Source organism: Muriicola sp., assembly GCF_049669965.1.
In the GTDB taxonomy this organism is placed as follows: domain Bacteria; phylum Bacteroidota; class Bacteroidia; order Flavobacteriales; family Flavobacteriaceae; genus Muriicola.
In genome coordinates this window covers 1-43618 of record NZ_JBATLB010000022.1, presented here as the reverse complement: position 1 = coordinate 43618, position 43618 = coordinate 1, and the positions used below count along the sequence as shown (strand labels likewise).

Here is a 43618-nt window from a genome sequence, read left to right as displayed (position 1 = left end):
TGGTTCTGGATAAGGACGGGCAAGTTTTAGGTACCACAAGTTATCAAAAAACAGATCCTGCAACCTATATCAAACTTCTCGAATCCTTTAAATCCTGATTATAGGATGAACAGAACCTTCTTTCTTCTATGTACTTTGGGTGTTATGCTAAACGTTATCGCCCAGGAATCATTTACCCGTACCTTGAAACTAATGGGTACAAAATTCGATATTACCGTGGTGGCGGAAAGCGAAACCAAGGGTTCCGGCTATATTGATATGGCTGTCAATGAAATACGGAGAATAGAAAAATTAATCTCATCCTGGGATACAGAATCCGAGACCTCCGAGATCAATAGAAATGCCGGGATACAAGCGGTAAAAGTCTCTTCGGAACTTTTCGACCTTATAAACAGGTCGCTCGAGATCTCTGCCATAACTGATGGTGCCTTCGATATTAGTTATGCTTCCATGGATAAGATATGGGTTTTTGACGGTAGTATGAAGCAGATGCCCTCTGAGGAAGCAATTACAAGCTCCGTGGAAAAAGTAGGTTATAAAAATATCCTGTTAAACAAAACAGATTTTACGGTTTATCTGGCCAAAAAAGGAATGAAAATTGGTTTTGGGGGAATTGGCAAAGGATATGCGGCAGACAAAGCAAAAGCACTCTTGATACAACAAGGAGTTACCGCAGGGATCATAAATGCTTCGGGGGATATGAATACCTGGGGCCATCAACCCTCAGGGGAAGAATGGCAGGTAGCCATCACAAATCCTTTGAACAAAAATAAGGTCTTTGCCCTACTTCCTATTAAAGAAGGTGCGGTGGTGACCTCCGGGAATTACGAGAAATTCGTACGCTTTAATGGCATACGGTATAGCCATATCATCGACCCAAGAAGCGGGTATCCCTCCACAGGGATCATTAGTGCTACGGTTTTTGCGCCTAGCGCAGAATTGGCCGATGCCCTTGCCACTGCTATTTTTGTAATGGGAGTTGAAGTGGGATTAGACAGGATTAACCAACTCCCACAAATAGAATGTGTCATCATAGATGATAAAGGAGAAATTACGACCTCCCGGAACATACAAATTCAAAAGATATGATGCAAAGACTAATTATTGGCGTGGCCGTATTATGCTGTTTTTCCTCTTGTGTGGTGGTAAAGGAATACGATAAAGTATACCTCAATGACCCGGACATGGTGCTGGCCGACAGAAAATGCGATCGTAACCTCACCACCTTTCATTCCTACAGAGAGGCAGCCGCAGGTGCCAATGGAGGTAAAACAGGCGGAGGATGTGGTTGCAATTAATCAAAAAGGAATGACGCTAAAAACAATACCATTTACACTTTTTGGGATCCTTTTACTCTTTTGTTTTCAGGCTTCGGAAGCACAGGAAACCTATAAAAAAAGGGTGCTGGAGGTAGCCGAAGTTTCCTTCCTAAGTAGCTATTACACCCAGGATGGCAGCAATGCAGCCGTAACCGGGGGTATAGGAACAGAGGAACTTACAGATGCTACCGGGACTATTGTAGTTTCCATTCCATTGAATGACGATGATATTCTCACCGTAGATGCGGGCATTTCTGCCTATACCTCAGCAAGTTCGAGCAATGTGAACCCCTTTGATGGTGCTGCTCCTGCAAATGCCTTCCAGGCTTCTTCCGGAGCTTCCAGTAACGATGTTTGGAGCAATGTAACCTTTGGGTATAGCCATAGTTCGGACGACCGCAATACGAGCTGGAATACAAAACTGGCCGTTTCCATAGAATACGATTATTTTTCACTGGGTTTTGGTGGTGGCTTTACCCGACTTTTTAATGAAAAAAACACCGAATTAGGGGTCAACGCCAATATTTACCTCGATAAATGGAACGCTATTTACCCCTCAGAACTGCGTCCCTTCAACTCAGGGGGTGGTGGGATCAACGATCCCTTCTTTACCGTAAATCCAATAAGCGGAAATACAAATTACGATCCCTCTTTTTCAGCTTTTGAAAATGAGAACAGAAATTCGTATTCCCTGGGAGTCAACTTTGCCCAGATCCTCAGCCCCAAGTTACAAGGTATTCTCCTGGCGGATTTGGTTTCGCAGCAAGGTCTGCTGTCTACTCCTTTTCAACGCGTTTATTTCGGTGATGTGGCCGATTCCTTTATTCAGAAATTTCAATTGGCCGATGATGTGGAAAGACTACCCGATTCAAGATTAAAAGTGGCTGTAGGGGGCCGACTCAATTACTACCTGAATGAGATGGTAGTTGTTCGTAGTTATTACAGATACTACACAGATGATTGGGGCATTACTTCCCATACTGCCAATTTGGAAATTCCGGTGAAGATCTCAAATTCCTTTACGCTGTACCCCTCTTACCGGTATTATACCCAAACCGCTGCCGATTATTTTGCTGCCTTTGAAAGCAATCTTTCGACAGATGAATTTTATACCTCAGACTACGATCTGTCTGAATACAATGCCAACCAATTTGGAATGGGAATTACCTATACCGATATTTTTACCAACCTAAGGCTCTGGAAAATAGGTCTGAAACAGATCGATCTGAAATTCGATCATTACAAACGAAATTCGGGTCTGAGTGCAAGCATAGCGTCGGTTGCGTTTACCTTTCTGATGGATTAAGAGTAGTGTTCAACTCCCGGATAGTCTGGCCAGGAAAGTTATCCCTCCTTTTATTTAGCAACGTTTACAGAGCGGGTTTCCCTGATCACAGTTACTTTTACCTGCCCCGGATAGGTCATATCCGTCTGGATCTTTTGTGAGATCTCAAAAGACAATTGTGCTGCTTTCTCATCACTCACTTTCTCGCTCTCAACAATAACCCTGAGCTCTCTCCCTGCCTGAATGGCATAGGCCTTTTGTACCCCACCAAATCCAAAGGCAATATCCTCCAGATCTTTGAGTCGCTGTATATACGAATCGAGTACCTGTCTTCTGGCCCCCGGTCTGGCACCACTAATAGCATCGCAGACCTGAATAATAGGCGCAATGAGGGTTTTCATCTCTATCTCATCATGGTGAGCCCCAATGGCATTACACACATCAGGTTTTTCACCAAACTTTTCTGCCCACTGCATCCCAAGGATAGCATGTGGGGTTTCTACTTCGGTTTCTGTATTGGGTACCTTACCTATATCGTGCAGGAGTCCGGCTCTTTTGGCTAATTTAGGATTCAGCCCTAATTCTGCCGCCATTACTCCGCAGAGTTTTGCGACCTCTCTGGAATGCTGCAGTAAATTTTGTCCGTAAGAGGAACGATATTTCATTCTTCCTACTGCTTTGATCAATTCCGGATGCAATCCGTGAATTCCGAGATCTATAACGGTCCTTTTTCCAATTTCAACGATCTCTTGTTCTATCTGTTTTTCGGTTTTACGCACCACTTCTTCTATACGCGCCGGATGAATTCTGCCATCCGTAACCAGTTTGTGAAGCGACAGCCTGGCAACTTCCCTGCGCACCGAATCAAAACATGAAAGAATGATAGCTTCCGGTGTATCGTCTACAATAATCTCTACACCCGTTGCTGCTTCAATTGCCCTGATGTTTCTTCCTTCGCGACCTATGATCCTTCCTTTCACATCATCAGATTCCAGGTTAAAGACAGAAACACAATTTTCAACTGCTTCTTCGGTACCTATGCGCTGAATAGTATTGATCACGATTTTTTTAGCCTCTTGCTGTGCAGTAAGTTTTGCCTCCTCCAAGGTGGTCTGCATAAAGGCCATGGCTTCCGTTTTGGCGGTCTCTTTGAGGGATTCAAGGAGTTGATTGGTGGCTTCTTCTGCAGACAGGCCGGAAATAACTTCTAGTTGCTGCACCTGACTTTTATGTAATTTTTCGAGCTCGGAATGCTTCTTTTCGTACAATTCCACCTTGTGATCCAGATCCTTGATCTTGCCCTCCACCTGATCGTTAAGCTTCTTGTTCTTCGCCAGTTCGCTACTTACCAGAGACTCCTTATCCCTGGCGCGCTTTTCCGATTCTGAGATCTTCTTATCCTTGTTAATAATGACCTTTTCATGTTCCGCTTTTAATTCGAGAAACTTTTCTTTGGCCTGGAATATCTTATCTTTCTTTACATTTTCTCCTTCATTTTCTGCATTTTTAAGAAGCATTGCTGCTTCTTTTTTTGCGTTTGCCAAGGTTTTAGAAGCCTTTCCCTTTTCGAGAAATTTGGCAATTACAAAGCCAATAAGTAATCCTATGGCTCCTGCGATTAGTATTGTTGTAGTATCCATGAGTATGTTTAGTTTAAATGGGCATGGCCCAAATGTGCACTTGCTGGGAAGAGTTCTTCTGTGCTATTCCTTTAAGAATCTTCCTTTGTTGATTTTATTGGACCCCTATGCCAATAGGAATTCGGGGGCATAAAAAAAGCCCACATTGATGGAAGTTTTGTACAAACTCCTATGAACAGGTTTAGGGCTAACAGACTGATCAAGGATCCTTTCAAGAAGGCCTGCTTTTACAATCTAAACTCACCCTTTTTAAACAAATTAATGTTGAGTTTGTCAAAAATTAGGTACCAATGTGGGCAGTAACTTTGATGTATGTTAAAGAACTTATTTTAAGCTAAGCTTGGCATTTACCAGTTCGTCCAGAGCGGTCAAACGCTCCACAACGTCTTTAGTATCCTCCATTGTATCTATACCGCGTTGTTCAATCTTTGAGGCAAACTGTAAGGCACACATGGCCAAAACATCTTGTTTGTCTCTAACGGCATAATTTTGCTCAAATTTCTTGGCGAGTTGCTCAATATTTTTAGCTGCTTTTCTCAAGCCTTCTTCCTGACTTGGATCTATGGTTAAGGGATAAACCCTGTCTGCAATAGATAGCTTTATTTTTAGCTTCTCGGCCATATTATGAGTCCATTATTCAGCGAGTTGTGTGATGCAATGATCTATCTCTCTGATCAATGTATTTATTTTGAGCTTGGCTTCTGTTTTATTTGTTTCACTGCCCAGCATCGTATTTGCCAGTTTCAGGGATTCGTATTTCTCCTCCCATTCCAACACGGAATTCTTTGTGATTTCTTGGTCTGCTTTAAGCCGTTCCAATTCATCTTCCAGTTTTCCTTTAGCCTGATTGAGCAATTCTAACTTGTGTAATAACTTGCTTATCTTATTCTCAAGTGAATCAACTATTTCAACCAATTCGCTCATAGGCAACTATCAATGCTTCTAAACAAAGTTAAGACACCTAGAACGACTTAGCAATAGTTTTTTCATTTATTCCTTCTTATCCAATTGCATAATTGGCCAATAGCTTGCCAACAGCACAACTCCTCTATGTTTAATCGCCCCAAGATTCTTTTACTGCTGTATATTTATTTCAATGTTAAGCTGCTATTAATTAATTTCGCGCCAATTATTGTCTATGAAAAAACTGGTTCTACTTATTTGTTTGTTGCAGCTGCTTATATCCCCTGCACAGGAACAGTATCCTCAAGACGCTTTTAGGTCGCCCTTGGATATCCCTCTGATCCTCGCAGGAACCTTTGGAGAACTGCGTTCTAATCATTTCCATTCGGGAATAGATATCAAGACACAACAACGACAAGGATTGCCTGTGTTTGCTATTGGAGATGGAACAGTCACCAGGATTAAAATATCTCACTGGGGGTATGGAAAAGCATTATACATAGCTCACCCTAATGGATATACCTCTGTATATGCCCATTTACAAAAGTTTAGTCCGGAAATAGAAGCCTTTGTTAAAAAAACTCAATATCAAAAACGATCTTATGAGATTGAGGTCTTCCCGGAATACGGAGACCTCAAAGTATTCAAAGATTCATTGATTGCCTACACCGGCAATACTGGAGGCTCATCAGGACCCCATCTACATTTTGAAATCAGAAGTAGTATTTCCGAAAAACCCACCAACCCTCTCCTCTACGGCCTTGAGGTGCGAGATGCCACCAACCCATCATTGCAGGCCCTTTATGCCTATCCGCTGTCTACAAATGCAATAGTTAATCAAAGTAATGACAGAATTGAAATTCCCTTTAGCAGACAAGCGGATGGCACGTATCTGGCAGAAACAGTAGAAGCACTAGGCACTATTGGTTTTGGTATTACCGCTTATGACCGACAAGATCTGGCAGCAAATCAAAATGGCCTGTACGCTTTAAAGCAAACTGTAAATGGTACAGTTTACGCTGCTTTGGATTTTGAAAAATTTTCCTTTGGAGAAACCCGACTCATAAATACGCTTATAGACTATGAGTACTTTGCCAAATACAGAAGAAGAATTCAACGGTGCTTTTTAACAGCCGGTAATGACCTAAGTATTTACCGCGACTTGAAAAATGAAGGAAAAATAAGGGTTGACGAGGGCGCTTCTTATCAGGTTGAAATTGAAATGAGTGATCTGGAGGGAAATGTTACCAAGCTTATAATCCCGGTTAAAGGTGCACAACAAACACTACTCAACAAGAAAGAATCACTTAAAACAGAACATTATATAATTGCAACAAAGCCAAATAATTTTGAGTTGGGCAAGGCAAAGGTGTATTTTCCGGCCAATACTTTTTACGATGACTTTTATATAAACCTTCAGCACAGAGGGGATACCATCACTGTACACAACAACAGCGTTCCTGCTCAAAAGAATTTCACCCTCACCTTCGATATCACACAAATGCCGGAGGACTACCTAAAAACAGCTTTTATTGCCCGTCTCGATGAAAAAAACAAGCCAGATTATATAAAAACGTACAAAAGGGATAAGACGTTCACCGCCCGTACCAGGGACCTGGGAACTTACACCATTGCTCAGGATACCACACCTCCGCTGGTTAGGCCCAAAAATTTTAAATCCAAACAATGGCTCTCCAACTACAAGTATCTCAGTCTATTGATTGCTGATGATCTCAGTGGTATTGGGACCTATGAAGCCACTTTAAACGGTGAATGGATACTGATGGAGTACGAACCAAAGACACGAACACTTACCTTTAATTTTGACGATAAAGTGCTTGATAAAAAGCAGTATGAACTGCAGGTAGTGGTCACCGATAATGTGGGGAATTCTACTACCTTTACAAGTAGTTTTTATAGAAATTAGCCTATTGAATCGTTACGGGATCTTACTATTTATATTGTTCCTTTGTGCTGCACACCCCTTGTTAGCACAATCTGCCACCATAACTGGGATCATCCTGGATGAAGAGAACAGGCCGCTGTCTAATGTTACCATTGCCACAGATCGCAAAGGAACGATCTCCGATAAAACTGGTTTTTATCTCCTGGAGGTGCAGGCAGAGACCGAGATTACCCTTGTCTTTTCTCATCTAGGTCATGAACGGGTGGAGCTAAGAGGACTTGTTTTAAATACCAACCAGGTATTTGCCTTCAACCCGGTTATGAAAACAAGTATCATCCAAATAGACAGTGTTGAAGTGACAGCAACCGGAGAGAGGTCTGTTTCAGGCATCACCACGCTTTCCCCTGAGTTGGCAGCAAAGATCCCGGGGGCAAATGCCGGAATTGAGAATGTATTAAAACTGCTTCCCGGTGTTTTTTCAAACAACGAGCTTAGTACCCAATATGGCGTTCGTGGCGGGAATTACGATGAAAACCTTGTCTATGTAAATGAAATTGAGGTCTACAGACCTTTTCTTATACGCGCCGGGCAACAGGAAGGATTTAGTTTTGTTAACAGTGATCTCGTAGAAAAGATATCTTTTTCGGCTGGTGGATTTCAGGCCAAGTACGGTGACAAACTCTCTTCTGTATTGGATATTACTTATAAAACTCCCACCCGTTTTGCCCTGCAGGGGGAAGCCAGTTTATTAGGTGCCAGCATTAGTATGGAAACCATGTCCAAGGAAAAAAACTTTAGCAGCGTAAGTGGCGTGCGCTATAGAAATAATAGTCTCTTGGTCAATAGCCAACAAACCCAGACGAACTTTAATCCAATTTTTGTTGATCTGCAGACATATCTTAGCTACAGGGCCTCCCCAAAGGTACAGTTGCATTTTTTAGGAAATCTAGGCGTTAATGAGTATCGGAATCAACCTCAATCCAGACAAACCAACTTTGGCACCATAGCCAACCCTCAGGCCCTGCAGATCTTTTATCTGGGTCAGGAAAAGAATACCTATGCAACAGCTTTGGGTGCGTTAAAAGCAGATTATATCGTGAATGACCAGCTGCGTCTTAATTTTATTTCATCGCTTTACCACACCATTGAGGAAGAGTACTCGGATGTGATCGCACAATACGAACTGGGAGAAATTGAAACCAATTTAGGAAGCAATGAGTTGGGAGAAATAACCTCTTCCCGTGGTATTGGGGGCCAATACAATCGTTCTCGAAATGACCTGGATGCACTTATTCACACCCTGTCTCACAAAGGGGAATATAGAGCAAATTCCTCTGTTGTAACATGGGGAATGCGTTATACCTATGAGGATGTGCGCGACCGGATTCGAGAATCCGAATTTATTGATTCAGCAGGGTTTTTTGTTCGCCCGCCATTGGAAGAATTTATAAATAATCAACCAGAAGAGCCATTTGCTGCGCCCTTGGAGGCATACCGCAGTGTCAATGCTACAAATGCTACTCAGACCCAACGCCTGGCGGCCTTTGTTCAGTTAGGAAAGCGAACCGCCATTGGAACAAACACATTTACATACAACCTTGGAATAAGGGCGCAGTACTGGAATTTGAAAGGGGATGGTTTTTCTGAAAATTCTCAATTTATCATTAGTCCAAGGGTGCAATTTGCACTTAAACCGGCATGGGAAAAAGATATGGTGTTCCGCTTTAGTTCCGGAATTTACCAACAACCCCCATTTTACAGGGAATTGAGAGATTCCGAAGGTGTGATTCGCCCCGAAGTTGAGGCTCAAAAGGCATTTCATCTTCTTTTGGGAAATGAATACAGTTTTAAGCTATGGAACAGGCCGTTCAATTTAGATAGTGAAATGTATTACAAAACTCTTTGGGATGTAAACACGTATACCCTGGAGGACGTACGTATTCGCTATGCGGCGAACAATAACGCAACAGCTTATGCATATGGTCTTGATCTCAGATTATACGGGGCTTTTGTACCCGGCACCGAGTCCTGGATCAGTTTGGGATATGTTACCACCAAGGAAAATTCTGAAAACAGAGGCTATATTTCCAGGCCAACGGACCAACGCTTAAAAGCAGCTATTTTATTCCAGGACTATGTTCCAACCATCCCCAATTTAAAAATGTATCTCAATCTGGTATATAGTACCGGAGTACCAGGTGGCTCACCCAGTTATGCTGATCCCTATATATTTCAGAACAGATTAAGAGATTATAAACGGGCCGATTTGGGAATTTCTCATATTTTTGTAGACGAAAATCATTCTTTTCCTGAAAGCCATTGGTTACATTATTGTAAAGAATTGCAACTGGGCTTTGAGATTTTCAATCTATTTAATAATCAAAATGCCATCACGAACACCTGGGTGCGAGACGTGGACAGCAAAAACGAATTTGCGGTTCCCAATTTTATGACCTCACGTATTCTCAATATAAAATTACGTGTTCGATTTTAGTAAAGCTATATAAATGAAACGATTTTTTTACATCCTTATTTTTTTGCCTTTGTTCTCATTACAGGCGCAAAAGAATATCTACGAAAGTGAAAAGTTTAAGACCCTCAGTGAGGACCATAAGGTATTGGCCATCTTACCTTTTTTTACAAATCTTGAACTAAAAGAAGAAGTGAATGAGTCCGATCTGGGTAAACTGGAAGAGCGGGAAGGCTATGCGGTTCAGGATGCGCTGGAAACTTATTTTGGCAGAGGCAAAAAGCGTAAGAAATTCTCCGTAGATTTTCAAAACACCGACAATACCAATGCGATCCTGGCACAAATGAACATCACCTACAAAAACATCGATACTTATACCATTAAGCAATTAAGTGAGATACTGGAAGTAGATGGGATTGTAAGTGGCAATATGGATCTGAATATATTACTTTCAGAAGGGGTGCCTTCCAATTTTAGTTTTATGGATTATATTCTTGGAGATGCCAACTACGGCCGGATTGGAATTAAGGTTAGCGACGGGGCAACAGGTAAATTATTGTGGAAATACGAAAAGGAGATCAATAAAAAATCTGGGAGGAATACTACAGATCTCATAGAATCCATGATGAAGAAAGCGACAAGAAAATTTCCGTACGACAAGGAGCGCTAAGTGATAGCCGATGATTTTTCGTCCTTGCAGAATTCCTTCAACACCGCCACTGCATAGTCTATTTCTTCATTTGTATTATAAATGGAAAAAGAAAATCGAAGCGACGGATTCTTTTGTTCTTCTGCTGTAAGGATCTCCGAGAGCACATGAGACCCCGCATCGCTTCCAGACTGACAGGCACTGCCTTTTGAACACGCCACACCCTTTATATCCAAATGGAACAATAACATAAGGGCCTTTTCCTGAGAAATTGGTAAACGCACATTTACCAGCGTATAGGTACTCTTATCCATATCCCCGGAAAGACCATTGAATTGTGCCTCGGGAAATGCCTTTCTAACCGTTTTAATAAAATGGTCCTTTAAGGAGGAAACATACTTTTTTTCCTGCTCTAAATTCTCATAGGCAAGAACAAAGGCTTCCTCCAGACCCACAATATTGTGAAATGGTTCGGTACCAGCTCTGTATCCCCTTTCTTGAGAACCTCCTACGATCATCGGTTTTAGACCACAGTTCTTTCTCAAAAAAGCAAAACCAACCCCTTTTGGGCCATGAAATTTATGAGCAGCGGCGGTCATAAAATCGATCGGCGTTTTCTGAACATCCCAGGAATAATGCCCAATAGATTGCACGGTATCCGAATGAAACAATGCATCAAATTCTTTACACAAAGAACTGACGGCCTGCATATCAATGAGATTGCCTATTTCGTTATTCACATGCATTAGGCTCACCAAAGTCTTCCCCACTTGCCCTGCGAGTAAGTGCCTAAGGTGACCCAAATCAGGATTACCCTGTGCGTTAAGTTGTACATACAGCACTTCTACCTGCTCATCTTTTGCCAGTTCCTCAACAGTATGCAGAACGGCATGATGTTCAATTTTGGTGGTAATGATGGTGCGAACTCCAAGATCTCTTACGGCGCAGCGCAAGATCATATTATCTGCCTCTGTACCGCCTGAGGTAAAGATGATCTCCGAAGGATGGGCATTTAAATATTTTGCAATGGTCTTTCTGGCAGTTTCTATAGCCGTCTTGGCAGATCTTCCAAAACCATGGGTTGAGGAAGGATTGCCATAACAATTGCTAAGGGCATGCTGCATTTTCTCTATTACTTCTTCCCGTACCCTGGTGGTTGCTGCATTATCGAAATAAACCTGTGACATGTCCATTTATTCAGTGTGAGATGTATTCAAAAATAAAGGAAATAAACGTAAAATCTTTCAAAAAGGAAGATAAAGGTATAGGTTTTTACTTCTATTTTACTGTAACTTTGACGTATGAAACGAACCTTTTTACTGCTGCTATCCGTAATTTTATTTGCCTGTAATGATGGGGATCTACAAATAGCGTCAATAGATTTCGACAGTGTTTCCATTCAAACCTGCGAGTCTACGATCACCACCTCCAGTACGGTATTTTTTAAAATTAACGGAGAAGAGGCACTCATCCTTGAATTACAAAGCGGACTCCTCCAAAATGTAGCATCCCAGGATACTATTATTAGCGCTATACCCACTCAGAGTTCCCTGATTTACCGCTTGTTTGACGGAACAGTGAATACAAACTACTTTTGCGACGCCATACCCTTAACAAGCCCCGGTGTACTAGAAGAAATTGAAGCTACAGTCGGAGAAGTATTGATAAGCACCATACAGAACGCATCAGATTCTACCCAATTTGATCATACCATTCAACTTCGCAATATTAGCCTGATCAATGAACAAGGTGAACGGGTGACCAATGTAACTATCAATGACTTTGGTACGATTACCACCTCGCAATAAGTAACTCTTCAGGGATTTTGATAAATGTAGATCTCGGTAGCTCCAAGACCATATTTCTGATAATCTGCATCGTAGTGGGTGATATTTGGATACTTACGGAACAGGTAATACAATTCCTCCTTTAAAACGCCTTCCCCTACTCCATGAATAAAAACAACTTTTTGGATGCGTTTTTTGATCGCAAATTCTAATTGTCTTTTGGCGGTCTCCAGTTGTATATTCAACATATCAAAATTGCTCATCCCCCGGTTACTTGGCACCAACTGATGGATATGCAGATCTACTTCCATTTTTGGCATCGTACGGTCCTTGGCCTTTACTTTCGCGGGTCTTTTCTTGGGTGGGGTATCTTTTTGGTTCTTAGCTTCTGCTACTTCAAAATTACTAACCTTGATCGAAGTTGGTCCTGTCTCAACCAGCAATTCCGATCTGTCAAACTCTAGTTCGAAACCATCTGAGGATCGCATAGTAACTATATCTCCATGCACCCTTGTGACAGTGCCGGTCATTGTATCGTCCAGGACCTGTACTTTATCCCCTATCTCAATTTTTTTCATTTGATGTATTAGAATTGTTTTTGAAATGGATGTAAGCAGAAAAATAAAAAGTAGAATTTATTTTCATTCCCTAAAATTAATAGTATTTTTCGGTTTAAGAACTGTAATAAACTATTGGTGAAACTGGCATTATTTTTTTTCTCTGTAAAAGACTATATGTTGCCTTGTTTAAGCAAGCAGGTGCTTGGTATAGAGTGTCCGGGTTGTGGTATTCAGCGAGCGGTCTATTTGTTATTTCAGGGAGAATTTTTTGCCGCTTTCAAAATGTATCCGGCTATTTATCCAATTTTGGCCCTTTTTGGGTTTTTGTTTTTGGATCAGCTAATAAAAATTAAATACGTCAATAAAATCATCATTAGTCTGATGATCATAAGTGTTCTTTCAATTCTTATTAATTACTTTTTAAAAATCATTTAACCAATTAAACCCTTATGGAACAACAAAAATTACCCAACGTTACTATAGCTATTGTCCTGGCAATTCTATCATATGTTTGCTGTTGTATGTCTGGAATACCGGCGGTCATCATGTCTGGTATTGGACTTTTTCTGGTGAAAAAGGACGAAAAGACGTTTATGGAAAATCCGGAGCTGTATTCTAATCACAGTCAGTTAAAAACAGCTAAGATCCTTACCATCATAGGATTGGTGCTGGGGATTTTGTATTTATGTTATACCATCTACGCCATACAGTCCATGGGCGGCTGGGACGCTTATATGGAGAAGACGCAGGAGATCATGGAGCAATTCGGAGTAGAAGAATAAATCTTAATATATAAACCAATGAACCAACAATCACTCCCCGGGGCCAGTAATGCCCTTACCATGGGCATATTATCAGTTGTCCTAACCTTGTTATGTTGCGGCCCTTTTGGGATCATCTTTACCATAATTGGTCTTAATAGTGCCGGGAAAGCAGAACGTTTGTACCTTGATAATCCTGGAATGTATTCTGGCTATGAGAACGTTAAAACTGGCAGGGTACTCTCCTATGTTGGCCTGGCCCTTGCGCTGTGTTACTTGCTATTTTTTATCTTGTACTTTGGGGCCATTATTGCATTTATAACTGCAGGTGAATTCAATGATTTCTAAAAAATAAAAACCCCGAAATATCGGGGTTTTTTTATTTTTATTACCAGATTAATTGGCCACCTCGCTCATAAACTTGAGGCGATATAATCTAAGTTCCTCGTCCTCATAATCCCCGTCAAATTCTTTTAAGGCCTCCTCTATATCATCAGATTCTGCATCCAGAAAGTATTCGTGAATTTCATCCTGCTGGTCTTCATCCAGGATCTCGTCTATCCAATACCCAATGTTCAGTTTGGTACCACTAAAGACGATCTGTTCCATTTCTTTTACCAATTCGCTGATCTCTAATCCTTTGGCCGCTGCAATATCATCCAGGGGTAATTTTCGATCAACATTTTGTATGATGTACAATTTTAATCCTGAATTTGCACCAGTACTTTTAACGACCAGATCATCTGGCCGTATGATCTCATTTTCCTCTACATATGAATTGATCAATTCCAGAAAAGGGGCTCCATATTTCTTTGCCTTTCCTTCGCCTACCCCATGAATGGTGATCATCTCTTCCATACTTACCGGGTATTTAAGTGCCATATCATCCAGGGAAGGATCCTGAAAAACTACAAAGGGTGGCACATCCAGTTTTTTGGCTTCTAATTTTCGCAGGTCTTTCAACAGTTTTAAGAGTCGCTCGTCAGCAACGCCTCCGGAATTTTTGGCTGCTGAAACGATGGCGTCGTCCATCTCCTGGTTGTATATGTGGTCCTTGGTCATCATAAAGGAAGCTGGCTCTTTTAAAAATGCTTTTCCAGCTGCTGTTACATGAAGTATCCCATATTGTTCAATTTCTTTTTTGAGTAGACCAGCTACCAGCACCTGGCGTATCAGCGCCATCCAATACTCCTTTGGTCTGTCTGAGCCCGATCCGAAGAAGTCCTTCTCATCGGTCTTGTGAGAGGCTATGAGGGCATTCGTAGAACCTGTCAAGGTTTTTACAATTTCTTTGGACTTAAATTTCTCATTCGTTCCCTGCACTACCTTAATCAACTTAACCACGTTTTGCATGGCCTCTTCTTTTTCCTTGGGATTTCTGGCATTGTCGTCCATCCCAGCTCCTTCGCCATCTACCTCATCGAATTCTTCCCCAAAATAATGCAGTATAAATTTTCTCCGTGAAATTGAGGTCTCCGCATAAGCTACGATCTCCTGCAACAAAGCATTGCCTATCTCCTGTTCTGCTACAGGTTTTCCCGACATAAATTTTTCGAGTTTTTCTACGTCCTTGTACGAATAGAAAGCAAGACAGTGACCTTCTCCCCCATCCCTTCCGGCTCTGCCTGTTTCCTGATAATAACTTTCAATACTCTTGGGGATATCGTGATGAATCACATAGCGAACATCTGGTTTGTCAATACCCATGCCAAAGGCAATGGTAGCCACCACCACATCTACATCCTCCATAAGGAACATATCCTGATACCTGGATCTTGTCTTCCCATCAAAACCAGCATGATAGGGCACGGCACTTACCCCATTGACCTGCAGCACCTGTGCAAGCTCTTCAACCTTTTTACGGCTAAGGCAATAAATGATCCCTGATTTTCCAGAATTCTTTTTTACAAATCGAATGATATCCGCATCTACGTTCTTGGTCTTTGGCCTCACTTCATAGTAAAGGTTAGGCCTGTTAAAGGAAGCCTTAAATAATTTGGCATCCGGGATACCTAGATTCTTAATAATATCTTCCTGCACTTTTGGAGTTGCGGTAGCCGTTAAGCCTATGATAGGTATATCATCCCCCAGTCTGTTGATGATTGATCTTAAATTTCTGTACTCAGGTCTGAAATCGTGACCCCATTCAGAGATACAGTGGGCTTCATCAATAGCAACAAAAGAGAGTGGAACCGATTGTAAGAATTGGATGTAGTCTTCCTTTGTGAGAGATTCCGGGGCTACGTATAACAATTTGGTGATCCCGTCAGAAATATCCTGTTTCACTTGTTTTACCTCCGTCTTGTTTAGTGAAGAATTCAGCACATGTGCAACACCGTGTTGGGAGGAAATACCCCTGAGGGCGTCTACCTGATTCTTCATTAAAGCGATCAAAGGAGAAACCACTATGGCCGTGCCTTCCTTCATAAGTGCAGGAAGTTGGTAACAAAGAGATTTGCCGCCACCTGTGGGCATGATCACAAAAGTGTTGCGCCCTTCGGCAACATTTTTAATTACCTGCTCCTGAAGGCCCTTAAACGTAGAAAATCCAAAATATTTTTTGAGCGAAGTCTGAAGTTCCGTATCATTCAATACCATTCCCTAATTATTTATTTTATCTCCTCATCATAATGAATCCCTTTCACCGTAATAAGCTATTGATAACTAGATGTTCTTTTGGGTTGTAGTAGTATTTTTCTTGAATTATAAGCGCATCCTATAAAATAAGTTTGCGTAATTTTGTTTTCTTAAATATAATACATTCTTTTAGAAAGCGATTACAATTTAAGACAAAATCTGCATTCATTTTCACAAATTCACAGAGCTACTTTGAGCAATAGCAAGGGCATATTGGAACTGGCAAAAAAAACCATACGTACAGACGGAGACGCTATCCATCATTTAGTTTCACTTCTGGATCAGCAATTTGCAGATGCCGTAGCATGTATTTATGAAGGGGAAGGCAGAGTTGTTATTACGGGAATAGGAAAAAGCGCTTTAATTGCTTCCAAAATAGTGGCCACATTAAATTCAACAGGGACACCAGCTATTTTTATGCATGCGGCAGATGCCATCCATGGAGACCTTGGGACCATACAACAGAAAGACATAGTGATCTGCATCTCCAAGAGTGGCAATACTCCGGAGATCAAATTATTGGTCCCCCTGATCAAAATTGGCAGCAATAAATTAATTGCCATGACAGGAAATACAGAATCCTATTTGGCTGAGCAATCAGATTTTGTATTAAATACCTTTGTTGAAAAAGAGGCCTGCCCTAATAACCTCGCACCCACCACCAGTACTACCGCCCAACTTGTAATGGGTGATGCGTTGGCCATTTGTCTTTTGGAGCTTAGAGGATTCAGCTCTAAGGATTTTGCAAAATTTCATCCCGGGGGTACATTGGGTAAAAAATTATATCTGCGGGTATCTGATATTGCAGCCAAGAACATGACACCACAGGTTGAGGCAAATTCGGCTATAAAAAATGTGATTGTGGAGATCTCTGAAAAGATGCTTGGCGTTACCGCTGTTTTGGAAGATGGTAAACTCATCGGGATCGTCACGGATGGAGATATTCGAAGGATGCTAAACAAATATGAAAATATCAATGGGTTAACGGCCAGAGATATCATGACCATATCTCCAAAAACAATTGCTCCTGAGGTCCTGGCTGTCAATGCGTTGAAGGAAATGCAAAACAACGGTATCTCTCAGTTGCTGGTGAAAAAAGATGATACTTACCTTGGCGTGGTACACTTACACAACTTAATTAACGAAGGTATACTTTAATGGCACAAAGAACCAAGGACCCCAACGAGATGTCTTTCCTGGATCATTTGGAAGAGCTGAGATGGCATTTAATACGTTCAACCCTGGCAGTAGTAATTGTGGGAATGGTGGCTTTTTTAATGAAAGATTTTATCTTTGACACCGTCATTTTCGGACCCAAAAAACCCGATTTCCCTACCTATGCACTCTTCTGCAAGCTGTCTAAAATGTTAGGGTTCAGCGAGGCCTTTTGCAGTTCGGAACCCCTATTCCGGGTACAGAGCAGGGTAATGGCCGGGCAGTTTTCGGCACATATCTGGACCTCTATTTGGGCCGGATTTATCATCTCCTTTCCCTATATCTTGTACGAAATGTGGCGTTTTATTAGTCCGGGCTTATACGAAAAGGAACGCAATACGTCCAGAGGATTTATTTTTGTCGCTTCCCTTCTATTCTTTATGGGGGTTCTCTTCGGGTACTATGTGGTAGCACCCTTATCCATAAACTTCCTTGGGAGCTACACTGTTAGCAAAGAGGTCTTTAACGATATTGATCTCGGCTCTTATATTTCCACAGTAAGGGCTGCTGTCATTGCCTGTGGGCTTATCTTTGAATTACCAATAATAATATACTTCCTTACCAAGGTGGGTCTGGTTACTCCAGAGATCTTAAAAAAATACAGGAAGATTGCGTTGGTCATCGTGCTAATTATATCTGCCGTAATCACTCCTCCTGACGTAGCTAGCCAGATCATTGTGGCGGTTCCTGTTTTGATCCTATATCAATTGAGTATTTATATTTCCGGATATGTCCTGAAAAAAGAAGCTAAAAGAGCAAAAAAACATGCCAAATCAACTTGAAGAATTTAATGCATATCGCTCCAGAATGAATGAAAAATTACTGGGTGCCGATAATAAACTTATAAAGCGCATTTTTAACCTGGATACCAATGCCTATGCTGCTGGCGCCTTAGATGTTAAGACCAAAGAATTACTAGGCCTGGTAGCCTCTGCTGTCTTGCGGTGTGACGATTGCGTAAAATACCATTTGGAAAGCGCCCATAAAGTAGGTGCCAGTAAGGAAGAAGTAATGGAAACCCTTGGCATCGCAACCCTTGTGGGAGGGACTATTGTGGTACCGCATTTGCGAAGGGCCTATGAATTTTGGGAATTACTGGAAAACCAGGAAGGTTAAAAAAATTGTAATTCCTTTTTCCTCCATATAGAATACTGTAGTTTTAACCCATATCTTTCTATGAAGCTCAGAGCAGAAAATATTATGAAGGCCTACCGCGGCCGCAAAGTAGTAAAGGGCATTTCCCTGGAGGTCAATCAGGGTGAAATCGTAGGACTACTAGGTCCAAACGGTGCCGGAAAAACCACCTGTTTTTATATGATTGTTGGCCTCATAAAACCTAATGGTGGAAAGATTTTTCTAGACGATACGGAGATCACGAAATTTCCCATGTATAAGCGAGCACAAAACGGAATAGGATACTTGGCCCAGGAAGCCTCCGTTTTTCGCAAGCTAAGCATTGAGAAGAACATTCTCAGTGTACTCCAACTTACCAAGCTGAGTAAAAAAGAGCAACTAATGAAAATGGAGCAGCTCATAGAGGAATTTGGCCTTGGGCATATCAGAAAGAGCAGGGGCGACCTCCTTTCAGGGGGAGAAAGACGAAGAACGGAGATAGCCCGTGCCTTAGCCACAGATCCCAAATTTATTTTATTGGATGAACCTTTTGCCGGCGTAGATCCGGTAGCCGTGGAAGACATACAACGCATTGTCGCACAGTTAAAAGATAAGAATATTGGGATATTGATCACCGATCACAATGTTCAGGAAACCCTTGCCATTACCGAACGATCTTATCTAATGTTCGAAGGAGGCATCTTAAAATCGGGTATCCCGGAAGACCTGGCGGAAGATGAAATGGTTCGTAAAGTGTACCTGGGGCAAAATTTTGAACTTCGAAAGAAAAAACTGGAATTCTAGTTTTTAACGGCCGCTACCTACCTATTTTTTTACTATTTCTTTTCCTGAGGCAGGAAAAGTGAGCTTAGCAGATACAGCAAAATAATAGCCGGAATTGCCAAAAACTTCATGGTTCCAATAAAGACCAGACTTATAAAAATAAAGATATACCGCATGGCATTGTCTTTAAAGTCCCAGGTCTTAAACTTAAATGCAAATAGCGGGATAGGTGCATTTAAGAGTAAGCTGCTACCCAGTGTTAGAACGATTAAAAACCAGGGGTTCAAAATAATAGCGTTGAGCGCATCATTTCCGTTGAAAATCAGGATAAGAGGTAAGGAGATAATGAGAAGTGCATTCGCAGGGGTGGGCAGGCCAATAAACGATGTGGTTTGGTTCTCGTCAATATTGAAACGTGCCAATCTGTAGGCAGATGAAAGCGTAACGGTAAACCCAATGAATGGCAGCAGGCCATGGAAGGAGTACCAATTCATGTTTTCTGTTATCTTCAGGTTCCACCCCCCGGTCTCGCTCATAGTTAGCAATTGAAACATTACTATTCCCGGGACCAAACCAAAGGTGATCATATCGGCCAGGGAATCTAGTTGTATTCCAAGCGGACTTTGCACCTTTAATAACCGTGCAGACAGCCCATCAAAAAAATCGAAGAACATTCCCAAGAAGACAAAAAACGCCATAATTTCCCACTGATTCTTAACCGCGAATACCACAGCCAAACAGCCCGAAAATACATTCATTAGCGTAAGTATATTGGGGATGTGATTCTTCACCTTTAGTTCTTTCTTGTAAAAATAGTATAATTTTTATGGAAGAGGTTTTGTCCGGTAAATTATTCAGATATTTGTTTCATCAATAGTAATGGCCTAAAAACGGGCGCCATCAATGACAACTAAGTATTCTATTTTTCTTATTGTACTATTATTTGTTTTCCCTGTGCATTCCCAGGAGCTAATCCTTTCAGACAAAGCTGTTGTAAGTGTACTCACCTGTGGTCCTGGCTCAGATCTTTACTCTAAATTTGGTCATACCTCCTTTAGGGTACAAGACAGCGAGCAGGGAATAGACTGGATCTACAATTATGGCACATTCGATTTTAATACGCCCAATTTTTATTCCAAGTTCGCAAGAGGAAAGTTACTTTATTCCCTTAGCAAGCAGCGTTTAGAAAACTTTCTGTACACCTATGAATTGGAAAATAGATGGGTGAAGGAACAATTGCTGACCTTATCAGCTAAAGAAAAAAATGAACTTTTCACATTCCTTGAAATCAATTACCTGCCAGAGAACAGAAAGTATAAATACGATTTTCTTTATGACAATTGTTCTACAAAGATCCCTGATATTTTAAAAGAGATCCTGGGAAAAGACCTACAATTTGAATCCTATCAGGATACTACCTCCTATACATTTCGGGACCTTATTCAACAAAACCTCATTGGAAATTCCTGGTCCAGCTTTGGTATCGATCTGGCATTAGGTGCGGTCATAGATAAAAAGGCAGAACCTATACAGTACATGTTTTTACCCAATTATGTCTTACGACAGCTAGAGCATACTAAACTTCATGGAGAACCTCTGGTACGGAGAGAAAGGACCATTCTTGACTACAATAAGCAAAACAGGGGCAACTTTTTTACCACTTCCCCACTTTTTTGGTTCGGACTTTTATGCCTCTTCACTCTCGCCATCACTTATATTGATATCCGTAATGAGGTTAGAAGCAAGGTATTAGACATTGTCCTTTTTTCAGTTACAGGAATCGCAGGATGTCTTATTTTCTTTCTTTGGTTCTTAACGGACCATCATGCCACTGAAATAAATCTCAATATACTTTGGGCCTTCCCTTTTAACTTGGTATTAGTTTATTATCTGCTGCGCAATTCAAAAACCCCCGCCTGGGTTACTACGTATCTCTTAGGATTACTAATTCTTCTGGGCATTACCCTGCTTATCTGGCTTTTAAAAATACAGATATTCTCACCTATACTCGCCGTTATATTGGCCACACTGGCCATTCGTTATAGCTTTTTGCTATATCGGGCAAAGAAATTAGAAACCACAACCTTATGAATTTAATCTCTGTTGAAGGGATCTCTAAGTCTTTTGGGGAAAGGGTTCTTTTTTCTGAACTCTCTTTTGGGATCAACAAGGACCAGAAAATAGCACTGATCGCTCAGAACGGTACAGGAAAGACCTCTATCCTTAATATTTTAGCCGGGAAAGATTCGCCAGATACTGGCCTGGTAACGGAACGAAAGAGCACCAGGATCTCCTATCTGGAACAAGACCCACAATTAGATCCTTCCCTCACCATCGAAGAAGCGATCTTTGCTTCAGACAATGAAGTTCTAAAGGTGATCCAGAATTATGAACACGCCTTGGAAAATCCTGAGGATGAGAAAAAATACCAAAAAGCATTTGAAGCCATGGAGCGTTTTAATGCCTGGGACTTTGAAACTCAATACAAGCAGATTCTTTCAAAACTTCAACTAGAGGATCTTAAAGTAAAGGTTGGCACCTTGTCCGGAGGGCAAAAAAAGCGAATAGCGCTAGCCAATGCCCTGCTTAACAGACCAGATCTCTTAATTCTCGATGAACCAACCAATCATCTGGACCTCGAAATGATTGAATGGTTGGAGCAATATTTTACTAAGGAGAAAATTACCCTTTTTATGGTTACCCATGACCGGTACTTTCTGGAAAGGGTCTGCAATGAGATCCTGGAGTTAGATAACGGGGAACTCTTTTCCTACAAAGGGAACTATTCTTATTATCTGGAAAAAAAAGAAGCCCGGGAAACCCAGGAGGCCTCTGAATTGCATAAATCGAAGCAATTATTCAAAAAAGAATTAGACTGGATGCGCAGGCAACCAAAGGCCCGTACCACAAAGTCTAAGTCGCGTATAGACGATTTCTTTGAGATCGCAAATAAGGCACAGCAACGGAGGAAAGAACACGAGGTTCAATTGGAAATAAATATGGAACGTCTGGGTAGCAAGATCCTGGAATTCCACAATGTTGGCAAGGTATTTCCTGATAAACCCATCCTAAAAAAGTTTAATTACAACTTTCTTAAAGGGGAGCGACTAGGAGTCATAGGCAAGAACGGTTCCGGGAAGACCACCTTTTTAAATTTGATAACGGGTAGTATTTTACCCGATAGCGGCAAGATCATTACTGGTGAGACCTTGAAATTTGGGTACTACACTCAGGATGGGATTCAAACCAAAGCGGGGCAAAAAGTCATTGATGTCATCAAGGAGATTGGGGATTACATTCCCCTAAAAAAAGGGAGACAGCTTTCTGCCCAGCAGTTACTGGAACGCTTTTTATTTGATCGCAAAAAACAATACGATTTTGTTGAAAAACTAAGTGGCGGAGAGCGCAAGCGTCTCTACCTCTGCACGGTGCTTATTCAAAATCCTAATTTTCTGATCCTGGATGAGCCTACGAACGATCTTGACGTGGTTACCCTAAACGTGCTTGAATCCTTTTTGCTGGATTACCCCGGTTGTCTGGTCGTGGTCTCTCATGACAGGTATTTTATGGACAAGATAGTAGACCACCTCTTCATTTTCAGGGGGGATGCAATTATCGAGGACTTTCCCGGGAACTATTCAGATTTCAGGGCCTATGAAGATAGTCAGGTGCAGGAAAAAAGAAATCAGCAAAATGATCGTAAAATCATCGATTCGACCGAAAAAACGCAGTGGCGTGAAGAGGGAAAAGGCAAGAAATTATCCTATTCGGAACAAAAGGAGTACAAGCAACTAGAAAAGGAAATTAAAGTTTTGGAACTTAAAAGACAACACCTTCAAAACGAATTCCTGGATACAAAGCTGTCTGGAGAGAAGATAGCAGAACTCTCCAAAACGTTGCAGGAGGTAGAACACACAATAGAGCAGAAAACAGAACGGTGGTTTGAACTATCACTCCTCAGCGAGGAGTAACGGTTCTGGCAGGCCATTGTAACCATGCTTCCAATGATGTATGCAGTAGGTACTTATTTAAAATTTCTCTTCCAATCTACGAATCAATACGGGGTGCATTCTCCCTTTGTGTATGACTACCTCACCAAATGTCTTTATAAAAGAACTACGCATCAGGGCGGTAAGATCCTTAAGATACTTTTAAAGAGTATTCCCTATTTAAAACTGTCATCGGTTCTTTTAAAAAATAACAATCCAGCATTGGCAAAGCGGCTATCTCAGGTGTATCCTTTTTTGCAATACGATACCCTTGCTGCAGATCTGATCGTAATTGAAAAGAACCAGCTGCTGCAGATAGATCCCTCCTGGTTAGAGAAGCATTGCCATGATGAAAGTATGATTTTAATGGAAGGTATTCATCATAGTAAAAATTTTACAGCCGTTTGGGAGTCATTTTGCGAACAACCCTGGGTAAGTGTTTCCATTGATTTTTATGATGGGGGTATTTTATTCTTGAGGAAGGAACAGGCGAAGCAACATTTTAGGATTCGAATTTAATGCCTTAATTTTAGCGTGATTTTAGTATTATGGATAACACGGTCTACTATATTTTAGGTGCGGTTGCAGTCATTTATCTTGCGCTTTCGGTTTTTAACAGGAAAAGATCTAAAGAACGTAAGTCGCGCAAATTCATGGATGGCTATGATCGGAAGAACAGAAAAAAATAATGTTCTTAACCTCAAAAAACAACATATGAAGATCTATACCAAGACGGGAGACGAAGGGATGACGGCTCTTTTTGGCGGAACACGTGTCCACAAACACCACATTCGCATTCAGAGTTACGGAACCGTAGATGAACTGAACTCCTGGTTAGGCTTATTGCGCGATCAGCATATCGCCAAAGAGTACAAAGAATTGTTGATGAAAATACAGGAGAACCTCTTTACGGTGGGGGCCATTTTAGCCACGGATCCGGAAAAGGCCATCTTAAAAAGTGGAAAAGAACGACTGAACATCCCTAAAATTGGCGCCTCTGATATTAGCTTATTGGAAACTGAGATGGATACAATGGATGAGGCCTTGCCTGCTATGACCCATTTTGTGCTTCCCGGAGGTCACCCAACTGTGTCATACTGTCATATTGCACGCACAGTTTGCCGCAGAGCAGAACGAATGGCGTGCCTATTACATGAAAATGAGCCATTTGATGCCTTGGTTTTGGCATATCTCAACCGTTTATCGGACTACCTTTTTGTGCTGTCACGAAAACTTTCTCAGGATCTAAAGGCTGAGGAGATAAAGTGGATACCGGAAAAAAAAGACTAATAAATCGATTCTTTCTTCGTTATCAATGTATTAAAACAGCGATTTTCGAAAAAATAATTGAAATAAACCCTAAAAAACTTGACAGTCTGGGTTTAAAAATTATTTTTGCAAAAAATTAAAATACCACAAGTACAATGTATTGGACATTAGAATTAGCATCTTACTTAAGTGATGCACCCTGGCCGGCGACCAAGGATGAGTTAATAGATTACGCCATTAGAACCGGAGCGCCATTAGAAGTAGTAGAGAACCTTCAATCTATGGAAGAAGAAGGTGGAGAGATCTATGAGAGTATTGAAGAAATATGGCCCGACTACCCCACCGAAGAGGACTACCTCTGGAATGAGGATGAATATTAAAAATAAGATCAAATAGCATCAAAAAGTCTCTTCGGAGGCTTTTTTTTTATGTAATTTTGACAGACTTTATACTGAATTACCGGTGAATTCGAAACTGGAACGGCTTTTGCTTTCTAAAGAAGTCGAACAAACCGACTAAGAAATCAAATTGTAAAACACACATCACTGCCCGTACTGCTACTTAAGACAGAGATGTATTTTTAAGATATAAATCCATGAGTTTATTAAATAGTGTTTTAAAGGCATTTGTTGGAGATAAATCCAAAAAAGATGTCAAGGAATTACAACCCCTTGTAGAACAGATCAAGTCTTTTGGTGAGGCCATGAAATCTTTATCACATGACGAACTGCGCGCCAAGACAGCCAGTTTCAAAGTCGCCATTGCAGAGGCTTGTGTGGGGTTGACAAAAGAGATCGAAGAACTTAAGAATGAGGTAAATGCCTCCGCAGATATAGATAGGAATGAAGAGCTCTACTCCCAGATTGACAAACTGGAAGAAGACGCCTACAAAATTACCCAGAATACCTTAGACAACTTGCTTCCTGAGGCATTTGCGGTGGTAAAGGAAACGGCAAGAAGGTTTGTGGAAAACGAGACCATTGCGGTAACTGCCACCGAGTTCGACCGGAAGATATCAGGGAACAAGGACTATGTTACTCTGGAAGGAGACAAGGCCATCTGGAAGAATTCCTGGGACGCCGCAGGAAAAGAAGTTACCTGGGATATGGTACATTATGATGTACAACTTATCGGCGGAATTGCACTGCATCAGGGTAAGGTAGCTGAGATGCAAACCGGGGAAGGAAAGACATTGGTAGCCACTTTGCCTTTATACCTCAATGCCCTTCCTGGCAAAGGTACCCATCTTGTAACCGTGAACGACTACCTGGCCAAAAGGGATAGTGCATGGATGGGACCAATTTTCGAATTTCACGGGCTTTCTGTAGACTGCATAGACAAACACCGTCCTAATTCTGACGGGCGAAGAGCTGCTTATAATTCAGATGTTACCTATGGAACCAACAATGAATTTGGCTTTGACTATCTAAGGGATAATATGGCCCATACTCCGGGCGATCTGGTTCAAAAACCACACTATTATGCCATCGTAGATGAGGTAGATTCGGTGCTCATTGACGATGCACGTACTCCGCTAATCATCTCAGGACCTGTTCCGGAAGGCGACCGCCACGAATTTAATGAATTGCGTCCTAAAGTTATGGACATCGTGGAACTACAACGCAAACACCTGACAGGCGTTTTGGCAGAGGCCAAGAAAAAAATCTCAGAAGGTGATACCAAAGAAGGTGGGCTCCTATTGTTGAGGGTTCACAGAGGATTACCGAAAAATAAGGCCCTGATTAAATACTTGAGTGAAGAAGGAATCAAACAATTACTGCAAAAGACAGAGAACTTCTATATGCAGGACAACAACCGGGAAATGCCGATGGTAGATTCTGATCTTCTCTTTGTTATTGACGAAAAAAATAATCAGATAGAGCTTACAGACAAGGGAATTGAACATATTTCAGGAGATCAATCCAAGGATTTCTTTCTGATGCCCGATATAGGTAGTGAAATTGCCAAGATCGAGAACCAGGATCTCGGCATAGAAGAAGAAGCTGCTCTGAAAGAAGAATTATTCAAGGATTTTGCCATAAAAAGTGAGCGGATCCATACCATGAGTCAGCTTTTAAAGGCATATACGCTCTTTGAAAAAGATGTGGAATATGTGGTGATGGAGAACAAGGTGATGATTGTAGACGAACAAACCGGGCGTATCATGGATGGGCGCCGTTATTCGGATGGACTACACCAGGCCATTGAAGCAAAGGAAAATGTGAAGATCGAGGCTATGACCCAGACCTTTGCGACCATTACGCTTCAGAATTATTTCCGGATGTACAAAAAACTTTCGGGGATGACCGGTACAGCGGTTACCGAGGCAGGTGAACTTTGGGAGATCTACAAGCTAGACGTTATGGAGATCCCTACCAACAGGCCTATTGCCAGAGATGACCGAAACGATCTTATCTATAAGACAAAACGGGAGAAATACAATGCCATTATTGATGAGGTAACCCAGTTGTCACAACAAAAGAGACCTGTGCTCATAGGAACCACTTCCGTGGAGATCTCGGAATTGTTATCCAGAATGTTAAACATCAGAAAGATCAACCATAACGTACTGAATGCCAAGTTACACAAGAAGGAAGCAGATATTGTGGCCGAGGCGGGAAATGCCGGTATAGTTACCATTGCCACTAACATGGCAGGTAGGGGTACGGATATAAAACTCTCGGATGAGGTTAAAAAAGCAGGAGGTTTAGCCATTGTCGGTACCGAAAGGCACGACTCCAGAAGGGTAGACAGACAGCTAAGAGGTAGGTCAGGAAGACAGGGAGATCCGGGAAGCTCACAATTCTACGTATCCTTGGAAGACAATTTAATGCGCTTGTTTGGCTCCGAAAGGGTGGCAAAAATGATGGACAGAATGGGGCTGGAAGAAGGGGAAGTAATTCAGCATTCCATGATGACCAAGTCTATAGAACGCGCACAGAAAAAAGTGGAGGAGAATAACTTCGGGATACGAAAGCGTTTGTTGGAATACGATGATGTCATGAATGCCCAGCGTGAGGTAGTCTACAAAAGAAGGCGCCATGCCCTGCAGGGTGAACGACTAAAAGTAGATATCGCCAATATGATCTATGACACCTGTGAGGTTATTGCGGAAACAAACAAAATGGCGAATGATTACAAGAATTTTGAATTCGAACTGATCAAATACTTTTCTATGACTTCTCCTATTTCGGAAGAAGAATTTGGAAAACTGGGATTTCAGGAGATCAGCACCCAAGTGTATACATCTGTCTATGCCCATTATCAGCAAAAGATGGAACGCAGCGCCGCCATTGCCTTCCCTGTGATCAAAAAAGTGTATGAAGACAATTCAAACAAATTTGAACGTATCGTCGTCCCTTTTACAGACGGAATAAAAACACTCAATGTGGTCACCGATCTCAAAGAGGCCTATGAAAGTAATGGCAAACAGCTGGTTACAGATTTTGAGAAGAATATCACTTTAGCAATTATTGATGAGGCCTGGAAAACCCATCTTCGCAAGATGGACGAATTAAAACAATCTGTTCAATTAGCAGTGCATGAACAAAAGGATCCTTTACTGATCTATAAGTTCGAAGCATTTGAGCTCTTTAAAGGAATGATAGACAGAGTGAATAAAGATGTGGTCTCCTTCTTGTTCAAGGGTGAATTGCCATCCAGCAATACTAGTGAGATTCAGGAGGCAAGGAATGTCAGGAAGAATAAAGAATCCCTGCAAACAACCAAAGAAGAGATCCCAAACAGTGATGAACTGGCGGCCAGGAACAGGGCAGTTGGTCAGAATCAGGGTGGCAGGCCCCCCATCACGGAGACGATCGTTCGGGAAAAACCAAAGATTGGCAGAAATGACCGGGTGACCATTAAGAATGTAATGTCTGGAGAAAGTAAAACCGTAAAGTTCAAACAGGCAGAACCGCTCATAGATAAAGGCGATTGGGTCCTGATAGACGTATAGAAAACAATGAATTCTTTTATCAAGGGATAGTCTGCTGGCTATCCCTTTTTATTTTTTAATTCATAAGAGTACTGAAACTTTAGACCCCTGGACTATTGATTATCTTACAAAACATAAGTAGCTTTACATCATAGGATTAGGATAACATCGTTGGAACTACTTCCGGCAAGGGCACTAAATAAGGTACTATGATGAACAATTACATTGACCAGGAAAGGCATAAAGACAAGGAAAGGCTGCTGGTGAAGGCCACTAATTATGCCTCAGTATTAAGCCTTGTATTCTTTTTAATTTGCTTTTTTTTATTGCACATCCCAACGGTTCTTTCCTTCATCTTCCTTGCTTTTTCCGTCCTTAGCTTAAGTAATACCTACGCCTATAAGTTTCACAAGAATCTCTCACTAACCTACCATATTTCCTCAATTACGAGCTTGCTGGCTTCACTTGCCATTACAGCTCTGAGCGGGGGTATCCACAGTCCCTTTATTTTTATCCTCACTCTGTTGGTATTGGCAGGTTACGCCACCACAAGAACCTATGGCAAAACATATTTATTTGTAATCTCTATCTTGGTTATCCTGATCTTCCTTCAAGGCAGATTCCTCCTTTTTGATATCTCCAATGAGGTTCCTGAAAATGCACAGGATATTTTTGCCTTATTGAGTGTTTTGTTCGCCGTCTACCTATTAGGAGGAATATTTGGGAAGGATCTGATGTATGTACACCATCAACTATACAAATCGAAGCGGGAAATGCAGCTCAGAAATGAAGAAAAGGATACGCTTTTAAAAGAAGTACATCACCGGGTTAAGAATAACCTGCAAACCGTATCGAGTCTGCTAAGTCTTCAGTCCAGGGGTATAGAGGATCCCCGGACAAAAAGTATTTTAAAAAGTAGCCAGAACAGGGTGATCTCCATGGCCATGGTACATGAAATGCTCTATATGAGGGAGGATCTATCCAAGATTCAATACAAGACCTATGTGAGGGAACTAAGTGAATATTTGGTAAAATCGCTGAAAGGAGCCAATAATAAGGTAAACCTGAATATAGACATCCCCGATATCGAACTTAGTATAGATACCGCCATTCCACTTGGCTTACTCATCAATGAGGCCATCACCAATTCACTTAAATACGGTATCAAGGACGATCATGAAGGGGAAATATATATCTCCATCGAAAAAGAAGATGAACACAGTTATGTATTGTACATTGGAGATAACGGCACCGGATATTCGGAATCGCTATCTTTAAAAAACAGCAGGTCTCTGGGTCTGAAACTAATACACAATCTAGCCCGGCAACTAAAAGGGACCATTACCAGGGACCCCACTAAAAAAGGCACGAACTATATCGTCAAATTCAGAGAGATCGAACCACAACCCTTCCCGTCCGTAGCATAAAATTTTGGTGCTGGTTTTTGGGTTTTATCCCTATATTTAAAAACTTTAAGATAAAATTCAACACCATGCAAAAGATCTTTTGTCTCTTCCTTCTATGCTGTATTACCTCCCTTCAGGGGCAGGAGTATTTCCTAAAAAAATATGAACCTTTCCAGGAAAATATTCCCTCTCCCGAAGAATTTCTGGGATATGGAATTGGCGAAAGACATACCAGGCACGATCTAATAGTGGCCTATTTCAAGAAATTGGCAGAGGTTTCAGAGAGGGTAACTTTTTACGAATACGGAAAGACGCACGAGGGTAGGATTCTTAGTATGCTGACCGTCACAACACCGGAAAACCTCAACAATCTCGAAGCCTTAAAAGCGGAACACCTGGCATTTACTGATCCCCAAAGAACGCCTTCGAATTACGATGAGGTTCCTGTCTTTATAAATTTAGCGTACAATGTCCACGGCAATGAACCATCTAGTTCTGAAGCTGCTCTTTTGTCTGCCTATACCCTGGCTGCCTCCAATGCCCCGGAAATACTTAGATACCTGAGAAATGCCGTAATCTTTATAGATCCCGCCATTAATCCGGACGGACGTGACAGGCACACCCAATGGGCCAATACGTACCAGGGGAGTCCGCTGGTAGCAGATCCCCAGGACGCCGAACACGATGAGTACTGGCCCGGAGGCCGCACCAATCATTATTGGTTCGACCTAAATAGAGACTGGCTCCTTGCCATCAATCCAGAAAGTCGGGGAAAGCTGGGTTGGTATCACGAATGGTATCCCAATGTAGTAACCGATTTTCATGAAATGGGGAGTCAAAGCACCTATTTTTTTGAACCTATGAAAACAAATGGTTCCTTAGATCCAATTATGCCCAAGGAGAATTATGAGGACCTAAATTCAATGTTTGGGGCGTATTACGCAAAAGCACTAGATAGTATTGGTTCCTTGTATTTTACCAAAGAGGTTTTTGATGGCACCTATCCAGGCTATGGTTCTTCCTATCCAGATTTGCAGGGTGGGCTAGGACTCTTATTTGAACAGGCCAGCTCCAGAGGTCATAAGCAAACAACCGCTTTTGGGGAGATCACTTTTCCTTTCACTATACGGAATCAGTTTACTTCGAGTATTACGACCGTACGGGCAGCCGTTGAAAACAAGACCTATCTTAGGAAATATCAGCAAGATTTTTTTAAAAGTGCACTAACCAATGCCAATAAGAGCTCTATCAAGGCCTATAAGTTTGGAGACAATTACGATCAGAACAGGGTTAAGGCATTTATTGACAAACTGCTATTGCATAAAATAAAGGTTTATAAAGACGGGGATAAATCTTATGTGGTCCCCACAAATCAGCCGCAATACCGTATGGTGCAAACAATGTTTGAGACGTATACCAAATACCGGGATAGTGTCTATTACGATGCTTCTGCCTGGTCTGTGGCCAATTTTTATAATATTGCATATACGGCCGTATCAAAGGCAAATTTGGGCACTGCTGTGCTATCTACTGATGATCTGGCTATGGTATCAGCGGTACAGAGATCTAATTATGCCTATCTGATAGATTGGGATGATTACAATGCCCCTGCGGTTCTGAATTATCTTCAAAAAAATGGTTTGGTGCTTTCTGCCGCATTTAAGCCGTTTACTTCTAAAACATCTTCAGGCAATAGGTCCTTTAACTATGGCACCCTGTTAGTGCCGGTAGAACTGCAAAAGAAAAGTAGTGAAGAGGTCTTTGAGCTTTTAAAAGAGGCACAGACGAAGTTTAAGGTTCCTATGTATGCGGTATCTTCAGGATTTAATCTTATGGGGGTAGATCTGGGTAGCCGATTTGTGCAGCCAGTGACCGCTCCTAAGGCCGCGATGATCATTGGTGAAGGGGTGCGATCATACGAGGCGGGAGAGGTCTGGCATTTATTAGATACGCGCGTTCATATGCCCATTACCAAGATCCCAATGCGCAATTTTGCAGGAGCAGATCTGGATAAATACAATAGCCTGGTCATGGTTTCAGGATCGTATTCGTTTAATGAAAAAACCATGGGTAAATTAAAGGCCTGGGTTGAGAAAGGAAATACGCTTATTACTATTGGAGGGGCTTCTAAATGGGCAATCGATAAAAAGCTGGTGAAGGAAAGTCTCATTAAGGTTGACAAAGATTCTACCAAATCTGCGGAGAGAAAACCCTATGTTGATGCCGGTGAGAATTTGGGGAAAGAAAGCGTAGGGGGTATTATTGTCAGGGCTCAGCTAGACCTTACTCATCCGCTTGGGTTTGGCTACAGAAATGAAATAATCCCCGTTTATAAGAATAACAGTGTATGGCTGTCCCCAAGTAAGAATGAGTATTCTACTGTGGCTAAATACACCGCACAACCTTTGATAGACGGATTTATCACAGACACCAACCGGGACGAATATTTAAAGCCTTCTGCCTCCCTGCTGGTTAGTCCGTTAGGAAGCGGCCGGGTAGTGCTCTTCGCAGACAATCCTAATTTCCGTGGTTCCTGGTATGGCACCAATAAATTATTTTTAAATGCCTTGTTCCTAGGAAATCATATTAATGTACCTAAATAACTCCTTCATGAAGTCACGCATCCTATTTCTGACATCTTTTTTCGCTTGTTTTTTTGTTCTGGGGCAAAGTCCTATGAGCGAAGGCCCTTTTTCCCAACTCATCATCAGAGGGGTTACCCTCATTAACGGCAATGGGGCGCCGCCTATTAGTCCGGTTGACATCGTAGTGGAAAACAATGTGATAAAGAAGATCCAGGTGGTGGGTTATCCCGGAGTAGCTATTAATGAAGACAGAAGGCCAAAACTGGCAGCAGGCGGCAGAGAGTTAAATTGTGAAGGGATGTACCTGCTTCCTGGCTTTATTGATATGCATGGCCATATTGGAGGAAATTCGCAAGGGGCAGATCCGGATTATGTTTTTAAGCTTTGGATGGGGCACGGCGTAACCACCGTTAGGCAGCCCAGTGGGCGTGGTATTGATTACACACTCGATCTGAAACGCAAAAGTGAAAAAAATGAGATCATCGCCCCCAGGATATTTACCTATACCGGCTTTGGCCAAGGGAGTAAAGAAGAAATAAGCACTCCGGAAATGGCAAGGGCCTGGGTACGTAATAACGCTCAAAAAGGAGCAGACGGGATAAAGTTCTTCGGTGCCCCCCCGGAAATTATGACCGCTGCGCTAGATGAGAATAAAAAACTTGGTTTGCGCTCTGCCTGTCACCACGCTCAGCTCGATGTAGCGCGCTGGAATGTCTTACATTCAGCCCGTGCAGGTCTTACCTCTATGGAGCATTGGTACGGCCTTCCTGAGGCCTTATTTGAGGACAGAACTGTACAAAATTATCCCCTGGACTACAATTACAACAATGAACAACATCGTTTTGAGGAGGCCGGGAAACTTTGGGAGCAAGCAGCCAAGCCTTATTCAGATCATTGGAATACGGTAATGAACGAACTTATCTCACTAGACTTTACCATAGATCCTACCTTTAATATTTATGAGGCGAGTAGAGATCTGCAGAGGGCACGCAGGGCAGAATGGCACGAAGAATACACACTTCCTTCGCTCTGGGAATTCTATCAACCCAGTAAGATATCTCACGGCTCTTACTGGCACTATTGGGGTACTGAACAAGAGGTAGTTTGGAAAAAGAACTACTACCTATGGATGACCTTTATCAATGAATACAAAAACAGGGGTGGCAGGGTCACTACAGGATCAGATTCTGGTTTTATTTTTCAACTCTATGGCTTTGCCTATATCCGGGAATTAGAATTGCTACGGGAAGCGGGGTTTCATCCCCTGGAGATCATTAGAAGTGCAACACTAAATGGGGCCGAGGCCCTGGGTGTTAGTGATAAAATAGGCACTGTGACCGTTGGTAAGTTGGCCGATTTTGTGATCGTGGGAGAAAATCCCCTTGAAAACTTAAAAGTACTATACGGCACAGGTGCCATTAAACTAACCGAAGACAATGAGGTGGTCAGAGTTGGCGGTGTGGTTTATACCATCAAAGATGGGATCATCTTCGACGCGAAGGCACTGCTTGCGGACGTAAAGCGGATGGTACTAGAGAAAAAACAAGAAGAGAACTACAAAATATTGCAACCGGGAATAAAAGAATAAAGAGCATCATGGTGGTATAGTTTAGACGGTGTGGTATTGTTTTTTAATTTTAAATGCCAATTCCTTTTGGATACGTGCATTTTTAAACTTGTAAAGTCGAGCTAGTTTCTCAGGCGTATCTTTCTTACTTTTCCTACTAAAAACAGTATCAGCAGGCCTACTATCCAAAAGAGAATCCATTTGAGTATTTTCAATTTTAACATGACCTTCCTTTTTTTGAGCAAAGACTCCGGCACTAAAAAAAAGTACAAGAAAAAGGGTGAAAAGTGCTTTCAAGACTTGGATTTTTTCTACACTAAAGAAACTACCAGACAGGTCAATAAAATCTTACAAATCGCTGAAAACGTGTTAATTATCGATGTTGGAAAAAAAGACAGACCAACTGTATTCTTTTTCGGATGAAAAAGTTCCAAGTGAAATACCAATGGGCCAAGGAATAGAACATTTCATAGACAAAAAGGAGAATAACTTCTATTTTAAACATGCATTTTTAACACAAATGATAATAGGATTTATTCATCGGTATGCCTTGCATTTTGTATCTTTAGTTGCGTTAATGGCGCCATTGAAGGCCTTCAAATAATCTTGTTTATTTCTGGGCATTTGGATCGGCACATGGCTCAAATGGATGAGATAATAAATCACAAGGATTTCCCCGAAAAAGAAAAAAGAACTATGAAATTACCACTTAGAGAACGTAAAAGAACCTTTTTGATCTGCTGTTTTGGAATGCTCCTGCTTTGCCAGGGCAAGATGTTTGCCATGAGCTATCAGGAGCAAGAGATGCCGGTGACAAACTTCACTTCCTACAAAGGAGAGGTTTTAGATAGTGAAACAAACAAGCCATTGGTATTTGCCACCCTCACAGTGGAAGGCACCAATATAAGTACGGTGACAAACACAGAAGGAAACTTTTTATTAAAGGTCCCGTCTGATATAGAAAGTGAAAACCTAATCATTACTTTTCTGGGATATAGAACAAAAACGGTGTCTCTTGCTTCTATGAAAGAAGAGAACAATAGAATTGGACTGGATATCCTGATTACAGAATTACCCGAAGTAAGTATCAGTGTTCCCCGTGAAGCGGTGGTTTTGGTCAAAGAAACTTTGAGAAAAAAAGGAGAGAATTACCTGGCCGATCCCAGTGTAATGACAGCCTTCTACAGGGAAACCATTAAAAAACGCCGAAGGAATGTTTCACTTTCGGAAGCAGTGGTGACAATTTTTAAGACTCCTTATACCTCCAGCAGGCGCGATGCCATACAAATGTACAAGGCAAGAAAGAGTACCGATTACAGCAAGTTAGATACATTGGTGTTAAAATTACAAGGCGGGCCATTCAATGCCCTTTATGTAGATATCATGAAATACCCGGAATATATTTTTGCAGAAGATTCTATTGACGACTATGCCTTTAGTTTTGACAGGTCGACGCGTATTAATGACAGGCTGATCTATGTAATTAATTTCAGGCAAAAGACTTCCATCCCTGAACCCTTGTATGAAGGCAAATTATTTATAGATGTGGAGAAAAAAATACTGACCAGTGCCATCTATTCGCTTAACATAACGAACAGAGAAATGGCCAGCAGGCTCTTTGTCCGGAAAAAACCAAGGAATGCGAATGTTTATCCTACCGAGGTAGCGTACAGGGTAGATTACAGGGAGAAAGACGGGCGCTGGTATTATGGCTACAGCAACGCCATCCTTGAATTTAAAATAGATTGGGATAAGAAGTTGTTCAATTCTGTGTATAGCATGACCTGCGAGATGGCCATCACGGATTGGGAAAAAAATCAGGAACTAAGTGAGCCCAGGTATAGGGACCGACTTAAATCTACCATGATCCTGAGTGATGAGGCCATTGGCTTTTCAGATCCGGATTTTTGGGGGGAATACAACATCATTGAACCAGAGAAATCTATCGAATCTGCTATCAGGAAAATACAGCGGCAACTGAAAAAATCGGACTAAGTACCCCTGATAAAGGACGCATTTGAGTTATGAACAAATGTTTATAACTATGGTTTATAAAGTGTTGATTTTTAATCGGTTACAATTTTTGGTAAATTAAACCTTTATCCTATATTTACGTATGGTTTAAAAGAAAAACCCTCAGGGGTGGATCTGATAGGTCAGATAGAGTTGACGTTCTTTATTTTGTTGTTATGGGCATTTTCACGAATGGGTATTTAGGTACCTAAGACAGAAAAAACATATGCAGGAAAAGAAAGCCTTGGTTTTCCAGAACTGTACTTTTATGATCAGACGAAGTTTCCGACCTTTGGGTTTGGATCTTAAGAAGAGCATATAAACGCAACAAAGAGAAACACGAATTGAGTCTTGATTTAATAGTTAAGAACAGCGAATGTTTCAAACGTTGGAATAGGAATGCAATTGTAACCTTAGGGTCACACTTTCAATACTTCGGTACTGGAATTTTGCAAACTGTTTCTAAAAAGCCATATCAATGTACCCGTTACAATGATATGGCTTTTGTTTTTATATTTCCTAGTATAACAAAGGCTTATAGCGTGCTTCAAATTGCAGCCTCATCTACCTTTAGCCTTGATATTTTCATCTTTGTTCCCCGTATTAAAATTGTATATTTGTTCGCTAAATCGATAACAAAACCTTCCATGTCGCAAATTGTTTACACACTTACGGATGAGGCACCCGCCCTGGCAACACAATCATTCCTACCTATCATTAAAGCTTTTACAAAACAAGCAGGTATCAGCATTACCACAAAAGACATCTCATTGGCCGGCAGGATCATTGCCAATTTTCCCGACTTCCTCAAAGAAGAACAACGCCACTCCGATGACCTTGCCGCATTAGGAGAGTTAGCAAAGACTCCAGAAGCAAATATTATTAAATTGCCAAATATCAGCGCTTCCATTCCTCAATTAAAGGAGGCTATTGAAGAGTTACGGGAAAAAGGTTATCCTGTTCCTGTATATCCTGATGAACCAAAGACAGAACAGGAAAGAGAAATTAAGGTACGATACGATAAGATCAAAGGGAGTGCCGTAAATCCTGTGTTGCGAGAAGGTAATTCGGACCGAAGAGCCCCAAAACCAATTAAGAATTTCGCAAAGAAACATCCGCACAGTATGGGTGCTTGGGACGCTGCTTCAAAGACCCATGTGGCTACTATGTCCGAAGGAGATTTCAAATCTAATGAAAAGTCTTTGACCGTCGAGAACGCCAGTATGATCGCCATTCAATTCCAGAACAAAAAGGGCGACCTAAGCTTACTTAAAGGTGATATACCGGTATTGGCTGGAGAAATAATTGATGCCACCCTATTAAGTAAGGAGGCTTTATTGTCTTTCCTAAAGGCACAAATTGCCGATGCAAAAAAGAATGGAGTCTTATTTTCCATCCACCTCAAAGCTACCATGATGAAGGTATCGGACCCTATCATTTTTGGCCACGTTTTGGAGGTGTTTTTTAAGGATGTCTTTACAAATCACGGGCAAATCCTTTCGAAAATAGGAATTAGTGCAAATAACGGGCTGGAAAGTTTACTTCAAAAGATACAAAAATTACCAACTCCTGAAAGGGAAGCCATAGAACAAGACATACAAGAAGCCTTTAATTCCGGCCCGGAACTGGCCATGGTAAATTCGGATAAGGGCATTACCAATCTTCATGTGCCCAGCGATGTCATTATTGATGCATCTATGCCCGCTATGATCCGTACTTCGGGAAAGATGTACAACAAAGAAGGGAAACTCCAAGATACCAAGGCAGTAATACCAGATAGCAGCTATGCCGGGATCTACGCGGAGACTATAGATTTTTGTAAGAAAAACGGGGCTTTTGATCCCCGGACCATGGGTACCGTTCCCAATGTTGGGCTTATGGCTCAGAAGGCAGAAGAATACGGGTCTCATGACAAGACCTTTGAGATAAAAGAAAATGGCATTGTACGCGTCATCGATACATATTCTAAGGAAGTACTTCTAGAACATACGGTAGCAAAAGGTGACATCTGGAGAATGTGCCAGGTAAAGGATCTGCCTGTCCGGGACTGGATAAAACTGGCCGTATCCAGAGCAAGAGCTACTCAAACACCTGCTATCTTTTGGTTAGATAGTGAAAGAGCGCACGACAGGGAACTAATGAAAAAAGTAGAGCAATATCTTCCCCGGGAAGATACCAGCGGTTTGGATATCAGAATTCTTTCGCCTTCAGAGGCAACCAAAATTACCTTACAGCGATTAAAGGATGGACAAGATACTATCTCTGTGACTGGGAATGTTTTGAGAGATTATCTAACGGACCTTTTTCCTATCCTGGAAGTGGGAACCAGCGCAAAAATGCTATCTATTGTTCCCCTGATGAACGGTGGAGGATTATTTGAAACAGGGGCCGGAGGTTCGGCACCAAAACACGTAGAGCAATTTATGGAAGTAGGACATCTGCGTTGGGATTCTTTGGGTGAATTCCTTGCCCTAGCTGTGTCTCTCGAATTCTATGGCACAAAAAATTCTAATGCGGAAGCGTTGGTTATCGCCGAAGCATTAGAAATGGCCACAGAGGCATTTTTAAATAATGACAGGTCTCCTTCCCGAAAAGTAGGTGAGTTAGATACCAGGGGGAGTCATTTTTATTTGGCGCTTTACTGGGCTCAGACCCTTGCCAAACAAGACAAGCATGCCTCCCTTCAAAATCGTTTTCAGGAAATAGCCAAAGAATTAGAAGCGCAAACCCCAAAAATTCTTGAAGAATTAAAGAAAGCTCAGGGAAGTAAGCAACAAATAGGTGGATATTACAAACCAGATCCTTTGTTAATTGAAAAGGCCATGCGGCCTAGTCATGCCTTCAACAAGGTCTTAAAGAGTCTTGGTTAAAATACAGTGGGTGGAGCTTAAAAAACTCAGTTCCTTTTTTTGTCAAAAAAAGGGGAAGTACTTTATTCTTTCTTATTTTTGAAAAAAATTACTATGCGGCCATTAAATAGGCACTTTCTTGTGCTTGTTATCTTCCTTTTGCCATTCTTTCTTATTTCACAGGAAAAATTCACTTTAAGTGGTGTAATCAGTGAAGCCTCAAGCAATGAAACCCTGATTGGGGTTACCATTGCCATCCCAGCCCTAAGGACAGGGGTAACCACCAATGAATATGGCTTTTTTTCTCTTACCCTTCCCAAAGGCACCTATGAAATACAGATCAGCTATTTAGGCTTTCTGGACGTAATGGAAACTATCACTTTTGATCGCGATCAAAAGATTAATTTTCAGCTCATTGAAGGGGCAGAAGTTCTGGAAGAGGTTGTGCTAACTGAGAATGTGGAAAAACTCAATATTAGCAAGCCACAAATGAGTGTGAATACCCTGGCGGTGCAGACCATTAAAAATATTCCTGTAGTGTTGGGAGAGGCAGATATCATTAAGTCGCTCATCCTTCTTCCCGGAGTTAGTAATGCCGGAGAAGGGGCGTCCGGATTTAATGTCCGAGGAGGGGCAGCCGATCAAAACCTTATATTGTTAGATGAGGCCACTATATTTAATAGTTCGCATCTGTTTGGCTTTTTCTCAGTCTTTAATCCGGATGCTATCAAGGATGTTAAACTATTTAAAGGAGGTATTCCTGCTCGCTACGGCGGCAGAGTATCTTCCGTACTAGAGATCTTCCAAAAAGAAGGGAACAGTAAAGAGTTTAAGATGAACGGCGGTATTGGTGCCGTGGCCAGTAGATTACTGGCAGAGGGACCCATTGTAAAGGACAAAGGGGCTTTTTTAATTGGCGGAAGGGCTTCCTATGCGCATCTTTTTCTTCCCTTATTTGATATAGACAACACCGCCTATTTCTACGATCTGAACACAAAGATCAACTATAAACTCAATAATAATAACAGTCTCTATCTTTCGGGTTACTTTGGCCGCGATGTCTTTGCCATCTCCAACAGCTTTGAGAATATTTACGGGAATAGTGTCTTAAATCTTCGGTGGAACCATCTCTTTTCCGATAAGTTATTCAGTAACCTGTCCCTGATCTATTCCGATTTTTATTACGGTCTTGAACTCGACTTTGTTGGCTTTAAATGGAATTCTGGCATTCAGAATTTCAATATAAAGTACGACTTGAAACATTATCTGAGCGACAGGTTTCAGGTAAATTACGGGATCAATAACATCTACTATACCTTTAATCCCGGTAAAATTGTACCCAATGGTCCTGATTCCGGAATTCTGGAAGAACAACTTATTAAAAAATACGCCAATGAATTTGCGGCCTATGTGGATGTGGAACACAACCTGTCTGAAGCCCTTAGCCTTCAATACGGCCTGCGATTAAGTCATTTTATCCGCCTGGGACAGGATGAATTGAACGTGTATGAAAATAATAATCCGGTAATCTTTGATCCTTTTCTCCTGCTGTATCAGGAAGCAACCCCCACAGGGACCATCACTCCGGGGCGAGGGGAACAGCTGGCCACTTTTACAAATCTTGAACCGAGGATCTCTCTGGCTTATACCTTAGACGAAGATCAATCCATCAAGGCCAGTTATACCAGAATTGCGCAATATCTTCATCTTTTATCTAACACAAGTTCCCCTACTCCACTAGATGTCTGGACGCCAAGCGGACCTTTTGTAAAACCGCAACTTCTGGATCAATATGCTCTTGGATATTTCAGGTCACTGCAGGAAGGAGAATACAGCCTGGAAACAGAAGTATTCTACAAGGATATTCAAAACAGGATAGACTATATAGATGGCGCCAACCTTATCGCAAATAATGCCATAGAACAAGTGATCCTTAATGGCAAGGCCAGGGCCTATGGCTGGGAGGTATTGTTTCGGAAGAATGAAGGCCGCTTTAAGGGATGGCTGGCCTATACCCTATCACGATCTGAGCAACAAACCCCGGGAAGAATCCTCTTTGAAGATAATGGAAGATCTAACAGGGAAACGGGTATTAATTTTGGCCAATGGTACAGCACTCCCTATGACAAAACGCATGATGTTTCTCTCTATGGGAGCTATGATCTGAACAAAAAATGGCGTTTTAATTCCAACTTTGTCTATCAAACAGGTCAGCCCACAAATTATCCCGTGGGGCAGTTCCAATTCCAGGAACTTACCATTCCGTTCTATGGGCTGAGAAACCAGGAGCGACTTCCGGATTATCATCGCCTCGATGTATCAGCCACCTTAACCCCTACTAAAAACGAAAAAAGAAAATGGCAAACAGAATGGGTCTTTAGTATCTACAATGTTTACAGCCGAATGAACGCTGCTTCCGTAAATTTTAGACGAAACCAGGATACCGGGAATAATGAAGCTGTCCGCACCTCAATATTTGGTATTGTTCCTGCTGTAACCTATAACTTTAAATTTTGAGCTGTCTTATGAAACCTTACGCCTTTTTATTGCTTTTTTTATGTGCACTTTGCTGGGGATGTGAAGACGTAATTGATGTAGAGCTACCCGAGCAGGAGTCGAGACTTATCATAGATGGCCTTATCCGGGTTGATGTCGCTCAGCAGTACATTCCTGTAGAAATTAAATTGTCGTTATCTAGTAACTTTTTTGAAGAGAATGTACCTACTACAGCAGAAAGTGTTGTTATAATATATGATGAAATTGATGGTGATATTATAACCCCGGTAGGTTCTTCCAGTCTAACAGAGACTACTCCCGGCTCTGGCATCTATGTTCCCGATCCTGATTTCACTTCTGATCAGAGAATTCCTACTAGTATTTTAGACAGAAACATAGTGTTTAACTTGTATGTAAGACATCAAGGTAGGCAATACTTTGCCAGTACCCGGTATGTTCCTGTGGTACCCATCAATTCTATTCAGCAGGGTACGAATACTTTATTTGGAGACAATGAAACCGAGGTGGTTGTGAATTTTACCGATCAACCAGATATCGATAATTACTATTTGTTCGACTTTAATTTTGGAGAATATTTGGTCACAGAAGATGAATTTTATCAGGGCCAGGAATTTGAATTCTCATTTTTCTATGATCAAACCTTCGATCCGGGCACCATCATTGACATCAGTATTCTTGGGGTGGATAAGACCTTTTATGATTATATGAACCAGTTGATCGTTCAAAGCGGTGATTCACAGGGCCCGTTTCAAACTCCCGTTGCCACTGTCCGTGGGAATGTTTTTGATATCACAGACCTCGACAATATTGATGTTCTGGATAATGTGGACCAGCCAGACGTTTTTCCCCTTGGTTACTTCGCAATTATTCAGGAAGAAAAGGGGCAGGTTATCATTGAATAGCCATGGTATTTTGTAATACTCAGGAGTTTAGATTTTAACTTTATCCGGGCTCTTTTGCTTAATTTGTATTTTTGGATCAACTAAAAAAATAAGATTGCGAACTAACAAAGAATTATTACTTAAGGGGGTAAAATACCTGGCCTATACCACTGCCTTACTTTTTACCGCACCCGTAGTGCTGTTTCAGGCTTTTAAAAATCAGCAACATGCCTGGTATATTCCTGTTTTAATTCTTGGGGGTATTCTTGCCATTTCGGCCATAGTAATGGGGTTTTACAGCATAAAAACCATTATTGATGCCCTGTTCGGCAAGAAATCCAAAGCCTAGAATTAAGTAAGAGTAGGCTATTGTCCGCTTACCGCCAACACACTATCTTTGCGACTCCAGAGAGAAAAGGCAGGTACTATGATCAAAATTACGCTTCCGGATGGTTCAGTAAAGACTTTTAAAGATGGTAGCACACCTATGGATGTGGCTATGGATATAAGTGAAGGTCTTGCAAGGAATGTCATTTCAGCAAAATTTAATGATGCTATCGTTGAAACGGTTACTCCCTTACACCAAGACGGCAGCCTTACTTTGTATACCTGGAATGACGACCTGGGGAAAAAAGCTTTTTGGCATTCTTCCTCTCATATTCTGGCCCAGGCCATTGAGGAATTATATCCGGGTGTAAAATTAACTATTGGTCCGGCTATTGAGAATGGATTTTATTACGACATAGATTTTGGAGAGCACAGTATTTCTGATAAAGACTTTCCTGCCATTGAAAAAAAGGCCATTGAGATAGCGAGGGGCAAGCATCCATACAAGATGCGAGAGGTAACAAAAAACGATGCCCTTAGTTATTACAAGAAACAAGGAAACCAGTACAAGGTTGAGTTGATCTCTAATCTGGAAGATGGCACCATCACTTTTTGCGACCATGATAGTTTTACGGATCTATGCCGTGGCGGACATATTCCCAATACCGGTTTTATAAAAGCCTTTAAAATACTCAGCGTGGCTGGAGCCTATTGGCGAGGTGATGAAAAAAACACCCAATTAACCAGGGTCTATGGCATTTCCTTTCCTAAACAGAAAGACCTTACAGAGTATTTGGAACTTTTGGAAGAAGCCAAAAAGAGAGATCATAGAAAACTGGGACGCGAATTAGAACTTTTTACTTTCTCACAAAAAGTGGGGATGGGACTGCCTTTATGGCTGCCTAAAGGTGCTGCCTTAAGAGAGCGCCTAGAACAATTCTTAAAAAAAGCGCAGAAAAAAGCCGGATATGAAATGGTCATAACCCCTCATATCGGGCAAAAGGAATTATACGTAACCTCAGGTCACTACGCCAAATACGGGGAAGACAGCTTTCAGCCTATTCACACCCCTAAAGAGGATGAGGAATTCCTTTTAAAACCAATGAATTGTCCGCACCATTGTGAGATCTATAATTCGAGGCCTTTTAGTTACAGGGACTTGCCAAAACGATACGCAGAATTTGGCACGGTGTATCGTTATGAACAAAGCGGGGAACTCCACGGACTCACCAGAGTAAGAGGGTTTACGC

At 41.6% G+C, this 43618-nt stretch carries 38 protein-coding genes and 1 other RNA gene; 30 read left to right on the top strand and 9 right to left on the bottom strand.

Features of this window, described 5'->3' with window-relative positions; genetic code table 11:
* Positions 1-144 precede the first annotated feature (144 nt).
* From WBM49_RS01350 to WBM49_RS01340, 3 genes are read left to right on the top strand one after another with little or no spacing between them, the layout of a single operon-like run.
* Positions 145-1089, top strand: a complete 945-nt coding sequence (locus WBM49_RS01350; RefSeq protein ID WP_424370260.1) for an FAD:protein FMN transferase — start codon at positions 145-147, stop codon at positions 1087-1089.
* Positions 1089-1298: a DUF4266 domain-containing protein gene (locus WBM49_RS01345; RefSeq protein WP_424370263.1), complete on the top strand. Its 210-nt coding sequence runs from the start codon at positions 1089-1091 to the stop codon at positions 1296-1298. Before WBM49_RS01350 ends, WBM49_RS01345 begins: the two co-directional genes overlap by 1 nt.
* 10 nt (positions 1299-1308) lie before the next feature.
* The gene (locus tag WBM49_RS01340; RefSeq protein ID WP_424370259.1) at positions 1309-2625 is read left to right on the top strand and encodes a DUF3570 domain-containing protein; all 1317 of its coding nucleotides are present in this window, start codon (positions 1309-1311) and stop codon (positions 2623-2625) included.
* Positions 2626-2675: 50 nt separating this feature from the next.
* On the opposite strand, the gene rny is transcribed toward WBM49_RS01340, so the two are convergent.
* From rny to WBM49_RS01320, 4 genes are all read right to left on the bottom strand, one after another.
* The gene (rny, locus tag WBM49_RS01335; RefSeq protein ID WP_424370258.1) at positions 2676-4244 is read right to left on the bottom strand and encodes a ribonuclease Y; all 1569 of its coding nucleotides are present in this window, start codon (positions 4242-4244) and stop codon (positions 2676-2678) included.
* A 163-nt stretch (positions 4245-4407) separates the two neighbouring features.
* Positions 4408-4514: non-coding RNA, 6S RNA (gene ssrS, locus WBM49_RS01330), on the bottom strand.
* A gap of 54 nt (positions 4515-4568) precedes the next feature.
* On the bottom strand, positions 4569-4865 hold the full coding sequence (locus tag WBM49_RS01325; protein WP_424370257.1) for a cell division protein ZapA: 297 nt from the start codon (positions 4863-4865) through the stop codon (positions 4569-4571).
* Between the two features lie 12 nt (positions 4866-4877).
* Entirely contained in the window at positions 4878-5168 is a 291-nt protein-coding gene (locus WBM49_RS01320; protein WP_424370256.1) for a hypothetical protein, read from the bottom strand.
* A gap of 214 nt (positions 5169-5382) precedes the next feature.
* Here WBM49_RS01320 and WBM49_RS01315 point away from each other — a divergent pair, with 214 nt between their 5' ends.
* Genes WBM49_RS01315 through WBM49_RS01305 form a run of 3 tightly spaced genes read left to right on the top strand, consistent with a single transcriptional unit; the run spans position 5383 to position 10193 of the window.
* A complete protein-coding gene (locus tag WBM49_RS01315) occupies positions 5383-7074 on the top strand; it encodes a M23 family metallopeptidase (RefSeq protein ID WP_424370255.1) in 1692 nt (563 codons plus the stop codon).
* A gap of 4 nt (positions 7075-7078) precedes the next feature.
* Positions 7079-9547 carry a TonB-dependent receptor gene (locus tag WBM49_RS01310; protein WP_424370254.1) on the top strand — a complete coding sequence of 823 codons (2469 nt, stop codon included), beginning with the start codon at positions 7079-7081 and terminating at the stop codon, positions 9545-9547.
* Between the two features lie 13 nt (positions 9548-9560).
* On the top strand, positions 9561-10193 hold the full coding sequence (locus tag WBM49_RS01305) for a hypothetical protein (RefSeq protein ID WP_424370253.1): 633 nt from the start codon (positions 9561-9563) through the stop codon (positions 10191-10193).
* Here the strand turns inward: WBM49_RS01305 and WBM49_RS01300 are convergent.
* Positions 10190-11359 carry a cysteine desulfurase family protein gene (locus WBM49_RS01300; RefSeq protein WP_424370252.1) on the bottom strand — a complete coding sequence of 390 codons (1170 nt, stop codon included), beginning with the start codon at positions 11357-11359 and terminating at the stop codon, positions 10190-10192. The two genes, WBM49_RS01305 and WBM49_RS01300, sit on opposite strands and share 4 nt — an antisense overlap.
* 114 nt (positions 11360-11473) lie before the next feature.
* On the opposite strand from WBM49_RS01300, the gene WBM49_RS01295 reads away from it, so the two are divergent.
* Positions 11474-11980, top strand: a complete 507-nt coding sequence (locus tag WBM49_RS01295; RefSeq protein ID WP_424370251.1) for a hypothetical protein — start codon at positions 11474-11476, stop codon at positions 11978-11980.
* Positions 11981-11988: 8 nt separating this feature from the next.
* On the opposite strand, the gene WBM49_RS01290 is transcribed toward WBM49_RS01295, so the two are convergent.
* Positions 11989-12537: a Smr/MutS family protein gene (locus WBM49_RS01290; protein WP_424370250.1), complete on the bottom strand. Its 549-nt coding sequence runs from the start codon at positions 12535-12537 to the stop codon at positions 11989-11991.
* Between the two features lie 156 nt (positions 12538-12693).
* Between WBM49_RS01290 and WBM49_RS01285 the strand changes: the two genes are divergently transcribed.
* From WBM49_RS01285 to WBM49_RS01275, 3 genes are read left to right on the top strand one after another with little or no spacing between them, the layout of a single operon-like run.
* Complete coding sequence (locus WBM49_RS01285; protein ID WP_424370262.1) at positions 12694-12954, top strand: DUF2752 domain-containing protein; 261 nt, start codon at positions 12694-12696, stop codon at positions 12952-12954.
* A 14-nt stretch (positions 12955-12968) separates the two neighbouring features.
* Positions 12969-13301 (top strand): CCC motif membrane protein, encoded by a 333-nt coding sequence (locus WBM49_RS01280; protein WP_424370249.1) that lies wholly within the window; start codon positions 12969-12971, stop codon positions 13299-13301.
* Between the two features lie 18 nt (positions 13302-13319).
* Positions 13320-13628 (top strand): CCC motif membrane protein, encoded by a 309-nt coding sequence (locus tag WBM49_RS01275; protein WP_424370248.1) that lies wholly within the window; start codon positions 13320-13322, stop codon positions 13626-13628.
* A 48-nt stretch (positions 13629-13676) separates the two neighbouring features.
* On the opposite strand, the gene recQ is transcribed toward WBM49_RS01275, so the two are convergent.
* Complete coding sequence (recQ, locus tag WBM49_RS01270) at positions 13677-15878, bottom strand: DNA helicase RecQ (protein ID WP_424370247.1); 2202 nt, start codon at positions 15876-15878, stop codon at positions 13677-13679.
* 231 nt (positions 15879-16109) lie between these two features.
* Here recQ and WBM49_RS01265 point away from each other — a divergent pair, with 231 nt between their 5' ends.
* The 4 genes from WBM49_RS01265 to lptB are packed head-to-tail and all read left to right on the top strand — an operon-like array spanning position 16110 to position 19049.
* On the top strand, positions 16110-17075 hold the full coding sequence (locus WBM49_RS01265) for a KpsF/GutQ family sugar-phosphate isomerase (protein WP_424370246.1): 966 nt from the start codon (positions 16110-16112) through the stop codon (positions 17073-17075).
* Positions 17075-17914 (top strand): twin-arginine translocase subunit TatC, encoded by an 840-nt coding sequence (gene tatC, locus WBM49_RS01260; protein WP_424370245.1) that lies wholly within the window; start codon positions 17075-17077, stop codon positions 17912-17914. Before WBM49_RS01265 ends, tatC begins: the two co-directional genes overlap by 1 nt.
* Positions 17898-18248, top strand: coding sequence for a carboxymuconolactone decarboxylase family protein (locus WBM49_RS01255; protein WP_424370244.1), 351 nt, complete (start codon positions 17898-17900; stop codon positions 18246-18248). The genes tatC and WBM49_RS01255 overlap by 17 nt, the downstream gene beginning before the upstream one ends.
* Before the next feature lie 60 nt (positions 18249-18308).
* Positions 18309-19049 (top strand): LPS export ABC transporter ATP-binding protein, encoded by a 741-nt coding sequence (gene lptB, locus WBM49_RS01250; RefSeq protein WP_424370243.1) that lies wholly within the window; start codon positions 18309-18311, stop codon positions 19047-19049.
* Positions 19050-19081: 32 nt separating this feature from the next.
* On the opposite strand, the gene WBM49_RS01245 is transcribed toward lptB, so the two are convergent.
* Positions 19082-19819 carry a CDP-alcohol phosphatidyltransferase family protein gene (locus tag WBM49_RS01245; protein WP_424370242.1) on the bottom strand — a complete coding sequence of 246 codons (738 nt, stop codon included), beginning with the start codon at positions 19817-19819 and terminating at the stop codon, positions 19082-19084.
* Between the two features lie 112 nt (positions 19820-19931).
* On the opposite strand from WBM49_RS01245, the gene WBM49_RS01240 reads away from it, so the two are divergent.
* From WBM49_RS01240 to WBM49_RS01195, 10 genes are all read left to right on the top strand, one after another.
* Complete coding sequence (locus tag WBM49_RS01240) at positions 19932-21119, top strand: DUF4105 domain-containing protein (RefSeq protein ID WP_424370241.1); 1188 nt, start codon at positions 19932-19934, stop codon at positions 21117-21119.
* Positions 21116-22999 (top strand): ABC-F family ATP-binding cassette domain-containing protein, encoded by a 1884-nt coding sequence (locus tag WBM49_RS01235; RefSeq protein ID WP_424370240.1) that lies wholly within the window; start codon positions 21116-21118, stop codon positions 22997-22999. The genes WBM49_RS01240 and WBM49_RS01235 overlap by 4 nt, the downstream gene beginning before the upstream one ends.
* A gap of 33 nt (positions 23000-23032) precedes the next feature.
* Complete coding sequence (locus WBM49_RS01230; RefSeq protein ID WP_424370239.1) at positions 23033-23536, top strand: hypothetical protein; 504 nt, start codon at positions 23033-23035, stop codon at positions 23534-23536.
* A 29-nt stretch (positions 23537-23565) separates the two neighbouring features.
* Positions 23566-23706 carry a hypothetical protein gene (locus WBM49_RS01225; RefSeq protein WP_424370238.1) on the top strand — a complete coding sequence of 47 codons (141 nt, stop codon included), beginning with the start codon at positions 23566-23568 and terminating at the stop codon, positions 23704-23706.
* Positions 23707-23731: 25 nt separating this feature from the next.
* Positions 23732-24307 (top strand): cob(I)yrinic acid a,c-diamide adenosyltransferase, encoded by a 576-nt coding sequence (locus WBM49_RS01220; protein ID WP_424370237.1) that lies wholly within the window; start codon positions 23732-23734, stop codon positions 24305-24307.
* 134 nt (positions 24308-24441) lie between these two features.
* A complete protein-coding gene (locus tag WBM49_RS01215) occupies positions 24442-24666 on the top strand; it encodes a DUF2795 domain-containing protein (protein WP_013551418.1) in 225 nt (74 codons plus the stop codon).
* Between the two features lie 215 nt (positions 24667-24881).
* Entirely contained in the window at positions 24882-28244 is a 3363-nt protein-coding gene (gene secA, locus WBM49_RS01210) for a preprotein translocase subunit SecA (protein WP_424370236.1), read from the top strand.
* A 188-nt stretch (positions 28245-28432) separates the two neighbouring features.
* Positions 28433-29650, top strand: coding sequence for a sensor histidine kinase (locus tag WBM49_RS01205; RefSeq protein ID WP_424370235.1), 1218 nt, complete (start codon positions 28433-28435; stop codon positions 29648-29650).
* A 65-nt stretch (positions 29651-29715) separates the two neighbouring features.
* Positions 29716-32232: a M14 family metallopeptidase gene (locus tag WBM49_RS01200; RefSeq protein WP_424370234.1), complete on the top strand. Its 2517-nt coding sequence runs from the start codon at positions 29716-29718 to the stop codon at positions 32230-32232.
* Positions 32233-32305: 73 nt separating this feature from the next.
* Positions 32306-33802 carry an amidohydrolase family protein gene (locus WBM49_RS01195; RefSeq protein WP_424370261.1) on the top strand — a complete coding sequence of 499 codons (1497 nt, stop codon included), beginning with the start codon at positions 32306-32308 and terminating at the stop codon, positions 33800-33802.
* A 21-nt stretch (positions 33803-33823) separates the two neighbouring features.
* Here WBM49_RS01195 and WBM49_RS01190 read toward each other — a convergent pair whose 3' ends face one another.
* Positions 33824-34078: a hypothetical protein gene (locus WBM49_RS01190; RefSeq protein ID WP_424370233.1), complete on the bottom strand. Its 255-nt coding sequence runs from the start codon at positions 34076-34078 to the stop codon at positions 33824-33826.
* 399 nt (positions 34079-34477) lie between these two features.
* On the opposite strand from WBM49_RS01190, the gene WBM49_RS01185 reads away from it, so the two are divergent.
* The 6 genes from WBM49_RS01185 to WBM49_RS01160 all read left to right on the top strand — a co-directional run.
* On the top strand, positions 34478-35776 hold the full coding sequence (locus WBM49_RS01185) for a carboxypeptidase-like regulatory domain-containing protein (RefSeq protein WP_424370232.1): 1299 nt from the start codon (positions 34478-34480) through the stop codon (positions 35774-35776).
* Positions 35777-36441: 665 nt separating this feature from the next.
* Entirely contained in the window at positions 36442-38664 is a 2223-nt protein-coding gene (locus WBM49_RS01180) for an NADP-dependent isocitrate dehydrogenase (RefSeq protein ID WP_424370231.1), read from the top strand.
* A 93-nt stretch (positions 38665-38757) separates the two neighbouring features.
* Positions 38758-41160 (top strand): TonB-dependent receptor, encoded by a 2403-nt coding sequence (locus WBM49_RS01175; protein WP_424370230.1) that lies wholly within the window; start codon positions 38758-38760, stop codon positions 41158-41160.
* 8 nt (positions 41161-41168) lie between these two features.
* Positions 41169-42062 carry a DUF4249 family protein gene (locus WBM49_RS01170; protein WP_424370229.1) on the top strand — a complete coding sequence of 298 codons (894 nt, stop codon included), beginning with the start codon at positions 41169-41171 and terminating at the stop codon, positions 42060-42062.
* Positions 42063-42156: 94 nt separating this feature from the next.
* Positions 42157-42390, top strand: a complete 234-nt coding sequence (locus WBM49_RS01165) for a DUF6095 family protein (protein WP_424370228.1) — start codon at positions 42157-42159, stop codon at positions 42388-42390.
* Between the two features lie 78 nt (positions 42391-42468).
* Positions 42469-43618, top strand: a 1150-nt coding sequence (locus WBM49_RS01160) for an aminoacyl--tRNA ligase-related protein (RefSeq protein WP_424370227.1), incomplete at its 3' end; no start/stop codon positions are given.

Bases quoted from the DNA above. Each gene is read 5' to 3' on its own strand.
- secA (WP_424370236.1), top strand. From the start codon at position 24,882: ATGAGTTTATTAAATAGTGTTTTAAAGGCATTTGTTGGAGATAAATCC.
- WBM49_RS01240 (WP_424370241.1), top strand. From the start codon at position 19,932: ATGACAACTAAGTATTCTATTTTTCTTATTGTACTATTATTTGTTTTC.
- WBM49_RS01220 (WP_424370237.1), top strand. From the start codon at position 23,732: ATGAAGATCTATACCAAGACGGGAGACGAAGGGATGACGGCTCTTTTT.
- WBM49_RS01340 (WP_424370259.1), top strand. From the start codon at position 1,309: ATGACGCTAAAAACAATACCATTTACACTTTTTGGGATCCTTTTACTC.
- WBM49_RS01235 (WP_424370240.1), top strand. From the start codon at position 21,116: ATGAATTTAATCTCTGTTGAAGGGATCTCTAAGTCTTTTGGGGAAAGG.
- WBM49_RS01230 (WP_424370239.1), top strand. From the start codon at position 23,033: ATGATGTATGCAGTAGGTACTTATTTAAAATTTCTCTTCCAATCTACG.
- rny (WP_424370258.1), bottom strand. From the start codon at position 4,244: ATGGATACTACAACAATACTAATCGCAGGAGCCATAGGATTACTTATT.
- WBM49_RS01345 (WP_424370263.1), top strand. From the start codon at position 1,089: ATGCAAAGACTAATTATTGGCGTGGCCGTATTATGCTGTTTTTCCTCT.
- WBM49_RS01275 (WP_424370248.1), top strand. From the start codon at position 13,320: ATGAACCAACAATCACTCCCCGGGGCCAGTAATGCCCTTACCATGGGC.
- WBM49_RS01290 (WP_424370250.1), bottom strand. From the start codon at position 12,537: ATGAAAAAAATTGAGATAGGGGATAAAGTACAGGTCCTGGACGATACA.
- WBM49_RS01205 (WP_424370235.1), top strand. From the start codon at position 28,433: ATGATGAACAATTACATTGACCAGGAAAGGCATAAAGACAAGGAAAGG.
- recQ (WP_424370247.1), bottom strand. From the start codon at position 15,878: ATGGTATTGAATGATACGGAACTTCAGACTTCGCTCAAAAAATATTTT.
- WBM49_RS01320 (WP_424370256.1), bottom strand. From the start codon at position 5,168: ATGAGCGAATTGGTTGAAATAGTTGATTCACTTGAGAATAAGATAAGC.
- WBM49_RS01300 (WP_424370252.1), bottom strand. From the start codon at position 11,359: ATGTCACAGGTTTATTTCGATAATGCAGCAACCACCAGGGTACGGGAA.
- WBM49_RS01175 (WP_424370230.1), top strand. From the start codon at position 38,758: ATGCGGCCATTAAATAGGCACTTTCTTGTGCTTGTTATCTTCCTTTTG.
- WBM49_RS01255 (WP_424370244.1), top strand. From the start codon at position 17,898: ATGCCAAATCAACTTGAAGAATTTAATGCATATCGCTCCAGAATGAAT.
- WBM49_RS01185 (WP_424370232.1), top strand. From the start codon at position 34,478: ATGAAATTACCACTTAGAGAACGTAAAAGAACCTTTTTGATCTGCTGT.
- lptB (WP_424370243.1), top strand. From the start codon at position 18,309: ATGAAGCTCAGAGCAGAAAATATTATGAAGGCCTACCGCGGCCGCAAA.
- tatC (WP_424370245.1), top strand. From the start codon at position 17,075: ATGGCACAAAGAACCAAGGACCCCAACGAGATGTCTTTCCTGGATCAT.
- WBM49_RS01180 (WP_424370231.1), top strand. From the start codon at position 36,442: ATGTCGCAAATTGTTTACACACTTACGGATGAGGCACCCGCCCTGGCA.
- WBM49_RS01350 (WP_424370260.1), top strand. From the start codon at position 145: ATGCTAAACGTTATCGCCCAGGAATCATTTACCCGTACCTTGAAACTA.
- WBM49_RS01295 (WP_424370251.1), top strand. From the start codon at position 11,474: ATGAAACGAACCTTTTTACTGCTGCTATCCGTAATTTTATTTGCCTGT.
- WBM49_RS01285 (WP_424370262.1), top strand. From the start codon at position 12,694: ATGTTGCCTTGTTTAAGCAAGCAGGTGCTTGGTATAGAGTGTCCGGGT.
- WBM49_RS01195 (WP_424370261.1), top strand. From the start codon at position 32,306: ATGAGCGAAGGCCCTTTTTCCCAACTCATCATCAGAGGGGTTACCCTC.
- WBM49_RS01170 (WP_424370229.1), top strand. From the start codon at position 41,169: ATGAAACCTTACGCCTTTTTATTGCTTTTTTTATGTGCACTTTGCTGG.
- WBM49_RS01315 (WP_424370255.1), top strand. From the start codon at position 5,383: ATGAAAAAACTGGTTCTACTTATTTGTTTGTTGCAGCTGCTTATATCC.
- WBM49_RS01225 (WP_424370238.1), top strand. From the start codon at position 23,566: ATGGATAACACGGTCTACTATATTTTAGGTGCGGTTGCAGTCATTTAT.
- WBM49_RS01215 (WP_013551418.1), top strand. From the start codon at position 24,442: ATGTATTGGACATTAGAATTAGCATCTTACTTAAGTGATGCACCCTGG.
- WBM49_RS01280 (WP_424370249.1), top strand. From the start codon at position 12,969: ATGGAACAACAAAAATTACCCAACGTTACTATAGCTATTGTCCTGGCA.
- WBM49_RS01200 (WP_424370234.1), top strand. From the start codon at position 29,716: ATGCAAAAGATCTTTTGTCTCTTCCTTCTATGCTGTATTACCTCCCTT.
- WBM49_RS01325 (WP_424370257.1), bottom strand. From the start codon at position 4,865: ATGGCCGAGAAGCTAAAAATAAAGCTATCTATTGCAGACAGGGTTTAT.
- WBM49_RS01305 (WP_424370253.1), top strand. From the start codon at position 9,561: ATGAAACGATTTTTTTACATCCTTATTTTTTTGCCTTTGTTCTCATTA.